This window comes from Paenibacillus selenitireducens, assembly GCF_002021565.1.
GTDB lineage: Bacteria > Bacillota > Bacilli > Paenibacillales > Paenibacillaceae > Paenibacillus_K > Paenibacillus_K selenitireducens.
Genome location: NZ_MSZX01000015.1, coordinates 57,672 through 111,058, shown reverse-complemented (window position 1 = coordinate 111,058; position 53,387 = coordinate 57,672). Strand labels below are relative to the sequence as shown.

The following is a 53,387-nucleotide window of genomic DNA, read 5'->3' as shown; positions in this document are numbered from 1 at the left end:
GGTGTTGGTATATTAAGCTCATCCCAGTTCATCGGGGATGAGCTTTTCTTTTATACTTAAAAGATTAGCACTGGGTTAAGAACGAATGTGGTGTTGGGACTTAGATCTCGTCACATAAAGTGTTTCAGCCCTAGCAATGTTCATACCCCGATTTAGCTGGTTGGGCCTAGAGCCCGTATCACCGTGCCAACCTGTGGAGAGCATTTGTTTTGGGTCCTAGTGTCATCCAAGGAGGTCATATGAATCAACCTGTTTTAAGTATCGATATTGCGAAGGGGAAGAGCGTTGCCGCTGCCTTCACTTCCTATGGCGTACAAGTGAAAAAGCCCTTCTCTTTCTCCCATTCACCTGATCATGTTTCGTCATTGCTTTCAGTTCTTGTTCAGCTTGAAGAATCTACAACGCTGCGACCAACTGTCGTTATGGAGGCGACTGGTAATTATTCGAAGCCTATTGCTTCTTTCTTTTTCTCGCACGGGTATCCCGTTTTCTTGTTAAACCCCTTAACGACTCATGAGCTCAAAAAGCGCTCTACTCGTAAGGTAAAGACCGATCCTATTGATGCAATTCGAATTGCTAATGCATTCTATTTAGGGGAAGGTACGCCAATCATGCCAATGGATGAAAAGGTCACTGAACTACGGTTTCTCTGTCGCCAACATGCCCAATGGAAAGCTCTTCTTGGTGAAGTTCAGCTGCAATTCCGTTCCATTCTGGATTTGGCTTTTCCGGGCTATGACAAGGCTTTTCAGAACATTTTCAACCCTTCATCCATTCAGCTTCTCACTAAATTCCCTTCCCCCTCAGCTTTACTGACTGCGGACAAAGAGGACGTATTAACCATTCTTATGCTGAATCGAAGAGGTCGTACTTGGAATGAAGATAAATACGCGCAGCTTCTGGGAATTGCGCGGAGTAGCCTTCCTGATCCGTGTGGATCTCAGGCGCATATATTTGCAATGCAGAATTTCATAGGGTTATTCAAGGCTTACCAAGAAGGAATTACAGCACTCGAAAAACAAATGGAATCCTTAGTTCAAGAATCTTCTGCCTACCACCTACTACGATCGATCCCTGGGGTGGGGCCGATTACTGCGGCAATGATTCACGCTGAAATTGGGGACATAAAAAGGTTCCCTTCCGTGAAACAGTTGACCGCTTTTGCAGGGCTGGATTCATCTGTTTACGAGTCAGGAACCTTTAAAGCAAACCAGAATCGTATCTCAAAACGGGGCTCTGCATATCTCCGTACAGCGCTCTACCAAGCAACAGTTGGGGGTATCTCAAAGCAAATCCACGGCCCTCGAAATCCGATTCTATGGCAATATTACCAGCAAAAACGACTTGAAGGCAAACCTGCCAAAGTTGCCATTGTGGCGACTTCAAACAAGCTTTTGCGCATGATTTACGGAATTTTGAGTAACGACGCGCCCTTTCAGAGCAAATAACGGATATTAATAGTTATATTTTACCATTAACTCGCTTCTTGCAGTAGGCTTATTTGAGTCTGCATTCTTTGGAGTTCTGAAATCTTAAATCTGTTGAATCTTGACTTTGATTAGCTGGTTTAGATGATGCCTGCGGCTTCTTGAGATACTCTTAAATATTCTTTTCATCATTAAACTCAATACAAAAAGGTTGCGTTTCAGGTCTTAAACAGTACTCAATTCTTTGTCTGAAATCTTTCCATTCAACTCTTTTTAGTGCTTCTTCTATTGGAAAGAAACCCGACTCCAAACTTTCAGATGATTGTATTAATTCTCCACCTATAGGCTTCGCTAAAAATAGTGTGTTGCAAATTGAATTTCCTACGTTCTGAAATATTCCACAGAATTTGATAATTTCTATGTCTATTCCTGATTCTTCTTTTGTTTCTCTTATGGCTGCATTACTTAATGATTCTCCTTCTTCAACTTGACCACCAGGCATCTCCCAGCCTCTTCTTGGTCCTTTAATAAGTAACAATTCGTTTTTGTCATTTATTACAATTGCAGCTGCCGAAACTATATGCTTGGGTGGATTCATAAAGTCACTCCTTAATAGATTGATCTAAGAATGATCAAAGGTATTTTTGTTTTTATATGCTCTTCGCAGGTTTCACCTAACGTTGTTGTATTCACGAACCCTCACTGGCTTAAGGGGCGTAAGCCCCGGGTCCGACGGACTTAGCCAGTGCAGGGCTGTCTGCTGATTCCGCTTCCTCGAAATTCCTCGGCAGACCAAGGGCAGTATGGTCCGCAGCGTGAATACGGTGTTAGGCGATGCTCTCGACTTCCCCGAATAAGCCATCACTACCTTGAAAATCTATAGTGCTAATTATTTATTATTAATTACGCTTCTTACAATACTAATTGGAGTTGAAGACCTCTCTGCTACCTCTTCAAATGTCATACCCGTTTCATAATATCTCTTTATTACCACATTCATCGGTTCGCCTAATTCAATAATATATTTATCTGGATCATACACTCTAAATACTCTTTGCCCCCAAGGTTGTTCAAACATGTCATGAACGAATTCAATCTGATGATCTTTAAGTTTTTTGCATATCTTATCTATGTATTCTACTTCGAAGTACAGTTCAATTTGCTGCTCCCTGTTACCTATCAATTCGATTTCAGCCTTGTTATCTCTAAATATGTTTTGATGTGCATCGTCCTTCTTCCATATTGAAAAGCCACCAACGTATCCGATATTGACACCATAGTCTATCTCTATTTGTTGGTCTAAAATCTCTTAATAAAACATCCGTGAAACTTCTATATCCTTAACAAATAAAACTGATGAGATAAATTTAATCATCTTTTTCCTCCCATGTTTTTATTATATGCTTTCGAGAGTTTCGCCTAACGTCTTATTCACGAACTTCGTAAATAATCCCATATGTAGAGTATTCGCGAAGATATTGAACTATCCTGCCATTTAGTGGGGATAAGGCAGCCGATAATACTGGCTGCCTTTCCTAATGATTATTGCGGTATCGTAACGATTCCTCTTTCATTGGTGGCAGTAAATCAGAGTCTCATTACGGTTGTTAGCTCGTCTCCTAAGACTTCGCCGTTGTCACGGAAGCCGAAGCTTTCATAAAGCCTTTTGGCAGGTACGTTATCAGCTTTATAAGAAATCCAGCAGTATTGTGCCGGACCTGCCGGAAAAGTACGGATAAATTCCAAAATTTTTGCCATGGCTTCTCGACCGTAGCCCCGGTTCTGGTATTGCTTGTCAATCATCAGTCGCAGGATGCAATAGCTGTCGTCTGTGATTGACGGGTCTTCGTATCCGGTAATTCCATAAGTCAACATAACAAAACCGACCGGGTTCTCATCCGCGTAAATGGCAAATGTAAATGGATGTCCCCCATTTGTTACAAGGACATAACACGAAGCCACGCTTGACAGATTGGACGCAACGAAGCGGCGTTGGTCATCTGAAACTTCCAGGTTAAATATGGCATGTCGGTTTAATTTCTACGTTTTGTTGTACTAATCTGTCCGTTAGCTCAATAAAACAAGGAGCAGCTGCCGCGGCAATTTGCTCCTTGTTTTAAATTACTATCGTTTCCCATTACTTTAGCAGTCTTCCTAATATTAGCAGCCTGCACGTGTTATCCATCAGTGAATAAGCTATGGGATTTCCCAACTCACAATCCAAAATGTTCACGAACTAATCTATATTGTTCCTCAACACTCAAACTAGGTGTTCTTTCGATGGTCTTGATACCATTTTTAACACAGGCATTTCTAAGATCACGAGAAAACTTTACCATGTTTTTGTTGCCGTTTTTGATTGTTTCCGCTGGATTATCTGTAAGTTTAATAACATCCAAAATCATCTTATGGTCTTCCCTAAAGAAATATAGTCTTTCTATTTCTTCATCAGACGTATAGAGACATATCATTCTTTCTCTAGGAATAAAGGGTAATATTTGTTCTGGCATTATACCTAAATCTATTATGATTGGTGTATCAGTAGGCATTTTCAACAAATCGATAACAAAAAACTCCATCATTTCTTCGACAATTTGAAAAAGCCATTGACAATGTTCATCATTGGGTTTATTAAACCATTTATTCCAGTCTAAAGCGGGATGAGGATATTGAAGGGCTGGGTATTCAACAGGGCTAGAGAACGGTCTATATTATAAGACATCATCACTCAATGTTTGAAAACCTAACTCTTCTATAAATTTATTTGTCATTGTGGTCTTCCCAGCGCAACATCCGCCATTCAACCAATAAACATGGTTTAATAGTTCTTTCAAATAATTATCATTAATTTTCATATTTACCCTCCTCAATTTGTTTAAAATTGATGGAGGTGGCGGATTCTTATCGGCTTTTTATAACCGTGAAAGTACATATGTAATCCTCCTTTATTGTGGTATAGATAGTACTATTCTACGAGTTGGGATTTCTTTCCTGCACCTTCATAAAATCTTCGATTCTCTCCAGCGCTTCCGTCAATTTTTGCAGAGAAGCCGCATAGGAGCAGCGAATATAACCCTCTCCACCTGCGCCAAAAACATGACCCGGAACGGCGGCTACCCCTACCTCCCGAAGCAGCTGCAAAGCAAAATCTTCTGATTTCAGTCCGGTATGAGCAATCGAAGGAAAAGCATAAAATGCGCCCGACGGTTCGTGACAAGGCATTCCAATCGCTCGGAATCCACGAACCATCAGTTTTCTCCGCTCATCGAAGGATTTTATCATTTCTTCTTTATGCTGCATTCCGTTCCGCAATGATTCAATTGCTGCAATTTGACCAAGCACCGGAGCACACATCGCCGTGTATTGATGAATTTTCAGCATTGCGGCAATTAATTCCCGATCACCACAGGCATAGCCCACTCTCCAGCCTGTCATAGCAAATGCTTTGGAGAAGCCGCTAATCACAACCGTCCGTTCCATCATTCCAGGAAGAGAGGCAATACTGACATGCTGGTTGTCATACGTAAGCTCGGCATAGATTTCATCAGTAATGACAAGCAAATTATTCTCTTTTACAACCTGTGCAATAGGCAACCAGTCTTCGTATGTCATGACTGCACCTGTAGGATTACACGGGAAATTCACCATGAGCAGCTTAGAACGTGGGGTAATCACCTTCCGCAAAGCCTCGGCAGTAAGCTTAAAACCCTGCTCAGCCGAAGATTCTACTTCTACCGTGACGCCGCCGTTCAGATGGGTAATGGGTGAATAAGCAATATAGCTCGGAGAAGGGATGATGATCTCATCACCAGGCGTTATGAAGGCACGTAGAGCCAAGTCCACTGCTTCACTACTTCCCACCGTAACCAAGACCTCGCTCGTTGGCTCGTAGCGGAGATTGAAGCTTTTGTGCAGATAAGAGGCGATTTCCTCTCTAAGCTCCAGTAAACCGGAATTCGGTGTATACATCGTTTTCCCATTGTTCAAGGCACGAATACAGGCCGCTCTGACATGCTCTGGTGTAACAAAATCAGGCTCGCCTACGCCAAGCGAAATGATATCCTCATTCCCAGCACTTAGGTCAAAAAAAGCCCGAATCCCTGATGGAGCAATCTCCCGCACACGCGGAGCAATCCACTCATTTAGCATGGCCGCACACCTCTTCTCTTGGACTCTTTTCCTTTAGGGAAAGGGAAATGATCTCATCCAGCAGTCCGCTAAATGTGTACCCTGCCGCTTGCGCGCTTCTTGGTAAAAGACTATTCTTCGTCATGCCAGGTAGCGTGTTCACCTCCATCACATAGGGAAGGCCATCCTTCAGCAGCATATCTACCCGTGCGTACACACTGCATTTTAGTGCTTTATAACAGCTCAAAGCAGCTTCACGTACCCGCTCATGCACCTCGGTAGGTAGTTCAATGACCCGTTCGTCTGCACCACCTTCCTCGTACTTGGCGCTATAATCGAACCACTCGGCATGTGCCGAGGCAATACCCAGAACAGGAAGCAGTTCTCCGTTCAAAATAGAGCAGGTGATTTCTTGACCTTGAATGTAGCTCTCGATCAAAATCGACTGATCACAGGCAAAAGCCTTCTTCACTGCACTGAGCAGTTTCTTACTACTGCTTACCTTTTCCATTCCGATACTCGAACCGCCAGAACATGGCTTAACCATAACGGGATAACCGAGTCGTTCCACCGCTTCTGCCGAGTAATCCTTCATGCTATCCCAGCACAGCCAATCTGCTGTATTCACGCCTTCGCAGCGCATAAGCTTTTTGGAAAGATCTTTATCCATGCAAATGCTGCTAGACAAAACCCCGCTTCCCGTATATGGAATTCCCATGGTCTCCAGCGTCCCTTGAACAGTGCCATCCTCGCCGTAAGCTCCATGAAGTGCAAGCAGCGCGATATCGATGCCTTTTGCCTTCTCAATAAGCTCCTCACGTTTCGTGATCACAATTGGAGTGATTTCATATTTATTTGGATCCAGATGCTTCAGTATTTCTTTCCCGCTATTTAGCGACACCTCATATTCTGTGGACACCCCGCCCATAATTACGCCTACCTTCATCCTAAGCACCTCTTCATCCCATTAGTTGCCGTGCAGTTCTGCCAATGATCTCAATTCCCTTGCGAATATCCTCATCCGTCACTCTGGAGAACCCGATCCGTATCGTATTATGACCCTTACCGTCCGTGAAAAATATATCCCCTGCTGTAAAAATAACCCCTCGTTCACGACATGCCTCCAGCAGCATCCTCGTATTAAAACCCTCCGTGAATGTTACAAAAAGATGCAGTCCGCCATCTCCTGAAAGCGCCGTATAGGGAATAAACTCCTTACAGCATTCCAAAGTCAATTCGTATTTGCGTTTGTATTCTGCCCTGGCCTTTTTCAAGTACTTCTCCAAATTACCGCCCAGTAAATACTGATACAAAATGGATTGATCCAGCGTCGAAGTATGAATCGTACGTGCGCGCTTGACGCTTTCGAGGTAATAGATCAGCTCCTGATCCGCCAGCACCCATCCCACACGCAGTCCCGGAAACAGCACCTTTGAGAAGCTGCCGAGATAGATGACACTATTGCCACCACCCGCCGCAGCGATGAGTGGCGCTACATGAGAACCTGAATATCGTAATTCTTCGTTAAAACCATCCTCGATCACTGGGATTTCATACCGGGTCATCAGCTTCATTAGTCCCTGTCTTTTCTTAGGAGACATAACAATGCCGGTCGGATTATGGTAAGAAGGGACAAAGTACGCACAATCAAAGGATTGTTTCTGTAACGCCTTCTCCAGTTCCACCAGATCAATCCCGTCTCGTTCCATAGGAATTCCGGTAATCTTAAAGCCGTTCAACTTCAGATTCTTAATCGCCGTATGGTGCGTCGGATTCTCACATAGTACCGAGCCATTGTTCTTGCTCAAGGCGGATAATACAAGATCAAAACCTTCAGTAAAACCATTGGTTATTAAAATATCCTTGCCTTTCATTTCAACGCCCTTGTGCTCCATATACTGCTTCAAATAGTCTATTAAAGGCTTATACCCTTTGGCATAGCCGTAATTTAGCAGAACGTTGCCTTCTACGGACATACGTTCCATAAAGGCCCGCTTCATATTATCCAGATCAAACAAACTCTCATCGGGTGCGATACTCGTGAAAGAAATGGTTCCCTTCTCCGCTCGTATCCCTCGTTTCATGATATCCAGTTCCTCTGCCAGCTTCGCGTGCTCGTTAATACGCGTCTTCCAGTCCAGCGTCCAAGAAGAGATCGTTTCGCTGCCGGGAGGCGTAGATGCCACATAACTTCCTTGCCCCTGTACTGCGTAGGCGTAGCCATCATCCTCAAGGCCTGCATAAGCAGAGATTACAGAGTTGCGGCTAACCTTAAGCAATGTACTGAGTTCTCGTGTGGAGGGCAGCTTCTGGTTACCTTGCAGGCCGCCCTTAATAATTAAGTGCTTCATGTAATCCTTAATTTGTATATATACCGGTCGTCCGGCAATGAGCTTAAAATCCTTAAACATCTCTTCATCGCCCCCATAGCTATCATGGCACAATCCATCCGTTAAAAAAAGAACCACAGCTCTGGGATTTTACTCCGGCTGTGGTTCTTTGGGGGGACGCCCCTTTCAATTTTGGCTTACATAAGCTAGATCAGTTGCCGTAAACTTCGAACTCATAAAGGGAATACCAGTAACCGGTGCCTTGATTTGTCGCAAGCATCCTGACATACCTTGCATTTAACGGTTCGAAGTAGATGTCGTCGATGCCGCCATCGCCCTCCGATGTCATATACACATCCGTCCAGTTGAGTCCATCGTTCGACAACTGGATCCTGTAGCCCTTCGCATAGGCAAACTCCCAGTTTAGCTTGACATTATTTACGCGGTACTGTTGTCCGAGATCGACGTAGATCCATTGCGGGTTGGAATATAGACTGGACCATCTGGTCGTCAGGTTGCCATCTACCGCTTTATCGGCTGTGTATGCTGCTGTCTCGTTGGAAGAGGAGGTTGCCGATTTGTTCAGTGCTAGATTCGGTTTGCCGTAAATCTGGAATTCATATAAGGAATAGCCGTAGAAGGAGTAAGCTCGCTCTGTCCCGTACATTCGGACATACCTTGCGTTAACCGCTGCAAAGGAGATATCGTCAATACCGCCGTCGCCCGTTGTCGTGGTGTATACATCCGTCCAATTAGCCGCATCATTGGACACTTGAATCTTGTAGCCTTTGCCATAGGCAAGCTCCCAATTCAGTATGACGCGATTCAGGTTATATGACTGACCGAGGTCGATCGTAATCCATTGCGGGTCGGCGAATGTGCTGGACCATCTCGTCGTTCCGTTGCCGTCCACCACATTGTTCGCCGTCAAGGTGGCGTCCTGATAGGTTGATGACGTAGCGGTCTTGTTCAATGCTAGATTGGTAGTTAAGCCGGATCCTACGCTATCTCCGAATACCTGGAACTCATAAATGGAGTAGCCGTACATCGTCCCGCGTTCCGTCGCGTTCATTCTTACATACCTCGCCGTCGTCGGCGCGAAACCGATATCGTCTACACCGCCGTCGCCCGTCGTTGTCGCATAGACGTCCGTCCAATTTGTGGCGTCGTTCGAAACTTGGATTTTATAGCTCTTGCCGTACGCGGACTCCCAGCTCAATTTGACCCGGTTCACGTTATAGGCTTGCCCGAGATCGACGTAGATCCACTCGTTGTTCGAATATTGCTGGCTTGACCATCGGGTGCCTGGCAAATTGTCGACGGCTTTGGCCGCGGTGAGGGAAGAGCTCTGGTTCGTAGAAGCGACCGCCGTTTTGCCGGATGCCAGGTTGGTTGGAATCGTGTACGTCCCTTTCGTGAATTTGTAGATGTCTTCATACATCTGTCTACCGTCATAAATGCCGTTTATGCCGCTGTTGTTCTTGTTCTTATAGAAGTTATATATCGCGAAGATATCTTGGTACCAGCCCTTGATCGCTCCCGTCATATATCCGTATTCAGCGCCGGCTTTTAAGTAATTATCGAACCGGTTTTTGAAATCGAGGTCGTGCATCGCCCTTTCGTCAAATTCCATTTCAATGCCTTCGTTGTATGTTTTAGCTTGGTTGGTGACAGCGGTCATTCTCGAATAGTCTGAACTCGGAACGAAATAGTGGTTGGGCTGCTGAATGCTGAAATCGATGGCATAGTTGCTCCAGTTGTTGCTTTGCCCGGCGCCAAAGTATGGAATCCAGGAAAATTTCAGGCCAAGCGTGTGGAGATAGTTGCCCGAGTTGTTGATTGCATTCACTTCACCCTGATTGCCGGTGTCGATATCTTCGTGGAACCAGTAGAAGCCCTTTAATTCAAGGTTGCTGTAATTAGCTTGGTTCCATCTGCTTCGTACGGTGTCGATATACCATTTGGTTACCTTGGTCAGATTGCTAGGTGTCGAATTCAGGTTTTCGCTGATTCCGTCGTTATCGACATCTCCGAAATTGGTGATTTCACTGTTGGGGTAAGGCAACATGATGTATACTTTGGATTTGTAATTTGATCGGTTGAGCGTGGTTGCAACCTGCTGGGTGGCTTGGTTCAGGGCATCGAGCTGTTGATTGGCTGTGAACAGGCGGTTCATGTACCACTCCCAATCCGTCTTATAGGTCCACTTGGCAGGATCCGCTGTATCGCCGAAATCTCGATAATCGGGAGTATTGATTCCTAGGAACAGAAATGAGTCGAAAAAAGTGTCGTCCATCGCGTCACTGCTGTTGTAGTGCGCAACATAAGGCAATAATGTATTTTTGTCATACGTGCCGAGTTCTTTTCCCTCGTATGTCGTTCGTCCGCCGTAATATCCGGTATACAACAAGGCCATATTCTTCACGTTTCCGGATGCCGCAGTGTTGGGTGGAAAATATCCCGTAGCAGCGGCAAGGTCAAGCGGCTGCTCCAGGTCGAATGAAGGCTCCGGTTGTGGTTCGGGCTGGAGAGGGACTTCGGCCGGAGACTGTTGATCCTCGGGGGCTTGCGTAGCCTCCCTCTGTGCGTTCTCCTCCGCCTTCGCTGTCGATGGAAGAATCGTAAATACAATCGAGAAGATCAGCGCAACGACTAACAACAACGAAATTTGTCTTTGGTGCCCCTGACTACGCTTCATTTTTCATCCCCATTTCTTAGGTTGAAATGATAATTACGTTGTTACAAGTCTAGTACATGGGCTTGGCCCGGGCGCCCATGTACTCCAAGAGGCCTCTTCACAGTTAATACTATGAGATAATTTCATACGCGCTAAATAGATATTTTCTTACTTTTGATATACACTTCTTTACTTTCATGACATTTTTGCTCCTAAAAACAAAATCCCGCCAGCAATCTGACAGGATATTGGGGAAATCTGATTGTTCAAGGCATCATCATAGAAACTATTCCAATGACATTTCAACACTCATCAAGTAAGATTTCCGAAGACAATTACTTAAATAAGATTCTAGATAAAGATCAAGATGTCGGAGATTATGTGGATTAACATACGTCTTAATGGATTCATTTCCTAGAAAAAAAGTCTTTTATTGCACTCATTATTGCAGCTGGAAGAAATATAATGGCAAAAAGTACTGTGAATAAGTTAAATTCTTTGGTTTTATAAGGCGTGAACCATTCCGTAAAGAACTTCATATCCGAAAGGCGATCAAATAATCCCCCCTCTGAAAATTCTTTGAACGGTGACCACGAAGAATTATCAAGGACGATAAAAAGTAATTGCACAACAAGAAATGCCCCAAGGGTAAGCATCCAATCTTTTCGAATTGGACGAACTTTTTTTAGTATATCTGTCATTTGACCAGCGCTCCTATTCGTATTTATCACTTTGACCATTCTACTGTGCGGCCTTTTATAAGTCCTTTCTAGTAAACAGTTTTATAGTGAGGTAACAGGAAGCAATGAAAAACAGTAAGATACCGATCAGAATAAGAAATAACGTTAGGTTACTACTAAAGCCATTCTCGTTTATCATATTCATAAAAATAGCTGTAGGCTGCGCAAGAGCAAGAATGATTATAAAAAATACAGCATTGATAATACCGGTTCCTTTTTTATTAAGTGTGTAAAAAAGCGGCAAATAGATGGAAGCCAGAGCAAGCACGATTCCTATTGGGCCCAGTATATCCATGACCGTTAAGTCTGGCTTGTTAAGCTCTGGGACTGCTACCTTAACGAGCGAGTGAATCCCGTAAGAAGCAAGGACTCCAAAAAGTGTAAAAATGATGGCTGTTATGTATTTGGCTTGAACAATATGCTTGCGGCTAATTGGCAGTGTAACCAGAAAATTATGGTTATGGTTTTTGATATCTATCATCGTAACGAGACTAAGTGAGGCGAAAGCTGTATAGATACCCACAAGGTGAATAGATGACGATTGTTTTGGTATAAATGCGATGCTGAATACAGCGAGATAAATTATTATCAGCCCTAGTGAGCTTTTTAAAGCAATGAAGTCTTTACGAAGCAAGTTAAGCATGAATACGTCCTCCCTTGGCGGTGAAATACATAATGTCTTCTAAGGATGGTTTGTCTAAAATAGCATAATTGCCAAACAACCGTTCGGCTTCCTGCCTATTATCTACTAAGCCCTCAAAACCAACAGCTGTCTCACGAATCCCGACAAATTTTGTTCGGATATCTGAATCGAGCAGTTGTGAGTCGCCCTTCACGATTGCGAACCTCTCAAGCACTTCGTCTTTCGCTTCACTGAAAACGAGCTTTCCACGATTGATGAAAGCAATGTAGTCGGCAATGCGATCCAAATCTGTTGTGATATGAGTCGAGAAGATAATCGAATTTCTCTCGTCCTGCATCATATCCGCAAGCAGATCAAGCAGTTCCCTTCTAAACACAGGGTCAAGTCCAGAGGTAGGCTCATCCATGATTAAGAGCTCAGCCTCATGCGATAAAGCAACTGCTAAGGAAAACTTGACTTTCATCCCCTTGGATAATTCTTCTATCTTCTTCTTGGGAGACAACTCGAACTGTTCAAGATAGCTGCTAAACTTCTTTTCGTTCCACTTCTTATAGAATGGTGCGATCATCTTCTTCGTGTCGCGAATCGAAAGGTGTTCATAATAGAAGCAATCATCCGAAACGATGCCGATGCGCTGCTTAATGTCAACTTCTTGTTTAGGCATATCGCAGCCTAGTATGTTTACGCTCCCGGAATCTGGACGAATCATGCCGAGCATCATCTTAATCAAGGTGCTTTTACCAACGCCATTCGGACCAATGAGTCCGGTAATATAGCCTTGTTTTATATCCAAAGATACATTATCAACTGTAAATTGAGGGTATGTTTTCGTTAGATTACGTAATTCTATTGCATTCATGTGGTCTGTTCCTCCTCGAACAATAAAGTCAGATGGTCAATTAAATCTTGTTGACTCATGCTTAAATCCTTGCTTTCTCGAATGATTTCTATCATTTTCTCTTCTAGTCGTTTCATGCGCTGCTCCCGAATGAAATCTTTGTTCGCTCCGGATACGAAACAACCCTTACCTACGACAGAGTCGATTAGCTTCTCTTTTTCCAACTCTTCATAAACACGCTTGGTTGTAATAACACTAACTTGCAAATCCTTGGCCAGCTGCCTTATGGAGGGGAGGCTGTCGCCTGCACGCAATTCACCGCTCAGGATGCTCTGCCTAATCTGATTCATAATCTGTATGTAAATCGGATCGCTTGATGCGTTGGATATTATAATATTCATGTTCCATCACCTCACTTCTGCCAATCGCTCTTCTACCGTATATATACAATATACACACTATTCACTTGTGCGTCAATTAATCATTTATTTATTGTTTGAAGTTACATACGCCTGTGATCAGGGATACGAACCCCAGTACCGATGCCAGATCGATAACCAGGCGTCTACGTCGCTGGCAAAAACGGCGGGTTTGACGCTGTTTGGAAAATGGGAAGTGATTTCCCCCGACTCCACTGACTGAGATAAACTAATCTGCAGTTAGCGGAACAAAGGGTTGCCACTTGGCAGCCCTTATTTACTATCGTTATCCTTTTGTATGTCCAATCCACGTTATGTTGCCGTATTTTCTCATCTAATCTTAATATTACGCCTCTATACTGAAGGTATCCGTGAATAGAGCTATGGGAATACATAGACAACATGACAACATCGTGAGGTGGAACGCTTGAAATTCAACATTAATGTATTGAAAAAAATGCTATCTCTATCAATTGCTTGTACATTATCTGTTCTCTTGGGTTACGAATCAAGTGCACATGCGGCAGCAGTTATTCCGGCGAATACCCATATGCCAACCATCGATCATATCGTGGTGGTGGTCGAAGAGAATCACTCTTATAACCAAATTGTGGGGAGTAAGAAAGCACCTTATTTTAACCAGCTGATCAGTAATGGGGCGCTATTCACCAATTCGCATGGAAATACGCATCCGAGTCAACCGAATTATTTGGCACTTTTCTCAGGATCAACCCAGGGGATCAAGGATGATCGGTGCGGAAAGTCTTTTTCAACCGAGAATTTAGCAAGTAAGCTGATTCAGAAGAAACTTAGCTTCAAAGGATATTCGGAAGATATGCCAAGAGCTGGATACACCGGATGTTCTTCAGGTGGCTATGCGCGTAAGCATAATCCGTGGGTCCAATTTAACAATGTTCCAGCGAGTTTGAATCAGCCTTTCACCGCATTTCCGAAAGATTTTAGCAAGCTGCCCACGGTTTCATTCGTCATCCCGAATCATCAGAATGATATGCACGACGGAACCATTCAAGAAGCGGATCAGTGGTTAAAAGAAAACCTGAGCTCCTATGTCGCATGGGCTAAGACACATCGAAGTCTCCTCATCGTGACGTGGGATGAAGATGATTTCTCCAAAGCTAACCGGATTCCGACGATATTTATTGGACCTATGGTTAAACCTGGCAAGTATTCGGAAGCCATTAATCATTATCATGTGCTCCGAACAATCGAGGACATCTATCATGTATCAGCCTTGGGGGAGAGCGCGAAAGTGCATGCCATTTCAAGCGCGTGGAAAAAGTAATGTTTGAATAACCACATTTTCCACACATTTTAAGTTATAACTATCCTCCCCGTTACTTCAACAAAGCAAAAAGGAGCTGCATCAAGCAAGCTCCTTTTTTCTCGTGGGATGGCAAATACGTAAGACCTACAGCTGGCTCAAAATATTATTTTTTCACCGCTGCTTTCAGAATTTCAATCTTCTGTTTCCTGGATATATCCGATGAGGTTGAAATGCTGTATCCAAATTTGTCGCCATCCTGCCAAAAAACGTATTTTGGAAAGATATGCGCCGGGAAGTCATCGTCAAAAAACCCTTTCTCCTTACTTCCCTCTGAGTCCACCGTATACTTCGAAAAGGTCAGTGTGTCTTTCCCGTTCGTATACTTAAGGCGGATTGTTGCAGCCTCTTTCCAATCCATCTTTTTCATGTAGATGGGTTTTCCACTCTTTTTACCTTCGGCCCTTAGATCATCAATAAACTTTCCTTCTGTTGGACCTTCAATGATCGCTTTGGAGAACGTATATCCCTCTGGCAGGTTGGAAGGCTGCTGCATGATGGCGCCCTCCAAGGCAGAAGCTTTTTTCAAGTAATCCTCGTATGTAGAGAATTCATGTGTCAGGCCCCAATAGCTAAGATCGAGACCGCTGTTCAAGTCCTTGTATTTATGATACATAACATACGTATCACCCGACTCTTTGGCCAGCTCCATCACTCTCTGGTTCTCATTATCGATAAACATTTTTTCCTCAGCGGTTAGAGCTTTGGCTGCTTCGGCTGCTTTTTTAAGAGCTTTTTCCATTTCTTTCTTGTAGAGCTCACGCTCCTCCAAAGAATTTATGCCCTCGGGATAAATAATAGCTGACTGAGTATTCACAGCGACTTTTGAATGCTGTTCCAATTGAACGGAAGCCGCTTGTGGCGCTTTCCCTGCATCGCTTTCCTTTGCATTAACCAGCGTCACGCTGCCAACCGCCAGAATCATCGTCATCCCCAGAATGGACAGGCGATAGGATTTTTTGTTAAAGTGTTTGATCATTGTAAGTCTCCTTTTCATTTGTTTATGCGTGGCAGACAGGCCGGCAAGCCCCGGCTGATGATGGGTTCCTGAAAAATGCTCCAGCACATGGATGATCGTTTGCCCGTATGCATTGTTTTGCTTCAGGTTCATCCGATCTAGCACACATGCATCGCAGGCCATCTCTTGGTCCTGCCTTGCTTTATTTACGGCAAGCCATACTAATGGATTAAACCAATGTAGGATCAGGATCATGTGCATTATCCAGTTCACCGCCACATCCCGCCGCCGGATATGTGCGAACTCATGCGCCAGAATATACTGAAGCTGATCCTTTTGCAGCGTGACGAGCAGGTTTGGCGAAATGACGACCGCAGGCTTATGAAATCCGACCACGGCAGGTCCAGGAATGCGCTCGCTGGCTACAAACTGCACGTTACGCTTCACGCCAAATAGCTGCTTCGTCTCGTGAAACACGGCCGATAAATAAGGCGTTTCAATAGATCGGCCTGCGCGCAGGGCTTGTTTTAATCGAAGCTGGTCGTATACCGTTTTCGCGGCAAGAAGCAGTACACCCGCAAGCCAGACCAGCATGAGCATATGAGTAAAGCTCATTGACTTCATCCCATTCCAGATGAAATGGCTCCCCTGCTCGGTTCCCGATTCATGAGGCGGAGGCGATACTTCCGCAATCCCTACCATAACGCTTTTCCCGGGGTTAAAAGAACTCCCTAAGTGAGTGGCTGTTTCGCTTCTTCTCCCAAATCCTCCCCACAATTCTCCCCAAACGGATGGACTTTGAATTTGCTGATGAATACCGGGCATTATGGTCTCCAGAGACAAAACATTGTACAGGCTAAGCGAAGATTCCGGTGCCCAAGGAAGCAGCAAACGGATCGCCACAGGCAGCCACAGCAAATATTTCCATCTGGCTTCAAGCTTGTTTTTTATTAGAAATTGCAGGATTAGGACAAGTATGACCAGAATGCCGGCCATAAACGATCCGCGGATTACCCATCCAAAAAATGATAATAAACTTTCGTGCAATGTTGAACTCATTAGGGCTCTCTCTTTTCTGGTTCCCCGTCGCTGCGGTTTTCGTCAAATAAAGCCTTCAGATCCTCGATTTCCAGCGCATTCAGCTTTTTATCCTCTAAAAAATTAGCCAGCATCGGCTTTAATGCCCCGCCATACAGCTTTTTCATAAAGGATTTGGTCTCGGATCGCAGGTATTGCTGCTCGCTGATGAGAGGATAAAATAGTTGAGTTCGCTTTGATCCCTTTTCCAGCTTCGCCCCCGCCGCTTCCTTCTGGACCAATCGGGTCAGGAGCGTTCGGGTCGTATTCGGACTCCAACCCATTCGATCCGTCATTTGCATTACGACCTCACTGGAAGGACAGTCCGGAGTTACCCACAATACGCGCATAATTTCCAGCTCTGCATCCGTAATCGGTGGTATTTGATTCATGCATGAAACCTCCAAAGTCAATTTTATCAGACTACATATGTAGTTATAATTCATACTACGATTGTAGTTTGATAATGTCAACATGTTTGGTAGAGAAAATCCGCAAGACCAATAAGCTGGCTCAAAATGCTATTTTTTCACCGCTGCTTTCAGAATTTCAATCTTCTGTTTCCTGGATATATCCGATGAGGTTGAAATGCTGTATCCGAATTTGTCGCCATCCTGCCAAAAAACGTATTTTGGAAAGATTTGCGCCGGGAAGTCATCGTCAAAAAATCCTTTCTTCTTACTTCCCTCTGAATCCACCGTATACTTCGAAAAGGTCAGCGTGTCTTCCCCGTTCGTATACTTAAGACGGATTGTTGCAGCCTCTTTCCAATCTATCTTTTTCGTGTAGACGGGTTTTCCACTCTTTTTACCTTCGGCCCTTAGTACATCTAGGAACTTTCCTTCAGTCGGACCTTCGATTATCGCTTTGGAGAACGTATATCCCTCTGGCAGGTTGGAAGGCTGCTGCATAATGGAACCCTTCAAGCCAGAAGCTCTTTTCAAGTAGTCCTCGTATGTAGCGTATTCATGTGTCAGTCCCTCAAAGCTAAGATCGAGTCCACTATTTAGCTGCTTGTATTTATGATACATGACGTAACTATCATCCGACTTTTTGGTCAGCTCTCTCACTCTCTTGATCTCATTTTCGATAAACTTTTTTTCCTCTGCAGTTGGAGCCTTCTCGGCTACTTTTTTGGCAACGGTTTTTTGGGCTGGCTTGGAGGATGCCGCACCCACCGCGAGGTTCATTGAAGAACCCAATAATAAAATACTGCTGAGTGTTGCGATTGCTACTTTTGATGCTGTTTTCATTTTGTAATACTCCTCTCCTGTGATTATTTTTGATTCGGTTAAACTACATCTGTAGTTATAAATCAATACTACAGTTGTAGTTCAACGATGTCAACCCTATTCTTTTCGAAGTACAAATTCTTGACACTGAATTTTGACAAGAATTTGTGCCGATAAAATAAAAAACCCGCGATTTACGCGGGTTAGAATCAGTACATATTATGGGTATGGCTGGTTTTTACATTGCTGCTGCTCAGCTTTTAACAAGATTGAATAAATGAGCCTTTACTTTTTCTACTTCCTCGGATGTTCGATGAACATTTACACATTCATTTACATCAAATTTATTACCATCTGGATCGTAAAATACAAAGTTGATTCCACAAGAATCTCGATCCTGAAGATCTTCTATTTTTACACCATTTTTTTTCAGATGATCATGCAATACCTCGATCTGCCTCACTTCAAAAGTGAGCCTAAACATTTCATAACCAGCTTTATTTGGGAATTGATTATCGATCGTCCCCACCGTTTCTACCAAGTGCAGCCATTGTCCGTCAGATAGCTTCAATATAGCTTGATCCTCTGCTTTATTAAATGGCACCGCGTACTCTAATCCAAAATTTCGCTGCCACCATTGCGCCGACTCCAAAACATTTCTAACCGGTAGATAAATCGAACAAACTGCCTTTAAAGCATTTCCTTGAATTCCTGACATCCATATCATCCTTTCGTTTTTGTTACCTTGCATATGAAGAAACGATTATTTCTGTAAAAACCAAACATTTCATAATCATTTATTTGAGACGACGCTAAAATAGTTGCCATCGGGGTCTTTGAATGTAAAATGCAATCGAGCGTTCAATGTCTTAATCTCAGTCAGATAAATACTTTCCTCTGTTAGTCCAAGATATGCCCGATAAATGGCTTTGGGATCGCATCTATGAAAAGCGTCTACCAAAGCATCCATATCAACAATAGTCTCCTTACGTGCTTTTGGAGATTTCCTCGCATTACCTTCGAATGATTCTTGAGCCATTTGCTTGAGTTTTAATCGGGCACGCCCTAACGTTACTTGTACTGAAGCCTCTCTCATCCCTACATACTCCGCAGTCTCTCTGGCGGTAAAGTCGAAGACATCCATTAACAATATAATAACGGCCATTTTTGGGGATAATCGTTCCCCTACCTGTTCCAACAACTCCCGGCTGGACAACAAAGGATCTAACTCTGCCTTTTCATAACTAAGATCCAGTGGTACGGTTCGGATCTTTTGCGTTCTTTTACAGTCAATCCACGCATTCTTAGCTATACGGTATAAAAAAGCTTTTGTTATTGGTCTCTCAGGATTTCTTTGGACAGCTTCAATCAGTTTTATCATTGCATCCTGCGATAGATCTTCAGCATCCCAACGGTTTCCAGTTATCCGCATGCCATATTGAAATAATATCGTTCTCCAGTTCATCCTTGTTAATTCTATGATCCTTCACCATTTTCCTTTCTCTTCTCATTTACTAAGCAACCGTTTTCAGAACAATAGATTCGCCTGCATTTCTTGGATTTCAAGCTTGATACATAAGTTATCAAATGCTTTCCTAAATTCGGGATACCTACTCAAAAACAATCTTCATCAATACCGTGACTTTTGCAAATTATCCTATTTAGAAGTATTCGTGAAGTGATATAACTATCCTGCCTATTCGTATTATTTATCGGATTTATTAGTTAAAGAAACTCATTCTCTTCATCATATTTAGAGTTCTAACATAAGTTTTTCAGTGCCCTCGATCAATCGAGGCTCTTTTTATGTACGCAAAAATGCAGGGCTACTATAGTAGCTAGCCCATGCATCATAAAAGGTGTTGTGGAGGTTGTTTATTATACGCAAGCAGCAGACAGATGAAAGGACACGAGAACCGAAGTTTTCACAAAAAAACATAGTCCCACGTTGTGTGGTAACTATGCAATAAAGCGTGTTAATTGGGGCTCCAAGCACTTCTCCAGTAGATACTGGCAAATGCTATCTTGGCACAGCCGCCCATTTTATAGGGTCAAGTGCCCTTTTTCCAATCTCAGCATATTGTGAATTATGCCACGCGAAGACTTCCGAAGCGAGTATTGCCAGAGGAGGATTCACGATGCAATATACCCCTCAAAAGTTTAGGAGGAAAACCATGATATACCATCAACCTTTCGTTCAAAGCCCGGCCAGCTTGCGGGGTTCCGATCCGTCCGAGCAAGCATTAGAGCAGCAATCAGATAATCAAATAAGTCCTCGCGATGACGTGTTTCACGAGTTCCATTATACCTGGTACCATATTCCTCATCATCACGGATACCATCCCGGGATGTGTCATCCTTGGGTGGAACAGCAAGCCATAATGGCTCATCCCTGGGAGTACGCGCACTTTCCTGCGATGGTTCAGCCCCTGGAGCATGAGCAGCACCCCGATATGGTTCACCCCTGGGAGCATGATCACGATCCCTTCATGATCCTTCCCTTCATGGATCATCCATGGGATCCGCATATGGATGAGCACTTTCATCCTTATCCGTCTTCAGAGTGGGATTGCTACTTGGTCGATTACCATCATGATTGGTTCCATCCATGGGACCATCCCCACGCACATGGCCATCATCCATGGGATGACCATCATTGGTAAGAGAAGTCCGGTCTCCCTTTCTTGAAAGAGCGAGTTTCATCGCTGACGACATGACCGTTCGCGTCAAAGTCGTTAGCGATGATTTTTTTATTTTAACGGCTCAAACTGCCCGCCAACCGCAATCGTTGACGATACGGACCGACCGGTATAAAAATCAGCCCCGTTTCATCCCGGGAAGCCGTCTGATAAAGCGCATCGCTGGCATTGGCGTCAAACCCGAGAAGCGGACGCCCTCCCATCCCGAGGGCGGATGCCGCTAGCAATAATCGGTGCACGAGCATCCCGGCCTCCATTTGCTGTATGCGGTATCCCCGCTTGCCGAGCTGCGATTGAAAGAAACTCCTCTTTCCTGCCACATGAAAGCCGAGCGGCACTTGAAACAAATTGATATTGGGAAGCGACATTCCCTCCTGCATCCGTTGCCGGTGATCTCCAAGACAAACCGACTGCAGCGCATGCGCGGCGACATCGTACCGATAAGCGCCGTCCGGAACGTCTTCGACCCCGTAGAAGCAACCATAAATGTATACACGGGGTTCCGGTCGCTCCTGCGTGCCATCCAGGTCGTTGCGATACGAGAAGGAAGCCGTCGCTTCCCGAAGCAGAGCTGCAAGCTGGGAGAGGCCAATCGGTTTCAAGACAAATTCCGTCTCGGGCGAGAACCGGTTGCGGCAAACCGTCGCCAAATCATACGACAAGCGATCTACAGGCGGCAGAGGCAGTGCGAGCGCTTGATCCGAGATTGCTTGCTCATCTTTCCGGAACTGTCGAAACAATCGCGTCGAATCCAGTCTGGACGCATCGCTCATCTGAAGCAGCATCGGATAATCTACGATCCTCCGCGACCTGACATAGTGATCATGCCTGACTGGCGACAACTCTCGGCACAACTCGGAGGCGGAAACCGTTTCCTCATCCTCGTTCCCGCTTGCCATCCATCCGAACGCCGGCTCCGTCGATAGCGGGATAACCGCATACACGCTCTCCTCTTGTTCCGATAGTCCAAGCAGATGATTGACGGCTTGATCGAGAAATTGAAAATGCACGCCAGACGAAAATCCGAATCGTTTCGCGACTTCGAGCAGCTGTCCGATCAAAACGCCGGCGTCCAGCCCCTGCAGCCGGTAGGCAAAATTATTGTATTTGTAAAAATTTTTCCAGTAAACCGTAGATACGAACGCAGCGCCGAAGCAACTGTTCGCGTCGCAGCGATTCCCGAGCGACCTCGCCAAATATTCGTCGTAATTTCCTTCGCGCAACAACACCAACCGATGATGCGCCGCATCGTAATGGTATACGCCGGCAGGCATTTCGCCAAGCTTCAGATAGACATACAGTTCGCTCGGATATAGCCCGCCTCCGGAAGGAACGAAGCGCCTGCACATCTGTAAGACGCCTCCCGATTCTTCCGATGTATCCCGTTCCATAACGGATTGGGTCAATTGCGCAAGCCCGAATACATAGTAAAGGAAATGTCCGATATCGCGAAGGCTAGGTATACCGGTCGTATCCCTGCCTTCGAGCGTTGCCGGCACTTCCCTGGAAAGCGGAAACATTGGTAAGCCGCGATAAAGCTTGTAAGGAAGCGGCGCGTCATCCCAATCAGTCTCCCAATCCAAGGGCTTAACCTTATCCGGATCATATTGCAAACGGTGAAGAAAAACGTCCAGATTCATCAGACTCATCACTTTCCTCCCTGGCTTCAATCCCGCCGCCCCATAGCCGTATTTATGGGAACGGGTGCGGATATGGATTAAGCTGCTCGGGCAACAAGGGCTCCAGCGAATAAGACAGCTCCGCAGGGACCCTGAGCACTCTATCCAGTCCTGTCAAACGGATGAGATGCTGCCCGAACGTCATCGGCAGCATACCGGGAATGAGCACTTTCACACAATGTAGTCCGTTGCGACGCGTCTCCGGAGTCGTCTGGTCAACCACGATCACTTCAAGATTCAATTGGCGAAAAACATGCAGCATGGCCTTCAGATCATCGGTCAGATCGGCATTCCAGTCCCTCGGTTCAAACGCTTCGGCGAACGTTTGCATCGGACGATCGTCATTCAGCAGAAAATCGAGCCGTTCCTCCGCCTGCTTCAACCCGTACAGCATGGAGTGGTCCTCCATCTGAGCGACCTGGTACGGATCGTGAAGCATCCGTTCATACTGCTGACGATTTTCCTCGAATTTCTCGCTGACCGTGAGCAGCATGCCCGCTACCTCGTGGATCGCGCTCTTCGCCGCGCGGATCGGATCCGGATGGGCGCCCGCCGCGCAAATGAGGTTCACGCCCCGCTCTTTCTTGTTTTTCGCGAGCGCCCACACGCTCGGTATGCCGTGCTCCATTGTCGATTTATACAAATGCACGTCATAGCCCGCCACGGTTTCTAAACGATCCGTCATCCATCTTAATTCCCGGTCCTGGACCGAATGGTGGTCCAGACGCGGCAGGGGTAGCCGCGCATACCAGGTCATGAGGAAGGAGTCGCGCTCCACCACTTCCAGCATCCCGTAGAAGATCGCTTCTTCCAGACTGCCGCCCAGCGCGCAGCCGTTGGATGTTTCGTAAACGAATCCGTGACCGCAGCCCGAACTGTAATAAGCCAGCAGCTCCGGTACGAGAATCGGACGCTGCTGCAGAAACGAATAACCCCATACCCAATCGATCGGCCGCTCGGGATCGAATGGCTTGAACGGGAAGTCGGCGCCTTCATACTGTTCCTTCGCATGGACACCTACGCGGAGAGGATCGAGCGCATGGTCCCGCACATTGCGGTAACTATCATGAACGACGGATCGTTTGCCACGGGGCGACAGACCGCAATAACGTTCCAATCCCTCCAGGATGGCTGTCATTTCGCTATCTGCATAGGAGTGGGTCCGACCTGCGCAAGCCTCATCTCCGCCAAACAAGGGCAAATTGATGCTCGCATCGGCGAATGGGGACACAAGGTCAACCATTTTCCCGTTTAGAAAACCGGTCCTGCCATCCAGGTATTCTTTGGCCAAAACATCCTTCAGCTCATCCATTGAACGGCTGCGATACGTTTCGGCGCTGATTTTCAGGCTTGGCTGCAGCGCAACGCGGGCCGTGTCCGCATCGTCTTCAGGCAATCGGCCGCAGATCGGACATAGCGGATCGGGCAGGAAGAAGTGCGATGAGCTTTTCATCGTACGCAGATTGATCAAGTACATCCTGCCTTCCATCTCCGGCTGCCTGCCCTCCAGCATCTTCACGGCTTCTGCCGCAACAAGGCACGCCACCTGCAATAAACCCGTGCGCGACGCCCAAGCGTCCCGGGCGATTCCCCCATGCGACGCCAGCTTCTGCTGTAGCTCCCACGATTCCCTGCGGTCGCTTCCCGCCAGCAGGAGCCGGGTATCCGCACATTGTGAGCATCCTTGCCCCTCCGGACGAACCAGCGGACCGACAATCCCCTCTCCGAATGCAACAAAACCGCGCAGCCAGGGCGTTCCCGACTGTCGGAACCGCTCCTCCGCCGCAGGATGAACGGAAGGATCCCACGCATCGTTCAACACCAGCGCCAAGTCTCCCGTTGCCGCCTCTCCAGATTCCATGCTCTTCTGCCGAATCAGCCGATAGCGGTCATCGGCAGACAATTTCTTGCTTACCAAATCTGCGAGCTGTCCTTCCCCAATGACCGTCACAATCGCGCTCAATGCGTCTCCTCCTCTCGCAGCGACACGCCAAACACGCCTGCCAGTTCTTCTTTCATAAACGGTTCTGTCGACAAATCAACGACCGCGATCCGCTTACGGTTCCTTTGCAGGATCTGCCGGACGGACTGCAGCGTCATGCCGTATTCCGACTCATCGAAGCCGGGAATCGTCAGACTCTGTGGCAAGGCATCTTCCAACTTGACCAAAGAGCACTCCAGGATTTGGCCTTGGATGTCCGCCGTTTCGTTTTGGGTTTTCATCAGCGCCTGCCGGAGCGCTTCTCGCAGCGCCATCGTGCGGTTGACTCCGACTCCGCCGTACCAGTACCCGTTCGTACCAACCCAGACGACTGGGAAACCCGCCGCTTCTTGCCCCAGTCCGATTACCGGGGCGTCCTGCATCGTAGACAATGCGCGCAAGCAATAGCTGCAAATATCGTCCTCAACCTTGCTTAACTTGACTCGATGAACGGAAGGCAGGCTGGATTCGGAACGGCTTTTCAGCTCCTCGAACAGACATTTCCGTAGTCCGCGGTAGACCGCTTCCGCTACCGTCTCTCCCGCTCCGATCCCTACATATTCATGTGTCGGCGACTCGAGCGGGCTTGCAGAATCCGGCTGCACAGGTATGGCCGCCTTCAGAACCCCGGACAGTCGCGACACGTACGCCTCGATGCCGGCCAAGCCCGCTTCCTTCCTGGCTTCATGGTGCGTCATTCCCGAACAGACGATCTGCGGCAGCAGCTCGGCGGGGCCTTCCGACAGCGGGTCGACTGCCTGGACGCGACACTGCGAGAGCGGAAGCTGCTTCGAGTCCCCTTCCTCCCAACAGTGAAGAATGCCGGTCTCCGCCGAAGTCAAACGATTGAAATAGGAGAGGAGACGGTCTGTTTCCTGCCGCTCCGTACGCTGATCGATCGGCAGGTCGAACGGATCCATAGGCTCGGGAGGACGAAGACCCCTGACCAGCGGATGGGGAAGTAACGAATGCCACTCGCCTTCTAATGTTTCCGGATTCAGCAGAAACAGCTTTCCGGTCAATTCCGAAGCCGTCGTCCCCGTAACAGTCTTAAGCCATTCGAATACGACCACATTCGCGAGCATGGCTTCCGGCGTAGTAGAGACGACAGTCGGCCGATCCGCATCGCCAAGGGCGGTTCGGTGAATCCTGCGCCATGCGGATTCGAAGCAGACGTCCGAATCCGGGTGCACCATCGGCCCTGCTATACCCGCCTGCCGCAAGTAGATGGCAGGCAGGAGCAGCTTATTCGCGTCCCTGCAGGCCGCATGCAGCGCTCTAAGCTCTTCGGGATCGTCATCCTGAGCGACGTAGAGAACGGAATCCGCCAGCCGCACGACTTCCGGCCAATTGAGGAAGCCGTCATTCGACGGAAAGATCTCCTCGACCTCGATCTCCAGGTCCGATAGACGTGCGGTCGCCGTCAGTTCGGAGATCCGCTGGCGATCCGTGGTCGCCACATTCGTGATCAGCATACGAAACCGGGGCAGTCCAGATTCCAACAAAGCCGCAACGAGCGAGACAAATATTGGACCGGAACCGACCGCAATCGGATTAGCCTGACGATAAGTTTGAAAGCGGTGAGCGCCCGAACCGTCGAAGCTGTCCAGAAATTCGATCTGTGCTGCGTATTTCCGTTCGACCGCTTCCGGGAGGCTGTGCGGGTGGTCTTGGCTGGTATCCCGGACAAAGCCGTTACTCAGCAGTACTTCCGCGATTTCATAAACCCGTACCCTGTGCGGTTCCGGCAGCCCGTTCGTCAGATCCGCCATGGAAAAATCCCCACTCCACATGGGCATTAGTTTCTCGATCCATTGATCGATCATGTCGCCTTCCATTCGGAACGAACCCGTATTGTTGCGAAAGTAGATGCCTCCATTCGAATCGGGGAGAAAGAACGTATCCCCTTTCACTTTCAGACGCATAGAAGGATTCAAGTTTTTATTCCTCCTTAAGGTTTTGCCGGAGCAAAACCGCTTCGTAAGCATAAGCTTAGGTTTGCCGGAGGGAAAACCGCATTGTATGCAGGCCTTCGGTTTTCCCTCATTTTTAAGTTATGTAGAGCGTTTTGTCCGTCATGCATGAAACTAAAAAAAGGAATAGCCCCTGCAGGACGAGACGTCTGCAGGGGTATACCTTTTACTGATCACCAAGCGGGCTTTTCGGTACTTAGCGGCAGCGAGCGCAACTTCCACAACGCATGCAGCTACTGCAGCGGGAGCAGTTGAAGCAGTTGCTACAGCGAGAACAGCTGCCGCATGAACAAAAACCGCCGCCGCCACAAAAGCCGACGCAAAAAAAGCAAATGCCAACACATAAGCGAGAATCCCCCGGACCGTTCTGATTTTGCCCCGACGTATGAGTCATCCCCGTCGAATTGAACTGGCCGACATTCAAGTTTTGCAAATCTTTCTGAAATTCGTTCATTTTATACCCTCCGTATTATTCATTTCGCTTGCTCTGCATGGGACAATCGATATACGAGAATGTTTAGTTCTGGATCCGATCGGCATGCTGCCCATCCCCCTTCTCGACTAGATAGTTTATGAAATTGGATTCGCTAGTGTTCCTATGACAACCGTCTACCAAATAAAAAGAACCAAGTAGATGGCTTCTTCATGGCTCGAATTTCCGTTGATTCCGACTCAAACACAAAAACCAGGATCCTATTCCTTGACGGAATTTAGATCCCGGTTATAATCTGATTCGACCAAAACAGCTTCTTTATCCCGTTCGTCAGCGTTGTTCTAATGCACGTATTAAAACGGAAGCCGCTTCGGCTCGAGTCGCGCTTCCATCGGGGTTAAATCTCCCATCCGGATATCCGCCGATAATGTTCTTTTCTGATGCAGCGGTAATAGCGGCTCTAGCCCAATTCGAAATCTTATTGTCGTCTAAAATTTTTTTCCGCTTGCAGATGCTTTAAGACCGAGCGTTCTTACAATATGATGCTCGCCATTTCTTCGCGGGAGATGTATGTATCCGGTTTAAAGGGGGGGACCGAGAGAGCTCGAAAATTGTAACTATCTCAATAAAATAGTCCCATCTTAATTAGCTATTAAGAGGGACTATGGCTTATTAAACTTATTCGTTTTTATTTAAAGAGGTGATCCTATGGTTGGATTACCCTTTGATAAAACTCATATAATTGATTAATAGAAGAACTTGACAAGATATGACTGGCTCGTTCAATTTTCTCACGTTCCCAATCGAACCAACGCATTTCCTTTAACATTTCAATTTCTTCGTCTGTAAAGCGTTTCTTTATCTCTTTAGCTGGGTTGCCGCCAACTATCGTATAGGGTGGGACATCTTTTACAACAACCGATCCAGCCGCAACAATGGCACCTTCACCTATTTTCACACCGGGCATAATCATTGCATTCATGCCAATCCAGGCATCACTTTCGATGATTGTATCCCCTTTTGGTTCGTAAGAAGTTTGAATCTGTTCCACAAACGGATACACGGTAACCCATTCAGGATGATGGTTGTGATTTCCACCCATTAAAATAATTACACCACTTGCAATGCATACGTAATTTCCTATAATCAATTTATCTAAATGCCAACCAAGGTCTTCGATGGGGTTAAATAACTTTCTTGATTTTTCATCACCCCATAGGTATCTAACGCACCCATCTTCAAAATCATGATTATCGTAATAACCAGAGTAGTAGGAGTATTCCCCTACTTCAATCATGGGGTTGGTGACAATATCCTGTAGATACTTAATTTCAGACCAGTGGTTAAACCGATGTTGTTTCATTCTTTTCCCTCGCTTCTAAGTAGTATAAATCATTTTTTTACTTAGAAGCTTAATGCAGTAGCAACATTCTTAAACCGTTTCAAACGACGAACCATCGTCCTCATCCTTTTCCTTGTTGATGGGGAGATTGTAACAAACGAATCATTTGTTCGTCAACCTCACTGTCCTGCTTACATCTATTAACTCATACGGTTAAAAAATCGATTTTCAATCGATAATATTAAATCAAGCCCTGTAAGAGCAATACCTTTCTCTTACAGGGCCATGAGTTAATTGTTCTTGAACGGAGCCTGCAAATAAGCAATATCAGCAAGAAGTAGCTGCGCATATGCTGAATCGATGTGTTTACCTGTTTGGGCTCTTACTTCATTTTCCAGTGAATTCAACGCATTCTCTATGCTCTCGCCTTTATCTTGTACATTCTGAATATTCTTGACCTTAGAAAGTAAGCTTTGTGCGATTCCATCATTGGTAATCCAATTATTTTCTACTCCCAGATTTACTAATTCATCCAAATGATCCGTATCCATAACGACTTGAAGCGTAAAATCGTTTAATGACGAATTGCCTGCTATATCCTGGGCAGACACTTGAATGTTGTGATTTCCAACAGACAATGATAGCGGAGATAGAGTCGCAGGATTCGCAATCGTGGCATCATCCAGCTTCACGACAGAGTTCGAAACGCCGCTTAACGAATCGGTAATTGCAAATTGAAGCTGAATAGCGTCTGTTTGATAAACAGCCATGGAGACCGTCGACGTAATGACTGGGCCCGTCAAATCTATTTTCACTGTAGCTGATTTGAGGTCTTCCTGATTGCCCGCCTTGTCTGTACTGTAGTACTTGATCGTATGCACACCTTCGTTCGTTATCTCGATCGTATTGCCTTGAACAAAGGGACTGTCATCAACGCTATAATAAGTTGCTTGCAAGCCGCTTCCGCCTTCATCGGTTGCAGTCAAGTGCACGGTTTGTCCGGCTGATTGCCAACCGCTCTTTGCATCGTCGATCGTTACCGGTGAAGTCAGATTACGGTCCCAGAAGAACAAATCGGCAATTCCTCCGCCGAGCGTAATCTCAAGTGAATACTGGCTTCCGGAGAGTTGAGTTAAAGGTACGACTTCAACAAGACCGGTATCACGGCTGACTCGCTTCAGTTGCAAGCCCTGACTATCCTCTCCAAGATCGAAGGTGAAGTCGATTTTCTCGCTCGTCGCGCTTGATGATCCGGATGGTGTGGAAGCTGTCAATCCGTTCATGATCATAAAGTACTTCGCATCTGGGGAAGACAAGAGGCTCGCGTCTTGCGTTGTCAATCCACTTAGTGGTTCAAAATAACCCACAAGTACGTCCCCTCTCAAACCGTTATTCGTCGTCCCCAGGTTAGTTGCCTGAATGCTCTGGATATATGGATCGGCCGCCGTATTCCAAAGAGCTACGGTATCAGGCGCTGTATTGTTAACCGTAATCGAACCCGCTTTATGCTGGCCAGGAACAAAACGAACATCCGTACTCGTCAGACGAACCATATGCGGTCCCAAATTATTGCCCTGACGCGCCAATTCAGCGTATTGGTCATAAGTCGGCGTCAAGTTTCCGTTCTTGTCATTGAGAAGGAAGATATCTCCAGACTCCCCGATTTCCCAACGGAATAAATTGGTCCATTTGCCGCCCATCGTCCACGTTGCAGAAGACACGATATTGATTTCAGATTCAGATGGGGTGTATGTACCCGAACCTTCTTTAAAACCTTGTGTATAGAGACCGTATGCAATCGGAGATTGACCAGTACCGTCGTATCCTTCCAATGCCGGGATGCGTACTTTATTGAGACCATCATAGAGCGGCTTCAAGCTTCCGCCCACATACTGTCCGGGTTTTGAGAAATAATAGCTGTCGTAAGTCAATATATCCGGCTTGGCTGCTCTAACGTAGGAACGGTAATGGTCGGCTGTCCATTGTCCACCCCATTGGTTGTTATGCACCATTACACTTGGATACAGGGTATGGCTTAAATCATACCAGCCTTTTAACGTGGATACGACGTCTTTGCTGAATTTTTCTTCGTCCCCGAATTGCATACTGACCAGGTTAGATAAATTCGCCCTTTGCTGCTCATTGAGGAAATGATCATTCGATGTTGGACCTGAACTCAAATGTTGGGCAAAAGGAGCTTTCGCAAGAGACCACTGAGAATTCGGCAGCGCATTATGGAACGTTTGATTGTACATCGGTTCCTCATAGTATGTAGGAGCGGTAAAGTGAATACCCGTCCAATCGCTTGCAGATGGGAAATAACGTCCGGTTTGATCCGTGGCGATCCATGCCTGCTGCTGCAGTCCTTTATCAATCAAAACTCTACTTGCACGAGATAATCCTTTATTGGCATCGATGTTGTAAACCTCAAATTCATAAATGCTCGGTCCTGTCGTCCCTAATACGGAAGTGATATTTAATCTGACTTTGCTTCCGGTAACCGGCGAAAATACTGCACTTTCTCTGGTTGCTGCAGTTCCTCCAGTGTAGGCGTCAAGCCACTCTGCGCCGTTCCAGTATTGAATTTTATAACTGCCAATTCTTTGGCCGACCTGGAAGAATTCGACCTTGCTAAAAGTCGTATTCGTTCCCAAATCCACATCAAGCGTTGCCGTTTGTATGTTGTTTTGGGTAGCCCAGCGTGTGGAAGGATCTGCATCTACTGCATTCGATGCTGCGTACAATGGGTCAGGGTTTGTTCCTGAACCCTGTGTATTAAAAACTGAAAACTCCCAAATACTCGGTCCGCCCGGACCGTTAATCGCACTTGTGATAAAAAAGCGCACCTTGCTCCCTGTGACCGGTGTGAAAGTAGCTGTCTCATTAGCAGCTGCTGCTGTTGTTTTCGCATATGCATCTACCCACTCAGAACCGTTCCAATACTGGATTTTATAACTACCTACCCTTGTACCGAGCTGCGAAAATGTAATCTTATCAAAGGTTGTGTTAGCTCCAAAATCAACATCAAGCGTTGCAGTCGTGGTGTTATCCGGCGTGGCCCATCGTGTTCCGCTGTTGCCGTCCACTGCCATCGCCCCCGTATAAAGTTCGCTGAAATAATCACTCACTGTAACAGGCTTATATAAAGCCAAGTTTGTGTTATTTGAAATCTGAATGACATTGCTTGCAGTTGCCGGTTTTCCGTAGGCCATGTTACCAAGCATATCCCCATTCAACGCCTGCAACTCGGCTGCAGGAGATGTTGCAGATGCTTTTGCATCCGATATTAGATTAAAGCACAACACAGTGGAAGAAATAGCTGCTGCGAAAAGAATTTTACTCCATTTTTTCATTAATTCATCTCCTTTAGTCACTGGTTATTACCTCTTCCGTGCGCCTAACATTGGGATGATTGAAAACGATTACATTCCTGTTGGTAGCGAAATCACCATGTACAGCTGCCAGTGGCGGTTGACCTTCTTCCACAGGGCGTTCTTATTTTGTTCGGCTTTATCTATGCACTGCACGTCGGCCGGAACTTCAAACTTGGTATACGATTCGCTCCTTTCTTCCGTGATTCGTCTGTTGCTGTAATCGACGGCTATGCATATCGTCATTCTAGTCGTGGGCGCTCTCTTCCGGCAAGAAACAAGAATCGGCCGTCAAACCGTTTTCACTCACCGTCCAAACATGCGAAAGCCCCGGACAAATGCCGGGGCTGCTTGTTGCTATACTGCATCTCACCTTCATGAAAGAGCACTACAGTAAACCGATTTCGCAGAACGAACCAATTTCTACCATCTTTAATTATTAGGAAGTTGGCTCTTTTACGGATCTTAACGGAGACCATGATAAACCGCCATCTCCAGTAAAGTAAACATTACCAGGATATCCATCCGTAATCCAACCCTCTTTATCATTTGAAAATAGGAGTTCATTGCTTCTAAGGTTTTCTGGTAACCTAACTTGTTCTATCCACGTCTTTCCACCATCTCGCGAAAAATACAACTGTTTCGTGGGCATCATCGCAGTTCCCAAAATACCCCCACGCTTATTTGGAATAAATGAAATCGGTTCAGTATTTGGAGCTTCGCCTGTAAATGTCCAATTTCCCCCACGATTGTTCGTATGAAATATGAGCTGCTGATGTTCCGTGGTGGACAATTGTAATACGATGACACCATTATTTTGGTCTGGTCCATAGAATACCGGTGTACTTACAGAATAGAAACCCGATGCCTTATACGAGCTAGGAATCAATATAGATACCGTTTTCCAAGTTAAACCCCCATCCATCGTCTGATATAAATGATCCCCATCAGACAACCATCCCTGAAGATCTGTTAGCATCATAAAATTTATAGGATATCGTTCGGATAGACCTTTGACCTCTCCCTCTCGTTTCCATACCACTCCTCCATCTGCTGACGAAAATAATGACAATTTATTCTCATCAAACGATCTAAGTAATATATATCCTTGTTTATCGTTGCAAAAGTAAATATAAGAAGTACTATGTTGTTCCCATTTTTCTATGATGGGTAGCGTGGAACGAGACCAAACTTGCCCACCATTATTCGTATGCCACACCGTGGTCTCCTGTTCACGAGCTAAAATAAACGGCGGTTTCGATATCCATGCATTTTGTTGATCAACGAAATAATCTTGAAGTTTGATACCACTGTCTGGTTTTAAAAGATGAAGCTCTTTGGGTACGCTCTTTAACCAAGAATGACCGTTATCATTCGTCCTAAGCAGCTCATATCCTTCTGCCCAGCCCATTTGATTATCAAACATTTTAAGATTCATTACATAAGTAGGCTCTGCAGGCAGTGGAGCTAATTCACCCTTATGATAAGTAACTGGGGCAGTTTCAGCGAATGAAACTTTTAACTGGCTTGAGTTCAATGTAGAAAGATCTGTATCCAATAAAACATACCAGGTTTGATATCCGCCTTTGATTAAGCTATATAAACGGGTAGTCAAACCTTGCGTGTAAAGTAACTTGTTTTTATCATCATAGAACGATAATACGAGGTAAGGGGCAGCTATAGGGAGATCTTTATACTGTTTAATCTGAAAAGTAACGGATTCATTTTTCCCATGCTCAAACTTTATATTGTTTAGTCCAACAATCTCCGATGTATCCTTAATTTCATTGTCATGAATGTCTACACTGTCAATCGTTATTGTTCGATAAGTAGGCGGAAAAACAGACAAATTACCGTTAGGAAAATACGAAACCGTCGAATCTAACCTCTGCGCTATGTATGATAAGGGCACATAAGTTTTATCTTTGTACAGTATGGTATCGATGTCTTCGCTTGTAATCTTTCCGCTATGATTCATTTGAATATGTATCGGGTTTAAGTAAGTGCTGATTTTCATTAAAGAGGAATCCGCAAATGCTGTTACAGAAAGCATCAAAAGCATTCCGAAGATAGCGCCTACCAGATATTTTCTCATCATTGATCACTCCATTTTTCATTTTCGTGATTTAATTTATATTATCATGTTATTTCTATTTAAAGTAAATTAAGTTAATAATATCTAAGCGCGGGCACGGAAGGGATGTCATAGCATTTGATACACGTGGGGAGATCCTTAGAGCGAGTCGAGCCACACGGAAAAGAACATGTATCCTTAAAAACAAAAAAAGCCGCGATTTTCGCGGACTCTTAAGCGATATGTTATTGTCCCTCCTAGAGAAGCTGCATCATTTGCTTTCGGACGGAAGTGAATTTGTGTTCAGAGTAGTAGTCCCTTCGTTTTTCAGCATACGCTTCGCGAAGAACGTAAATAGCAGCAGGGAAAATCCGACCGACACAGCACTGACCGTGAACAATACCTGGTAGCTCGTATACTGGGAGACCCAGCCTAGCAGAATCGCGCCCAGCCCGATGCCAAGGTCGGTAGCAGTCAAGAAAGAAGCATTCGCTGCCCCTTTACGGTCCGGGCGGGCAAGACGAATCGTTGCCGCTTGAAGTGCCGGCTGTGCGGAACCGAACCCGATACCGTATAACACCGCTGAAATAAGGAACCCGAGCCATCCAGTCGAGAAGCTCAGCGTAATCAGCGCGATCATCGTAATCACAAGGGCTGGTACAATGACAACCCTCTCACCGTTCCGGTCCGAGAGTTTTCCCGCAATGGGACGGGTCAAGGCTAGAGCAGCGGCATAGACCAGAAAGAAAGTGCCGGAATTAACCTGAATGGAGTTCGCAAACAGCGGGACAAAGGTAGTAATGCCGCCATATGCGATCGTCAGAAAAAAGACCGATATGTTGACGGGCAAACCCGAACTTTCGAATAATTCGATTTTCCGTATGCCGGATTGGGGTTGAAAAGGCATTTTTACACTCAATGTCAATAGGAGCGCTGCAGCAGAGAAACCAACGGCGATTAGAAACAAGGCGTGGTACGAGAGGTTTTGTGTAACCCAGATCCCCAACACCGGACCGACCGCCATAGCGAGGGTCATGGCCGTGGTGAACCATCCCATACCTTCACCGCGGCGAGACGATGGAATCATATCCGTAACCGACGTGAAAATGGCCGTTGTAGAAACGGCCCAACTCATCCCGTGCAGTATTCTAAGCCCGATCAATACGATGATGCCGCCTACCCAGTCATACATATATAATGCTACGGTGAAGAAAAGCAGCCCCCAGACGATAAACGGTCGCCTGCCGAACCGATCAAGCAGACCGCCGACGATCGGCCGAAAGATAACGGCAGACAGCATAAACGCCCCCATAGCCAACCCAACCTGCATTTCATTTCCGCCCATTTGCTGGATAAACAGCGGCAGTGTCGGCATCAGCGAATAAAATCCGATAAATAGGAACAGCATCCCGACGCTCATGAAAATAAACGATTTCGTCCATAGTCGTTCCACGGTTTTACCCCTCTCATCTAAGCCTTAAAAAACTAATCCTTCTGTCTTGTTAGAGTTTTTTCTTTTTTAACCACCGCTTGTTCATATCTTGCGATTTTTGAATCCAGGCGTTCCAGCGTTTTCTTCATTTCCTCTATTCTCGCTGCAAGCTGCTGGCTCTGTTCGATTAATATTTCCTTTCTAGTTTCAAGGGTTTCGTCCCCCTGCTGGAATAGTTCAACATACTCGATCAATGCTTCAATCGGAAGGCCTGCACCTCGCATGCATTTGATAAATTCAACCCACCTGCAGTTTTCTTCCGTATAATCCCTGATCCCGCTTTTGTTTCGGTTTACACGAGGAATCAGCCCGATACGTTCATAATAGCGGAGCGTATTCTGAGAAATATTGAATTTTTCACTAACTTCAGCAATGAGCATAAGTCTTGCACCTCCTAGAATCAGCCTAACACTTAGAGTTAAGGCGAAGTCAAACGATATTTATTTTTCTCAATTTTTCAACAACGGGTACGCTACTCAAATAACATACTTGTCTCTATATTATGATATGGATCGTTTACATATGGATGTTAAAGTTCTGTCTATACTGACCGAGTAAATTCTGAAGATACTTCCTTCTCCCTGCGAAGTCTCGTTTTCCATAAGATAACTAACGAGAAAATCACAAACGCCAGGCACAGCCAATAAACATGACGAAACCCTGCAAAATCGGCAATCATACCTCCACTCAAATTTCCCACTAATCTTCCAAGGGTGGACCCGTTAGCATATAGGGTTGAGGACTGCCCAGGTGAATTAGGTAATAGATCGGCGAAATAGCTTAGTCCATTGCCCATGACAATAGCCACAAACATGGCTTGGAAAAGCTGGGCAGCGATCAGATGCCAGGAATGAGTCGCTACACTTAGGATGATGAAGTAGATTATGGCGATCATACAGCCGCTTATCATAAGACGATGGTTCGATATCCTTCTTCCTAGGGCTCCTAAAAATATCATCATGGGAATTTCCAAACTAGCTGAAAGCATGACCACCAATCCGACATCCGAATAGGTACCATGAAGCTCATTCACAATAAACAAGGGTGTTATGATCGCGTTCATGGCATTGACCGCAAACAAAAAGACAAAGGCAATAAGTGGCTGCCGGATCTGTTTGCTTTTGAATAGAGATATATTTGTACCTTTCCTCTTCCCTGTATAGTTTTGAATCGCTTTTCGTTTTTGAAGGAACAAGAAGACCAGAGATGCAATCGTAAGATAAATAACAGCTGACCCCAGGAAGAGTCCCTTATATCCAACTACTCCCAAAACTAAGGTCCCGGCTAGTGGTCCTAATATGAATCCGAGTGCTACTAGTGAACGTAACGTAGACAGCGCAAAAGTCTTGTCATTTGATTGGCTTGCATTTGCAGACTCTTGTGCGTAGGCGTAGATTTGCGGCATGGCAGCAGCTCCGAAACCATTAAAAAGAGTAACAACGATCATCAAAATAAAGATGTTATGAAACACTAAATAGGAAGCATAGCCCAAGGCCAATGAAAGCATTGCTGAAATAATTAGCCATTTTCGGTCCATCCCGTTATCCGAATGTTTAGCAATGAGCGTGTTCACTATTACGCCGCTTAATGAACTCACCGCAATGAAAACACCATAGGCTCCAGCGCTCATTCCAAGTTCTTTTGTATGATACAGGGATAAGTACGGCATGGTCATAGATATTCCGATACCGACCAGCAGCAGACAGATGACGAATAAACGATATCCTTTGATCTCAAACAGGTTTTTTATTCGTGTATACAACGTTCCATCCTCCTTACAGCGCACAGATTACGTTCCTCAAAAGCCTACCACTTAGAGTTAACGCGAAGTCAAATCTTTTTTATCCAGATTGCGATCTATTGGCCGGCATGCACATGTTGCAAATAAAAAAAAGCCGCGCCCAGCGCGGATTCCAAAAGTTTTTGGTAATAAGTTTAGTCTATTACAGCCGGGATAATATATTCCTTAATCAGTGTCCATCGATCACGAGGATTCATGATGAATTCGGATGCAATGGCTACGACGAGGTCTTTTTCTGGAATGCAACAAACGACATGACCGCCATCGCCTAGCGCTGAATATGCAAAAACCCCATCCTCCTCGCGCAACCACCATAGATAACCGTAATTATTGGGGTTCATCGCTGTTGTTTCATCCATCCATTTCCCCGAAATGATCTGATGATTATCCCAACTGCCACGGTTCAAATACAGAAGACCAAAACGTGCCATATCACGGGGATTTAGCGTAAGTCCCCATCCTCCTGTGGAGTTACGGTTTGGATCTTCGACCCATCCTTTCACATTTTTCCCGAATAAATCCTCGAACCCAAATGATTTCATTTCATAATCCGGGATTTCTTGCATGCCGATGGGTTTGAATAGCCTTTCGTTGGCAAACTCACGGGCACTTTTTCCTGTGCTGCGCGTGATGATGGCTGAAAGCAGGTGCGCCCCTGCGGTGGAATACTTAAAAGCTCCAATACTTCCTTTTTGGCCCAGCATATCTAACGTATACTTCACCCAGTCGGGTTGCATACATATTTTGTCAAGTGGTTCGTACCAGTCCTCAAATGGATAGGGAGCCGTCATCGTGAGAAGATGGCGGATGGTGATTTCTTGTTTCTGCCTATCAGCAGCATCGGGAACATATTCGGGGAAAAAATCCAGTACCTTCTGGTCTACATTTTTAATATATCCTGCATCTATGGCAATACCAATAAGGGCAGATATGATGCTTTTCGTTACAGATGCCACATGGTGCGTATCATCCGGGCCATAGCCATTATAATATCTTTCATAAGCAATAGCTCCATTTCTCACAACAACAACACCGTTTATATTGCTATACTCGGATGTTATGATAGGATCAAGCTCTGAAAGCTTTTCAGCGTCCATGCTCAAGGTTGCCGGGTCTACGGCTTGCCATTCTGTTGTTGGCCAGTAGTTTCTTTGCATGATAGTTACCTCCCTAAAAGACGTTTTTTTATTTGTTTAGCGAGCGATAAAGGAAAATGTCAGGTCTTGCTGCTATTTTTTCTTCACAGGAAAATACACCTCGGTAACCATATCCTCAGGAACGGTGGCTTGATTGGGGTCGGTTACATATACTTCATAGGGTGATTTCACCAATTCATAGCCTTCATGTTCTACCCATTCCCTCAGCTTGGCGTATACCGATGTCAATTCAGAATAGGAACCCTTTACAACAGACTTCGCACAAAGGCCTCCTGGCAAATCTCTCGTTCCCTTTACAGTCTCCTCTACCCAGATGGCAAACTCTGTATCATTGCCGGCAGGATTGTATTCAGGGCTGTGATAAATCGTCATTGGTGTACCAAGTAAGGTGAGTTTTTCAGTAGCAATCTTTTCATATAACCTACCAAAATACTTTCCATATCCAGCAGCATAGTCATCACTACGCATCATCTGACGCATATAAAGGATATTCATGGGCTGGGTTTCAACAAGTTGTACTTCGATATTGTCAAGGTATGACATCACTGAGATGCCCTTCTCTAAATTTAAAATATCCTTACTCATTTGTTTTAGGGTACGTTCATAAGCATTTAACTTTTCCTGTATTTCCCTTCTCTTTCGATTAAGTACAGAACAAAGCTTCTCTTCTGATTGATCCTCTTCCAATTCCAGAATGGCTTTGATTTCTTCCAGAGAAAAATGATAAGATTTCAGACGGTTGATCAAGAGCATTTTTTTTAGCTGCCTGATGGAATAATATCGATAACCGCTTTCAGGATTAATCTCATCTGGATGAATTAATCCAACTTCATCATAATATCGAAGCGTTTTTGTAGATACTTCACATATCTTTGAGAATTCTCCAATCGATAGCAAGAGTTCACCTCCCTTCTTCATATTTTTATACGGACTACATGCTTTTGATATTGATACTTTGTTCAAATCTACTATGCACCTTACCCTAAGGGCAAAGTCAAGTTGCAAAAATAATATTGCACATGAATATGCTCTGACATTTATCATCGAAAAAGCTCCCGTGCATTAATCACACAGGAGCTTTTGTTGAAGATTCGCCGGCTGACTCAATGAATATCATAAATATCGAGAAATGATCCGAACTAATTTCGCAGGCAGCTCATTCAGATTGGTAATATCCAAAAATCGCTCGCCACCATAGATCTGACTAATGACATCCTTGTCTTGACCGATGGCTGCTGCCAGGAATTTTATTCCTTTTCTTTCGTATTGGGCGATCGTCTGCTGCATGTCTTGAATGGCATAGCTTCCGGTATAGTCTTCCATTGCCTTGGGCTGCCCGTCACTTATGCTGATCAACAGCTTTGTTTGCTTAGGTGAAGCAGCTAACCGTTCTGCCATAATTCGGAGAGCCATTCCATCTCGATTATTACTTCTGGCACGAATCCCCATAAGCCTGAACCGATCACGGAAATCCGTTTTATCAAAATCGGCATAAGCAAAGATGGACATCTGTTCCAATCGGGAGACATCCGCAGTATCCCCGTAGATGAGAATAGGAATATTGCAAATTTGACAAAATTCATATACCGCGATGACCGCGCGTTTTGCCGCTTCCAATCTTCCGAAAGCTGCCATCGATGCGGATTCATCCACCCTTAACCCAACCACAAGACCATGGGATTCCGTCGGGGGACGTTTCTTGCCAAAATACCTGAAATCACGGTAGGCAACACTGTCTGCCTGAAATTTAGAACCATAGAAATGGTTCCTTGCAAATTCCGAAGCTACTTCATGCTCCAAGAGCGGTAGCGTTTTTCTAGCAATTTCCCGTACGACAGGGATAAGCTCCCTACTCAGATTGAAATATTCCTCCTGATTATTTGAATCGTATTCTGGACGGTGAACAATAAGCTTAACAGCCTGATGAATAGAATCGGACACAATTTCCCTGGAGACCCGATTCAGCTTTTTGCGAAAGTCCCTTTCCTTTTGCTTTTCCTCCTCCGACATGGGTTCAGGATTGGCCTGATGGTACTTCGGTGATCCGTTCTCCCCCGAATCTGTACTCTCCATATCCGCTGACTCATCCGAACTGATGGATGAACTTTCGTCGCTTTCAGCGGACTTTTTTAACCGAATTCCTTCTTCCTCTGCTTGGTTATCTTGGATCAAATCGATGTCCATGTGACTTTCCCATGATGTGATCTCCACGACGTCTAAATTTCGTTTTTTTTTAACTCAATCGGGAGTTCCTCTAAAATTCCCAACAAACCATGGCCTTCCAACGCATCTTCCAGCAGTTTGATTTCTTCCGAATCGGTTGTAATCTTATAGATAACTTTATGATAAAGGGATTCTCTTGCGGAAGCACCCCGTGCAACGGCATCCGCCCAATAGAAATAGGAACGCATGCCAGCCACACCTTTAATTGCATTTGCCCGCGCTGTTTTGTCCAAAATAATAATGATATTTGCCAGAACGTCCAGTACTTCATGATTCCCGTAGCCGGTTTTAGCCATTGCGCGCTCAATCATAATCTCCTTGGTCGGCAGGTCCATCTTTTCCGTGTGCTGAACCCTGTCACGCAGCGCCTCGTTAAGCGGCCTAGAACCTGCATAACTGCGATTTGCCGTGATAACGGCGATGAAGTCCGGATGCCTGTGAACGATTTCCGTTGGAAGATTAAGGCTGCCATCCAGCTCCAATGCAGAATTCAATGCCATCAATACCGCAGCATCTCGAATAACATTCGGTTCCTGAATTTCCAGCAGATAGCCTTTTTGAAAGGCTCTGACGATCTCGGAAGCGTAAAATCGATACTCTACGACTCCATCTTCGACGTTATCTGCGGCCAGCTTCAGTAACTGCCTCATCTTTGCGGAAGCCATTTCCTGCGTAATCCCCAGCGCTTCCATTAATATCTCAGTCGAGCTTAGAAAGTTATCACGCTCGTATAATGCTTTCAGGGCAACTTGGTCAACAGTTTCCAATTTTTTCATCCTGTCAGGTGAAATAACCGGTAAAATGGCTCCAATGATATCCGATTTATCCATATCGGCAAAACAGGTTACTTTGGTGTAGGGCAGCTTGAAGTTAGCTGACAATGCTTTAGCAAGTTGTGTCTTACCCGAGCCGGCATCTCCTTCTAATAGAATATTGGCAATTTTCAATTCGCTGCGATCCCAATTGCGCTTAATTTCTTTACAGATTCGCCGTTCTTCCTCGCTTTCTTTATGCGTTAATGGCTTTTTCCAGACGAGGTCTCTTTCATCATCTGTCAATTCTCTCGTAGGAGACAATACATATTGTTCTTGTTTATTCTGGTCTTTCATAACCTCTTACCTCCAAACCCTCATCTTTAATATCCCATATCCTTTAATATTCTTGATAATGTTCGCAGACGTTCGCCAATCATCTCACCGTCACCGCTTAATGCCTCGTTGAACAGCTTGATATCCTCATTAATTTCATCATTATCCGTACAAACGGCCACTGTCATAGCATTCCCTTGCAGTCCAATCCGGTCGATAACAGGATTCTGTGGATCATATAAATGCTCGTATCTATAAGCTTCACTAAAATGCGTCATAGCACTGCAAATGAGAATGGACAAATCTAGAATGCGATGGATCGGGATTTCTTCGGACTGTCCGGTCCATTTTTCCTCCGTGTATTTCCATAGGTTGGCGGAAATATGCGGCTTTCCTTCATCGTTCCATGGGGTCAATCCCAAAGATAAAGCTTTTGCATCTGTATTATTAGCGAAACGCCCATCCACTTTCCCATAGTTGTCCGAAATAATAACGGGTTTATGATTTTTAGAAACAGGTATTTTCATAGTTTTTCCTCTTTTCATTTATTGAATTCGAGCTAATAACTCAGCTACATGGTCTCCCTATTTTCACATAGGTTTCAACACACTATATGGATGATATCAAATAAACACAAACGATTAAACGTTTTATCTATTTATATAATAGATAAAATATCATTTGTTGTAAATAGATGTTTAAATTCATTCAAGTATTTTAGCGATCTTACTTTACATCCATTCCATAAGCTTGCATAATGATCTCAAGTAACGTATGCATATTTATAACCTATACTTACCTAAAGGAGAGAGTACTGTGCGCGATACCTGTGTTCCGACAGGCGTGGGACTAAAAGACACTGGCTTTGGATATACGTTGTCCTTAATAGGCGGTAAATATAAAATGATCATTATGTATTGGCTGTCTGAAAATAAGGTGATGCGGCACAATGAGTTGAGGCGAAGTATCGGTACCATTTCCTTTAAAACATTAAGCATCATGTTAAAAGAGCTGGAGGCAGATGGCCTTATCCTACGCAAGGAATTTCCCCAAATACCTCCTAAAGTTGAATATTCATTATCTGAACGAGGTCTTTCTCTCATTCCATTGTTAAATATGATGTGCGAGTGGGGAGAGAAAAACAGTTTACCAGCTCTGGAGGCTATACAGCAGTAAGCATAGCCATTTTGTGTAAAGCAAAAGAAGTATCTCCTAAACTAGGAAATACTTCTTTTTTTTTAGCTTTTATAAAGCGACCTATTACAGGTTGTCAACAAAATCCAAATAATCTTGTGCGCTTTTATCCAATTTGCTTGCAGATGGCTCATCATTTTCTGCACCATAATATGCAAAAAACGAACGATAATCTGCATTGCAATATTGGAAGGTCGTTTCAAAAGGAGATAATAAATGTTCCAGTGTATAGCGATATCTTCCCTCTTCACTATACTCTTCTTTTTTAATTCCGGCAGATACAGCCAAAGCAGCTTTGCGATTCTTTAATTTATCGCCTCCACGTGAACCATAAGCCCATCCATAAGCAAAAACATCGTCAAGCCATTTTTTCAGGAGAGGCGGACTATTAAACCAATAAACAGGAAACTGTAAAATAAGATTACGATGCGATTCGATGAATTGCTGTTCTTTCTCCGCATCAATGTTTCCGTCAGGGTAAACCTTATGCAATTCATGTACAGTATACTTTTCCGGATATTTCTTGAGTTCTTCTACCCATCGCTTATTTATGACGGATGTTTCTATACTTGGGTGCGTTACGATAACAAGTGTTTTCAAAGATTTGTCCTCCTTAAGTATCATTTGCCTCTTGAGTATAAAATGCGCACTGCAAAAATGTAAGTATGCACTTTTAGTACAGGTACTTACATAAAGGTTAGTGTCAAACAGCCCCACCATGCACATGGAACCATAAAGATAAGCAACGGTTGCATCAGGATGCCGTTAATGACTTGTGTAATACTTCACCTTTTTTTATGCGCGACATAGGCTGTAGGTAATGAACTATCAAGGAGGGTTATTATGAGATATCGTTGCCCCATTTGTGGTAATTGGCGCACGGATCGTACCATCATTGACGAATGGAGTACCGTCATCGCCCCACCTGCACCCGAGTTAAAGGCAGTCTGTATTGACCCTCGTACGAGTGCGCTCCTCATCTTAGATATGGAGAATTCAATATGCAATAATTATCGCTGTATTGCTTCGATTTCTAAGATTAACAACCTATTGACTAGAGCACGTGAACACGGCATGTTCGTTGTCTATAGCCTTACACTTATCGGAAATGTGTCAGATATTGCCTCGCAGCTAAGCCCCTTGCCATATGACCCTGTTGTAAAATCTAATGTAGATAAATTCTACCGCACCGATTTAGAAAAAGTTTTACAAGAACATTGTATACAAACCGTAATCATTACTGGTTATGCTGCAAATGGCGCAGTCCTCCACACAGCCACGAGCGCTGCATTCCGTGGATTTGATGTTGTTGTTCCTGTTGACGGTATGTCGGCTGTTAATCCATATGCAGAACAGTATACGGCATGGCATATGCTAAATAGTCCTGGTACACGTAACCGAGCAACCCTAACGAAGATGGATTTGATTGCTTTTTGCCCGTAAATATTCCCTCTGGAAATCATCTGCAATGTTAAAACGAAAATCCCCTCCAAGTAAACGGTGTAATGCGCTTTTTACACACTGTCTACTTAAAGGGGATAAGGGGATAATATCATCATGTTTAGGCAGCTTCTTCTATTCCCGAATCTGTCGCTTTCATATTCATTGACGTGTATAGAATAAAGCCTACAAGAATTGCAGCTAGGACAATTGAAGAACCCTTCGTACCTAATTGCATGCCGCCTTTTTCATGTGATTTTGTTAGAAGGTCTCCAAATGTTGCTCCAAAAGGACGTGTTAAGACAAAAGCGACCCAAAATAAGAATACACGGGAAACTTTGGTGAAATAATAAGCTAGCATAATGATACCTAATATACTTCCTATTAATATGGCTCCTCCTACATACCCAAGGTTAGAGCCAGTACCATCCGACAAGAAATCACCTAAAGCTGTACCCAAAGTATTAGAGAATAGGATGGCTATCCAATAAATAACTTCAACTTTCCGCGTCCGTATATCATTGACATTCAACGACTCACCGCTAAAATACCAGTATGCCAAAATTGCCAATAAAATGGTAACTAATATTAGGGACCCTGTGGTATAACCCAATGCTAGAGTCCGATCCATATAATCTGACATTGTTGTCCCAGCGACGCTTGTTGCCAGAATAACCCCCCAATAAATTATAGGGATATGCCTTTTTATGCTAAGTTGAGCTGTAAGCATCACTACAAAGAATCCAAAGAATATCAAGGTGCTAACGCCATAACCCACATTCAATGTCTGTGCCAGCAAGTCACCACCTGTTTCTCCAAGTGTAGTTGCAGCGATCTTCATGATCCAGAATATAATTGTAACCTGAGCAATTTTATTCAGTTTCGCTTCCTCTTTCATTGTTCTTCTCTCCTTTTTCTATTTTTCTATTACCTTAAATTTCTCAACTTAAATTCCTTATTAATCATTCTCCTTAATTCAAAATTGTACTTGCACTCTATTAAAATAAAATGAGAAATAAATGATCGCGATCGCTATGTGATTTCTTATCCGATCATTGAGTTCATGGTTCAGTCATAACCGGAATCGTCATATGTCCGCAGGAAGCACCTGTTTTTTCGTTAGTATTGCCTTATCGAGCTGGGATTATCACCATGTCTATGGTCTCTGAGGCCGTATATAACCATCCGAATTTTTACTGGGCTTATGCCTACGTCGGTAAATCCATTCCCTTCTATGGCCGCAAAAAAAACTGTCCCATAAGATCAGCAATGACCTCTGAGACAGCCTCTTAGACAAGACCGTATTTATTTTTTTAATGAAATTTCAAATTTGGAACCAGCGTCTCCTGCAAATACGATGCTACCGTTCTCCGGTAATACGACCTGATTCTTACCGCTGACTACGGTGTGGTTCATACAAATACCTGCTTGATCATATACAGCAAAGGCGCCATTTGAAGGCATCTTAACCGTCATGACCTTTCCTTTGGCAGCCGCAGGCACGGAATACCACTTGGCATAGCCGTCCGCTTGGATCGTTGTTGAAGATTGTGTACCCGAATGGAGCGGTTTTACAATTTCCTCACTCACGTACAAATTACCTACTGCTGTAAAATACTCGATTCCGTTCTTTGTAAAGAAATTGATTTCCATCGTGTCACGACCAGCCATGCCAGGGATTTGCAGTTGGTTTACTGCTTTGTCTGCTGCAATAATCTTATTATTCGAGACATACCCAGTAACCTCGCTCAAGGCATGAAAAGGAATGATTGGTGAAGCATTGAGATAGACCGTTGATGTATATTTCTCATTCACTAAGTAATATTTTTTACCTTCGCGCTTTTCCCATGCGGCGGCAATATCCTGGGATAATTCACTCAGTTCAAGCTTCTCTGCATTATATTCTGAGAAAGCCAACTGTCCGAGTCCTGGCACCGATATATAGGATCGGGACCACAAGTAGGCGTTCCCATTCTTCTCCACAACGAATTTCAACTTTTCTGTGCCTTCATCGTTTACAAAAGAACCATCAGCCGTATATGTGTATTGTTCAGCCGGGCTATTTGGAGCTGTAAGTGTGGATATAGACATTTGTCTAGCATTATTCATTTCAACTTTCATTACCGAATTATTTCCACCATAAATACCAGCATACTGGGATATTTCCTTCGGCATATCTGCCTTTACAGGCACACCAAACGATTTTTCCGGTTTCCGTTCTTTAATGATATCCTTTTCCTCAAGAGCGCTGAGCAACAGTTCACTCGCAATGAATTGATCTGTTGCGCTTGAACCGCCTGAAGAGGTAACGGCTGCAGCCATGTTGTATTCCGGGAGCACGACTAATGATGAATGATACGATATGGTGTCTCCACCTTTCGTAACTGCCTTGATGCCGTATTCGTTGAATGGGAACAAGTTCACACTATCCCACCCTAATCCGTAAGAGATAGACGTATCGCTATCCGCTGACCACATGCCTCTTTTATATTCTTCTTGTGCCATCGCTTCTACCGACTTACTAGAAAGAATGCCATCGACTTGTCCTGTGAAGATTTGCGAGAGTTTGGCGAGATCTTCCGCCGTGGAGTAAATACCTCCCGTGGCAATGATGTTATAGTTTTCTTTTGGAAGTTGTCCATCATACAGAGGCGAATAGATCCCGGCCATTTTCGCTGGTTCCACCAGATCCTGCGGTGTTTTGGTATGGGTCATGTCCAGCGGCTCAGTAATATATTTGTGTATAAATGCAGTGAAGCCCATGCCGCTCACTCGCTCGACCAGTATCTCAGCTAACGTAAAACCATCATTACAATATACGGAGTATGCTCCTGGATCTGCCTTTAAGCTTTGCGTCGCCAATTGCTCTAACAACGTATCATGTGCATAAGTATCATGATCCCCATACAACGTTGCATTACTGCCCGAGGTACCGAGAAGACCTGAGGAATGATTTAGCAACATACGTGGTGTAATCTGTTTGTAACGGTCGTCTTTCATTTTAAAATCGGGTATATAATCTACAACGGGCTTATCCAAATTGACCTTGCCTTCATCAACAAGCTTCATCACGGACGCTGCGAGAAACATTTTGCTCGTCGAACCTATGCCATAGATCGTGTTTGAAGTCAGGGGGACGTTGTCCTTAAGATCGTTTTTGCCAGACTGTCCGGAGATCACGATCTCACCCTCATCAATAAGTGCATATTGCAGACTTGTCGTGCCGTACGTTTCGGTGAGTAACTTGGCTTTCTCAGCAGCGATTTTTTTCGTCGCATCAAAAGTAAGATCACTACTGCTGCTAACTGTTGCGGCCATTGCAGACATTGGAGCAAGCATCGTTAGCACAAGGGTTAAAGCGACGACTGAAGTCCGTTTTCTACCTGTTCTCGTGCCCATCCTCATTTTCATTACTTCTCTTGGTTTCACTCACATCTTCTCCTATCCTCTTCTGTTATCGGGCTACCTTATCGGGCCGCTAAGGAAAGCTTAAACGACGAAGATGTACTCCCAATGACGACAATATGAACGGAGTATGAACAGGCAAAAAAATGCTACAGCGTCAAATGCAAAGAAGCTTGCACATGATGCCGTAGCATGGAGAATACGGATACAGTGTTTAGACAATCCGAATGGTCAGTTGAAGGCATCGTTACTTCCAACGACGAATTCACATTATGCAGTCGGACATGATCGGTTAGAGGTCTTCCGGATCTATAAATTTCACCTCTGGATACATGTCGTTCGGTCCCTGAATCAGATTTCCACCCGTTCCTTTCAGTTGCTTATTGAAGAAATCGAGTACATATTGATTTACGATGCTTGATCCTCTTTTACCATTTATATCTCCTGTTATCCCCGTCAGTTTAATCAACTCAGAATAGAATTGAAGGTCCGTGAAATTGAAGTGTTGGGTTCCTTCTACATAAATCGCACTCCCCCCCTGATTGATAACATTTTTAATAATGTGCAGCTCATCTGAAAGTTGTTTATTTATTTCGTTATCCGAATTTTTATCATTTTTAAAATCTACTAACCAGTCTTTAAAACTTCCCGATCTTATGAACATAAACGGCTTGTTTATAACATCTCTATTTTCCACTTCATATAGTGACCCGTCCATATTGATCTCGGCTTTGATTCTATGATCTAAATAAGTTGTATTAAACGCCGTTGCACCCCCAAAAGAATGCCCCATCACGCCTATGTTATTTAAATCTATTTTCCCTTTAAATTGACTTTCGATTGCACCTGAATTTAGCTTTTCAATTTGATTGATTACAAACTCTACGTCTTGTGTCCATATATTACCAATTTTTCTACGATCATCTATTGTTGTCATCTTTGTTTTATAGTCCGTTACACGGCCATCCGGAAAAATGGTAGCAAAGGTGCTATACGTATGATCGATTGTGACCACGATAAACCCATGACTGGCCAGATTCTCAGCTTGTGATGCATGTAGAACTCTGCTGGTTCCCATGCCATGTGATAGCAGTACCAAGGGATAAGGACTTGTAGAAGGTAATATTTCTACATTTTCATAAGAGTTGGTTCTACTATACTTCCAGTAATCGAACACAAAATCGGGAAGGTTTAAAGAATTAGAGTATGTCTGAATGTATTTTTTGAACATTTCTTTATCTTTTGGAAAAAGCGCTTCACTCTTGTTGTTATTGCTATTTTCAGTAGGATACCAAATTTGAACCATTAGCTCCCTCTTATCGCTTTGATCGTCAGTTAAAACTTCATCTCTGTTCTGATCCGTAAAATGAAATGTTTGAGTACCCACTTTCTCTGGACCATCAGGCTTAGGCAAATGAAAGACAGGCAAGTATACAGACAAGCTGGTAGATACAACAAGTAGAATGACGATGATGGAAGATAAACTATATTTTAACAGCTTCCCTAATTTTATATTTACCATCTTTCTTGAATGTCTGAATAAAACGATGAGTAGGAGTAGAGCCATCAAGATATATACCAAAAGCAACTGCCATCTGTATCCCTCAACCAACAATTGAACTACGAATATAACGCTACTTCCTATACACAAACCCAATCCTGTTTTCTTTACGCTTCTTTTAATAAACAATAAATCGAGTAGTAAAGCCAAACAGGATAGAACTAAAAGTATTTCAAATAATCTCATTCGTATCCCTCTCTTCCATCAATAGATCCAGACACGGGCCGAATTAGATAAACTGTAGAAAACCGTCCCAAGGACGGCTTTCCATTCGTTCTATTTATTTTGCTTCTTTCATAAATACTCTAACGCCCTCAGCGATTTCTTTAAATTTGGTGTGGTGCAAATAATGGGAGCCTTCCATAATGATTACTTTTCCATGTACCGAGTCTTTGATCTGCCCTTCATGCAGAGGTATCCATCCGGGTACACCTTGATTATCCGCTTGTACAAAGAGTAGAAGCGGAAGGTCTTTAGGGAATGTTAAGCCTTGAGCCCCTTTAAAATTAGAAGAAATATGATCCATTTCATTCAACATCGTGGAACTATTCGAGTTTTTATTCGACAGCATTTTCATCTGCTCTACGGTGTGATCATCAAATGCGAGTCCAGCATAAGGGTCACCACCAAATTTGACCATTAATCTTTGGAGACCTGAATTTTTAAGAAATGCAAACATTTTTAATGGGAATTTAACATCCATACCCGGTTGTGTTGGAACGCTGCTATCGATTCCGACAAATGCAGTCACCTCGTTAGGATACTTGTTCACATAATTAATACCGTAAATGCCCGTAATGGAGTGGCCCATGAGCATGTATTGGTTAATGTTAAGCTGCTGTAGCGCTTCATGAACTTCACTTACGATATTCTCTGTGGTTCGATCTTTTTCAGTTCCATCACTTAATCCATAACCGAAAGGATCTATTGCAACAACTTTGTAATATGGAGATAGTTCATCGATGAGCAGCTTAAAATCAAGCGTTGGTGCAGCTGTTCCATAACCAGGCAGAAGCACGATCGTCTCCTCGCCTTCGCCTTGAATTAACACATTCATATTTTTCCCGTCTACAGACACGTGCTGGCCGTAAGGCTCTATTCGTTTCGCCTCCGAATTAGTACTGATCACATTCGTGATATAAACAATACCTAGAAAAAGAACAATGGCGATAACGATTGCTCCTATGATTTTAAGTAAAATGTTTCGTATCTTCTTTGATTTCGTTCTCTTCGTTTTCATTACCTCTGTTTGTGTCACTCTCATCTTCTCCTGTCTTCATCTCTATATTGGGCTACTTGGAACTAACCGTTAAACATAGCTTATATGACGAAGATGTACTCACCATGACGCCAATATGAACGGAATATGAACTGGCAAAGTAGCTTGCATATGATCAAAATCGTAGAGAGACCTTCTCTAGTACACTTATTTTATTTCTTTCATAAACGCTCTAAAGTTCTCTACGATTTCTTTGGCTTTGGTACGATGTATGTAATGATCTGCTTCAAACAGCATCACTTTTCCATGTACAGAATTTTTTACTTGCGCTTCATGCTCGGGTACCCATCGATCCGTTACTGGATGATTCGCTTGGATAAAGAAAATAACGGGAAGATTTGGGGGAAATGTTATGCTTTCAGCTGCTTTAAAATTAGAATACATATGTTCAACTTCATTTAATTGGTTGGGATTATACATGTTTTTGTGCATAAGAATTCTCATTTGTTCTTTCGTGTTATCATCATAGGGCAGTGCAGCCAATGGGTCCGTACCCAATTTCATAGCCAATCTAGAGAGACCTGATTTTTTGAGCCATTTAACCATTTCTAGTTGTGAAGATCCTACCTTCTCAGTTAGCGTTGGAACACTGCTATCGAGCCCGACAAATACACTCACTTCGTTTTCATATTTATTCACATAATCGAGTCCGTAAATGCCTGATATGGAGTGGCCCATTAGAATATACCGTTCAATGTTAAGACCTTGTAAAGCTTCATGAATTTCACTGACAATATTCTCTGTGGTCCGTTCCTTTTCGGTTAGATCACTTAATCCATAACCAAAAGGCTCAACCACAACGACTTTGTAGAATGGTGATAGCTCTTCGATTAGCGGCTTAAAATCCAGTGCGGGTGCCGCTGTTCCAAGACCAGGTAGGAGTACGACGGTTTCTTCGCCTGTTCCTTGAATCAGAACATTCATATTTTTCCCATCTACAGATACATGCTGTCCATAGGACTCTATTCTTTTTTGCTCCGAATGATTACTGATCATATTTACGGTATAAACAATGCCTAGAAAAAGAACAATGGCGACAACGATTGCTCCTATGATTTTAAGCAAAATGCTTCGTACTTTCTTTGATTTCGTTCCATTCCTCGTTTTCATTTCCTCTGTTTGTGTCACTCTCATCTTCTCCTGTCCTATCTGTTTATTCAGCTACCTTAACGGTGCGACTAGTGAAAGTTTAACTAACAAAGATGCACTCTCCATGACGACAATATGAACCGAATATGAACTGGCAAAAAAAATGCTACGACTCATATGCAAGGAAGCTTGCACATAATGCCGTAGCATAGAGAATGAATCTAGCTAATCTATTGTCGTAGTGATTGGCAAGGTGACAATGAAGGTCGATCCTTGACCAGGCTCACTTTCCACTCGGATGTCGCCTTGATGAAGCGATACGATCTGTTTAACGATAGCAAGTCCCATACCGCTGCCGTCATACTTGCGACTGTGGGAACGATCGGCCTTAAAGAACCGCTCGAATATACGCTTTTGATCTTCAAGCGGTATACCAATGCCCGTGTCGGATATTCGGACTATCACGTTTTTGATGTCCTGTTTGGTGCTGACCTTAATCACGCCGCCATCCTTGGAAAATTTGATGCCATTGCTGAGGATGTTCGTCCATACCTGATTCAACTGGTCATGATCAGCCGTCACTTTAACGGTCTGTAAATCAAGCTCGAAATGGATGTTGCGAGCAGACCATTGCGGCTGGAGCGCCACGATTACCCGACGGATCTGTTCATCAAGGCTGAGTGTGACGAGCCGCAGTTGCTGTGACTGCGATTCAAGCAAACTCAGCTTGAGCAGGCTATCGCTCATTTTGGACATCCTTTTCGCTTCAGCGATGATAATATCAAGATAACGGCTTCGTTCGTGATCTGAGAGGTCAACTTGCTTAAGCGCTAGAGCATAACCGGATATCGAGGTGAGCGGAGATTGTACCTCGTGCGATACGTTCGATACGAAATCCCTGCGCATCTGCTCAAGTTGCTGCAGATCGTGCGACATTTCTTCGAAGCTGCGAGCCAACGTACCCAGCTCACTCATTTGCTTAATATTCAACTTGACGTTGAAGTCACCCGCTGCGATCCGCTTGGTTGCTTTTGTCAGCTTTTTGATTGGTCTGACCAGGAATATAGAGGCAACCAGAATCAACAAACTTCCTGCAATCAACGAACAGGTTGCAAAGATCATTGCCCAATTGGCGACAAAAGAGGAAGAAGGAGGGGCGAGTGTTTCCAAAAACATCGCTTTTGTTCCCATTTCCGTTTTCAAGGGCAACCCTAAGAGGACTGAACCAATCCCATTCGGCGTGACTTGGACAACGCCTCCATCGATTACTTTCTTTAGTTGCTCCATCGTCACAGGGGCAGGTTTATGTCCATTAAGTTTTCCGTAAGGCTGGAACTGACCTGTTGCTTCATATATTCGAATATAATAGGAATCGAGCTGCTTCATTTCACTTACGAACGAGTCCGCTTCATGTAACGGAAGCGTCTTGTAAATTCGGACGATGTCTTGGCCAAAGTTACGTAAGTTGATTTGCGCGTTCTCATTCAATTTTTCTTCGAATATCCAAGTTGACGCAAAAAAAGAAATGATCGTTCCCCCAATGACGGAGACTAGGAATGTCAGTACGACACGGATATATAAGGACTTGATCATTCGTAAACCTCAAGCCGATACCCAAGCCCACGCACCGTTTCGATCTTGAAATCGGATGTCGTCGCGAATCTTTCGCGAAGGCGTTTAATATGTACGTCTATCGTTCGATCATCTCCTGCGTAATCGATCCCCCAAATCTGATCGATCAACTGTTCACGCGTATAGACTTGTCCGGGTGTTCCAGCGAGCTTATACAGCAATTCGAACTCCTTAAGCGGCAATGTGAACGACTCCGTCCCTCTCATCACCTTATAGGTCTGCCGATCCAGGATGACGTTGCCGAAATGGATCGTCTGCGTGGAGCCAATCTTGTATCGTTTGAGTAGTGCCCTAACACGAACCGTCAACTCTAACGGATCGAATGGTTTCGTTAAATAATCGTCCGTCCCAAGTTCAAAACCTTTCACCTTTTCCCATGTTTCGCCTCTCGCAGTCAGCATAAGTAAGGGAAGATCAGGATTGGCTCTTCGGAGCTCCTTGCATAACGTCCAACCATCCATAATTGGCATCATAATATCGAGCACGACAAGATCGACATGTGTTGAGGCATAGACGGCTAGTGCTTCCTTGCCATCCGCGGCTTCGGCTGTTTCGAATCCGTCGTTGCGTAGAAATAAACAGACAAGTTCGCGAATGTTCGCATCGTCGTCAGCAACCAGTATAGTAGGCATTCGATCCCTCTTTTCCCTGTTTCTATCCCAT

Annotated in this window: 47 protein-coding genes; 5 read left to right on the top strand and 42 right to left on the bottom strand. The window is 44.5% G+C overall.

Features of this window, described 5'->3' with window-relative positions; all coding sequences use genetic code 11:
* The first annotated feature begins 239 nt into the window (after nt 1-239).
* A complete protein-coding gene (locus BVG16_RS28040) occupies nt 240-1,448 on the top strand; it encodes an IS110 family RNA-guided transposase (protein ID WP_078501439.1) in 1,209 nt (402 codons plus the stop codon).
* 151 nt (nt 1,449-1,599) lie between these two features.
* Here the strand turns inward: BVG16_RS28040 and BVG16_RS28035 are convergent, their stop codons facing one another.
* The 13 genes from BVG16_RS28035 to BVG16_RS27980 all read right to left on the bottom strand — a co-directional run bounded on the left by BVG16_RS28035 (nt 1,600) and on the right by BVG16_RS27980 (nt 13,184).
* The gene (locus BVG16_RS28035; protein ID WP_078502501.1) at nt 1,600-2,025 is read right to left on the bottom strand and encodes an NUDIX hydrolase; all 426 of its coding nucleotides are present in this window, start codon (nt 2,023-2,025) and stop codon (nt 1,600-1,602) included.
* Between the two features lie 291 nt (nt 2,026-2,316).
* Nucleotides 2,317-2,733: a VOC family protein gene (locus BVG16_RS28030; protein WP_078502500.1), complete on the bottom strand. Its 417-nt coding sequence runs from the start codon at nt 2,731-2,733 to the stop codon at nt 2,317-2,319.
* Nucleotides 2,734-3,014: 281 nt separating this feature from the next.
* On the bottom strand, nt 3,015-3,449 hold the full coding sequence (locus tag BVG16_RS28025) for a GNAT family N-acetyltransferase (RefSeq protein WP_078502499.1): 435 nt from the start codon (nt 3,447-3,449) through the stop codon (nt 3,015-3,017).
* A 191-nt stretch (nt 3,450-3,640) separates the two neighbouring features.
* Complete coding sequence (locus tag BVG16_RS28020) at nt 3,641-4,009, bottom strand: hypothetical protein (protein ID WP_144027521.1); 369 nt, start codon at nt 4,007-4,009, stop codon at nt 3,641-3,643.
* A 129-nt stretch (nt 4,010-4,138) separates the two neighbouring features.
* Nucleotides 4,139-4,282, bottom strand: coding sequence for a hypothetical protein (locus tag BVG16_RS32970; RefSeq protein WP_158081820.1), 144 nt, complete (start codon nt 4,280-4,282; stop codon nt 4,139-4,141).
* 115 nt (nt 4,283-4,397) lie between these two features.
* Nucleotides 4,398-5,576: an aminotransferase class I/II-fold pyridoxal phosphate-dependent enzyme gene (locus BVG16_RS28015; protein ID WP_078502497.1), complete on the bottom strand. Its 1,179-nt coding sequence runs from the start codon at nt 5,574-5,576 to the stop codon at nt 4,398-4,400.
* Nucleotides 5,566-6,501, bottom strand: a complete 936-nt coding sequence (locus tag BVG16_RS28010) for a D-alanine--D-alanine ligase (protein ID WP_078502496.1) — start codon at nt 6,499-6,501, stop codon at nt 5,566-5,568. The genes BVG16_RS28015 and BVG16_RS28010 overlap by 11 nt, the downstream gene beginning before the upstream one ends.
* 13 nt (nt 6,502-6,514) lie before the next feature.
* A complete protein-coding gene (gene pdxR, locus BVG16_RS28005; protein ID WP_078502495.1) occupies nt 6,515-7,966 on the bottom strand; it encodes a MocR-like pyridoxine biosynthesis transcription factor PdxR in 1,452 nt (483 codons plus the stop codon).
* A 130-nt stretch (nt 7,967-8,096) separates the two neighbouring features.
* Nucleotides 8,097-10,583, bottom strand: a complete 2,487-nt coding sequence (locus tag BVG16_RS28000; protein ID WP_078502494.1) for a DUF4855 domain-containing protein — start codon at nt 10,581-10,583, stop codon at nt 8,097-8,099.
* A gap of 386 nt (nt 10,584-10,969) precedes the next feature.
* Nucleotides 10,970-11,263, bottom strand: a complete 294-nt coding sequence (locus BVG16_RS27995) for a YfzA family protein (protein WP_078502493.1) — start codon at nt 11,261-11,263, stop codon at nt 10,970-10,972.
* A 55-nt stretch (nt 11,264-11,318) separates the two neighbouring features.
* Nucleotides 11,319-11,945 (bottom strand): ABC-2 transporter permease, encoded by a 627-nt coding sequence (locus tag BVG16_RS27990; protein ID WP_078502492.1) that lies wholly within the window; start codon nt 11,943-11,945, stop codon nt 11,319-11,321.
* Nucleotides 11,938-12,804, bottom strand: coding sequence for an ABC transporter ATP-binding protein (locus BVG16_RS27985; protein ID WP_078502491.1), 867 nt, complete (start codon nt 12,802-12,804; stop codon nt 11,938-11,940). The genes BVG16_RS27990 and BVG16_RS27985 overlap by 8 nt, the downstream gene beginning before the upstream one ends.
* Nucleotides 12,801-13,184 (bottom strand): GntR family transcriptional regulator, encoded by a 384-nt coding sequence (locus tag BVG16_RS27980; protein ID WP_078502490.1) that lies wholly within the window; start codon nt 13,182-13,184, stop codon nt 12,801-12,803. The genes BVG16_RS27985 and BVG16_RS27980 overlap by 4 nt, the downstream gene beginning before the upstream one ends.
* A gap of 445 nt (nt 13,185-13,629) precedes the next feature.
* Between BVG16_RS27980 and BVG16_RS27970 the strand changes: the two genes are divergently transcribed.
* The gene (locus BVG16_RS27970; RefSeq protein WP_144027520.1) at nt 13,630-14,505 is read left to right on the top strand and encodes an alkaline phosphatase family protein; all 876 of its coding nucleotides are present in this window, start codon (nt 13,630-13,632) and stop codon (nt 14,503-14,505) included.
* 145 nt (nt 14,506-14,650) lie between these two features.
* Here BVG16_RS27970 and BVG16_RS27965 read toward each other — a convergent pair whose 3' ends face one another.
* From BVG16_RS27965 to BVG16_RS27945, 5 genes are all read right to left on the bottom strand, one after another.
* Nucleotides 14,651-16,561, bottom strand: a complete 1,911-nt coding sequence (locus BVG16_RS27965) for a M56 family metallopeptidase (RefSeq protein ID WP_078502489.1) — start codon at nt 16,559-16,561, stop codon at nt 14,651-14,653.
* The gene (locus tag BVG16_RS27960) at nt 16,561-16,971 is read right to left on the bottom strand and encodes a BlaI/MecI/CopY family transcriptional regulator (protein WP_078502488.1); all 411 of its coding nucleotides are present in this window, start codon (nt 16,969-16,971) and stop codon (nt 16,561-16,563) included. The genes BVG16_RS27965 and BVG16_RS27960 overlap by 1 nt, the downstream gene beginning before the upstream one ends.
* 129 nt (nt 16,972-17,100) lie before the next feature.
* Nucleotides 17,101-17,832: a hypothetical protein gene (locus BVG16_RS27955; RefSeq protein WP_078502487.1), complete on the bottom strand. Its 732-nt coding sequence runs from the start codon at nt 17,830-17,832 to the stop codon at nt 17,101-17,103.
* Nucleotides 17,833-18,064: 232 nt separating this feature from the next.
* Complete coding sequence (locus tag BVG16_RS27950) at nt 18,065-18,529, bottom strand: VOC family protein (protein WP_078502486.1); 465 nt, start codon at nt 18,527-18,529, stop codon at nt 18,065-18,067.
* Nucleotides 18,530-18,604: 75 nt separating this feature from the next.
* Nucleotides 18,605-19,276 (bottom strand): RNA polymerase sigma factor, encoded by a 672-nt coding sequence (locus BVG16_RS27945; RefSeq protein ID WP_269845621.1) that lies wholly within the window; start codon nt 19,274-19,276, stop codon nt 18,605-18,607.
* A gap of 709 nt (nt 19,277-19,985) precedes the next feature.
* Here BVG16_RS27945 and BVG16_RS27940 point away from each other — a divergent pair.
* Nucleotides 19,986-20,474, top strand: coding sequence for a hypothetical protein (locus BVG16_RS27940; protein ID WP_078502484.1), 489 nt, complete (start codon nt 19,986-19,988; stop codon nt 20,472-20,474).
* A 92-nt stretch (nt 20,475-20,566) separates the two neighbouring features.
* Here BVG16_RS27940 and BVG16_RS27935 read toward each other — a convergent pair whose 3' ends face one another.
* The 16 genes from BVG16_RS27935 to BVG16_RS27860 all read right to left on the bottom strand — a co-directional run bounded on the left by BVG16_RS27935 (nt 20,567) and on the right by BVG16_RS27860 (nt 41,651).
* Nucleotides 20,567-22,159 (bottom strand): SagB family peptide dehydrogenase, encoded by a 1,593-nt coding sequence (locus BVG16_RS27935; protein WP_078502483.1) that lies wholly within the window; start codon nt 22,157-22,159, stop codon nt 20,567-20,569.
* A 43-nt stretch (nt 22,160-22,202) separates the two neighbouring features.
* On the bottom strand, nt 22,203-24,152 hold the full coding sequence (locus tag BVG16_RS27930; RefSeq protein WP_078502482.1) for a TOMM precursor leader peptide-binding protein: 1,950 nt from the start codon (nt 24,150-24,152) through the stop codon (nt 22,203-22,205).
* Nucleotides 24,149-26,107: a putative thiazole-containing bacteriocin maturation protein gene (locus tag BVG16_RS27925; protein ID WP_078502481.1), complete on the bottom strand. Its 1,959-nt coding sequence runs from the start codon at nt 26,105-26,107 to the stop codon at nt 24,149-24,151. Before BVG16_RS27925 ends, BVG16_RS27930 begins: the two co-directional genes overlap by 4 nt.
* Before the next feature lie 799 nt (nt 26,108-26,906).
* Entirely contained in the window at nt 26,907-27,053 is a 147-nt protein-coding gene (locus tag BVG16_RS34120; RefSeq protein ID WP_408635388.1) for an S-layer homology domain-containing protein, read from the bottom strand.
* A gap of 229 nt (nt 27,054-27,282) precedes the next feature.
* Nucleotides 27,283-27,939, bottom strand: a complete 657-nt coding sequence (locus BVG16_RS27910) for a CatB-related O-acetyltransferase (RefSeq protein WP_078502479.1) — start codon at nt 27,937-27,939, stop codon at nt 27,283-27,285.
* 269 nt (nt 27,940-28,208) lie between these two features.
* Nucleotides 28,209-31,271: a discoidin domain-containing protein gene (locus BVG16_RS27905; RefSeq protein WP_078502478.1), complete on the bottom strand. Its 3,063-nt coding sequence runs from the start codon at nt 31,269-31,271 to the stop codon at nt 28,209-28,211.
* 69 nt (nt 31,272-31,340) lie between these two features.
* Entirely contained in the window at nt 31,341-31,535 is a 195-nt protein-coding gene (locus BVG16_RS33550) for a hypothetical protein (RefSeq protein WP_078502477.1), read from the bottom strand.
* Between the two features lie 193 nt (nt 31,536-31,728).
* Nucleotides 31,729-33,387, bottom strand: a complete 1,659-nt coding sequence (locus BVG16_RS27895; protein WP_144027519.1) for a WD40/YVTN/BNR-like repeat-containing protein — start codon at nt 33,385-33,387, stop codon at nt 31,729-31,731.
* Nucleotides 33,388-33,634: 247 nt separating this feature from the next.
* Nucleotides 33,635-34,816, bottom strand: a complete 1,182-nt coding sequence (locus tag BVG16_RS27890) for an MFS transporter (RefSeq protein ID WP_078502475.1) — start codon at nt 34,814-34,816, stop codon at nt 33,635-33,637.
* A 32-nt stretch (nt 34,817-34,848) separates the two neighbouring features.
* Complete coding sequence (locus BVG16_RS27885) at nt 34,849-35,235, bottom strand: MerR family transcriptional regulator (protein ID WP_078502474.1); 387 nt, start codon at nt 35,233-35,235, stop codon at nt 34,849-34,851.
* Between the two features lie 161 nt (nt 35,236-35,396).
* Nucleotides 35,397-36,617, bottom strand: coding sequence for a sugar efflux transporter (locus tag BVG16_RS27880; protein WP_078502473.1), 1,221 nt, complete (start codon nt 36,615-36,617; stop codon nt 35,397-35,399).
* 173 nt (nt 36,618-36,790) lie between these two features.
* The gene (locus BVG16_RS27875; RefSeq protein WP_078502472.1) at nt 36,791-37,813 is read right to left on the bottom strand and encodes a serine hydrolase domain-containing protein; all 1,023 of its coding nucleotides are present in this window, start codon (nt 37,811-37,813) and stop codon (nt 36,791-36,793) included.
* A gap of 72 nt (nt 37,814-37,885) precedes the next feature.
* Nucleotides 37,886-38,710, bottom strand: a complete 825-nt coding sequence (locus BVG16_RS27870; RefSeq protein WP_078502471.1) for a MerR family transcriptional regulator — start codon at nt 38,708-38,710, stop codon at nt 37,886-37,888.
* A gap of 216 nt (nt 38,711-38,926) precedes the next feature.
* Nucleotides 38,927-39,997: a vWA domain-containing protein gene (locus BVG16_RS32585; protein WP_144027518.1), complete on the bottom strand. Its 1,071-nt coding sequence runs from the start codon at nt 39,995-39,997 to the stop codon at nt 38,927-38,929.
* 32 nt (nt 39,998-40,029) lie between these two features.
* Nucleotides 40,030-41,145 (bottom strand): AAA family ATPase, encoded by a 1,116-nt coding sequence (locus tag BVG16_RS32580; protein ID WP_144027517.1) that lies wholly within the window; start codon nt 41,143-41,145, stop codon nt 40,030-40,032.
* 26 nt (nt 41,146-41,171) lie between these two features.
* Nucleotides 41,172-41,651 carry a DUF6530 family protein gene (locus tag BVG16_RS27860; protein WP_078502470.1) on the bottom strand — a complete coding sequence of 160 codons (480 nt, stop codon included), beginning with the start codon at nt 41,649-41,651 and terminating at the stop codon, nt 41,172-41,174.
* 289 nt (nt 41,652-41,940) lie between these two features.
* Here BVG16_RS27860 and BVG16_RS27855 point away from each other — a divergent pair, with 289 nt between their 5' ends.
* On the top strand, nt 41,941-42,300 hold the full coding sequence (locus tag BVG16_RS27855; RefSeq protein ID WP_078502469.1) for a winged helix-turn-helix transcriptional regulator: 360 nt from the start codon (nt 41,941-41,943) through the stop codon (nt 42,298-42,300).
* Between the two features lie 84 nt (nt 42,301-42,384).
* Here the strand turns inward: BVG16_RS27855 and BVG16_RS27850 are convergent, their stop codons facing one another.
* Nucleotides 42,385-42,918 carry an NAD(P)H-dependent oxidoreductase gene (locus tag BVG16_RS27850; protein WP_078502468.1) on the bottom strand — a complete coding sequence of 178 codons (534 nt, stop codon included), beginning with the start codon at nt 42,916-42,918 and terminating at the stop codon, nt 42,385-42,387.
* Between the two features lie 243 nt (nt 42,919-43,161).
* Between BVG16_RS27850 and BVG16_RS27845 the strand changes: the two genes are divergently transcribed.
* Nucleotides 43,162-43,761, top strand: a complete 600-nt coding sequence (locus BVG16_RS27845; RefSeq protein ID WP_078502467.1) for a cysteine hydrolase — start codon at nt 43,162-43,164, stop codon at nt 43,759-43,761.
* A 118-nt stretch (nt 43,762-43,879) separates the two neighbouring features.
* Here the strand turns inward: BVG16_RS27845 and BVG16_RS27840 are convergent, their stop codons facing one another.
* From BVG16_RS27840 to BVG16_RS27810, 7 genes are all read right to left on the bottom strand, one after another.
* Complete coding sequence (locus tag BVG16_RS27840) at nt 43,880-44,656, bottom strand: COG4705 family protein (RefSeq protein WP_233147197.1); 777 nt, start codon at nt 44,654-44,656, stop codon at nt 43,880-43,882.
* A gap of 407 nt (nt 44,657-45,063) precedes the next feature.
* A complete protein-coding gene (locus BVG16_RS27835) occupies nt 45,064-47,157 on the bottom strand; it encodes a serine hydrolase domain-containing protein (protein ID WP_078502507.1) in 2,094 nt (697 codons plus the stop codon).
* Nucleotides 47,158-47,455: 298 nt separating this feature from the next.
* The gene (locus BVG16_RS27830; RefSeq protein WP_078502466.1) at nt 47,456-48,910 is read right to left on the bottom strand and encodes an alpha/beta hydrolase family protein; all 1,455 of its coding nucleotides are present in this window, start codon (nt 48,908-48,910) and stop codon (nt 47,456-47,458) included.
* 94 nt (nt 48,911-49,004) lie between these two features.
* The gene (locus tag BVG16_RS27825; protein ID WP_078502465.1) at nt 49,005-49,982 is read right to left on the bottom strand and encodes an alpha/beta hydrolase; all 978 of its coding nucleotides are present in this window, start codon (nt 49,980-49,982) and stop codon (nt 49,005-49,007) included.
* Between the two features lie 168 nt (nt 49,983-50,150).
* The gene (locus BVG16_RS27820; RefSeq protein ID WP_078502464.1) at nt 50,151-51,137 is read right to left on the bottom strand and encodes an alpha/beta fold hydrolase; all 987 of its coding nucleotides are present in this window, start codon (nt 51,135-51,137) and stop codon (nt 50,151-50,153) included.
* Nucleotides 51,138-51,317: 180 nt separating this feature from the next.
* Entirely contained in the window at nt 51,318-52,685 is a 1,368-nt protein-coding gene (locus BVG16_RS27815) for a sensor histidine kinase (RefSeq protein WP_078502463.1), read from the bottom strand.
* On the bottom strand, nt 52,682-53,356 hold the full coding sequence (locus tag BVG16_RS27810; RefSeq protein WP_078502462.1) for a response regulator transcription factor: 675 nt from the start codon (nt 53,354-53,356) through the stop codon (nt 52,682-52,684). The genes BVG16_RS27815 and BVG16_RS27810 overlap by 4 nt, the downstream gene beginning before the upstream one ends.
* Between the last annotated feature and the right edge of the window lie 31 nt (nt 53,357-53,387).

What these genes read in the sequence shown, in the direction of transcription:
- BVG16_RS28040 (WP_078501439.1), top strand. Translation starts at nt 240, where the DNA reads ATGAATCAACCTGTTTTAAGTATCGATATTGCGAAGGGGAAGAGCGTT.
- BVG16_RS28035 (WP_078502501.1), bottom strand. Translation starts at nt 2,025, where the DNA reads ATGAATCCACCCAAGCATATAGTTTCGGCAGCTGCAATTGTAATAAAT.
- BVG16_RS28020 (WP_144027521.1), bottom strand. Translation starts at nt 4,009, where the DNA reads ATGATGGAGTTTTTTGTTATCGATTTGTTGAAAATGCCTACTGATACA.
- BVG16_RS32970 (WP_158081820.1), bottom strand. Translation starts at nt 4,282, where the DNA reads ATGAAAATTAATGATAATTATTTGAAAGAACTATTAAACCATGTTTAT.
- BVG16_RS28015 (WP_078502497.1), bottom strand. Translation starts at nt 5,576, where the DNA reads ATGCTAAATGAGTGGATTGCTCCGCGTGTGCGGGAGATTGCTCCATCA.
- BVG16_RS28010 (WP_078502496.1), bottom strand. Translation starts at nt 6,501, where the DNA reads ATGAAGGTAGGCGTAATTATGGGCGGGGTGTCCACAGAATATGAGGTG.
- pdxR (WP_078502495.1), bottom strand. Translation starts at nt 7,966, where the DNA reads ATGTTTAAGGATTTTAAGCTCATTGCCGGACGACCGGTATATATACAA.
- BVG16_RS28000 (WP_078502494.1), bottom strand. Translation starts at nt 10,583, where the DNA reads ATGAAGCGTAGTCAGGGGCACCAAAGACAAATTTCGTTGTTGTTAGTC.
- BVG16_RS27995 (WP_078502493.1), bottom strand. Translation starts at nt 11,263, where the DNA reads ATGACAGATATACTAAAAAAAGTTCGTCCAATTCGAAAAGATTGGATG.
- BVG16_RS27990 (WP_078502492.1), bottom strand. Translation starts at nt 11,945, where the DNA reads ATGCTTAACTTGCTTCGTAAAGACTTCATTGCTTTAAAAAGCTCACTA.
- BVG16_RS27985 (WP_078502491.1), bottom strand. Translation starts at nt 12,804, where the DNA reads ATGAATGCAATAGAATTACGTAATCTAACGAAAACATACCCTCAATTT.
- BVG16_RS27980 (WP_078502490.1), bottom strand. Translation starts at nt 13,184, where the DNA reads ATGAATATTATAATATCCAACGCATCAAGCGATCCGATTTACATACAG.
- BVG16_RS27965 (WP_078502489.1), bottom strand. Translation starts at nt 16,561, where the DNA reads ATGAGTTCAACATTGCACGAAAGTTTATTATCATTTTTTGGATGGGTA.
- BVG16_RS27960 (WP_078502488.1), bottom strand. Translation starts at nt 16,971, where the DNA reads ATGAATCAAATACCACCGATTACGGATGCAGAGCTGGAAATTATGCGC.
- BVG16_RS27955 (WP_078502487.1), bottom strand. Translation starts at nt 17,832, where the DNA reads ATGAAAACAGCATCAAAAGTAGCAATCGCAACACTCAGCAGTATTTTA.
- BVG16_RS27950 (WP_078502486.1), bottom strand. Translation starts at nt 18,529, where the DNA reads ATGTCAGGAATTCAAGGAAATGCTTTAAAGGCAGTTTGTTCGATTTAT.
- BVG16_RS27945 (WP_269845621.1), bottom strand. Translation starts at nt 19,276, where the DNA reads ATGAACTGGAGAACGATATTATTTCAATATGGCATGCGGATAACTGGA.
- BVG16_RS27940 (WP_078502484.1), top strand. Translation starts at nt 19,986, where the DNA reads ATGATATACCATCAACCTTTCGTTCAAAGCCCGGCCAGCTTGCGGGGT.
- BVG16_RS27935 (WP_078502483.1), bottom strand. Translation starts at nt 22,159, where the DNA reads ATGAGTCTGATGAATCTGGACGTTTTTCTTCACCGTTTGCAATATGAT.
- BVG16_RS27910 (WP_078502479.1), bottom strand. Translation starts at nt 27,939, where the DNA reads ATGAAACAACATCGGTTTAACCACTGGTCTGAAATTAAGTATCTACAG.
- BVG16_RS27905 (WP_078502478.1), bottom strand. Translation starts at nt 31,271, where the DNA reads ATGAAAAAATGGAGTAAAATTCTTTTCGCAGCAGCTATTTCTTCCACT.
- BVG16_RS33550 (WP_078502477.1), bottom strand. Translation starts at nt 31,535, where the DNA reads ATGACGATATGCATAGCCGTCGATTACAGCAACAGACGAATCACGGAA.
- BVG16_RS27895 (WP_144027519.1), bottom strand. Translation starts at nt 33,387, where the DNA reads ATGATGAGAAAATATCTGGTAGGCGCTATCTTCGGAATGCTTTTGATG.
- BVG16_RS27885 (WP_078502474.1), bottom strand. Translation starts at nt 35,235, where the DNA reads ATGCTCATTGCTGAAGTTAGTGAAAAATTCAATATTTCTCAGAATACG.
- BVG16_RS27875 (WP_078502472.1), bottom strand. Translation starts at nt 37,813, where the DNA reads ATGCAAAGAAACTACTGGCCAACAACAGAATGGCAAGCCGTAGACCCG.
- BVG16_RS32585 (WP_144027518.1), bottom strand. Translation starts at nt 39,997, where the DNA reads ATGGACATCGATTTGATCCAAGATAACCAAGCAGAGGAAGAAGGAATT.
- BVG16_RS32580 (WP_144027517.1), bottom strand. Translation starts at nt 41,145, where the DNA reads ATGAAAGACCAGAATAAACAAGAACAATATGTATTGTCTCCTACGAGA.
- BVG16_RS27860 (WP_078502470.1), bottom strand. Translation starts at nt 41,651, where the DNA reads ATGAAAATACCTGTTTCTAAAAATCATAAACCCGTTATTATTTCGGAC.
- BVG16_RS27845 (WP_078502467.1), top strand. Translation starts at nt 43,162, where the DNA reads ATGAGATATCGTTGCCCCATTTGTGGTAATTGGCGCACGGATCGTACC.
- BVG16_RS27840 (WP_233147197.1), bottom strand. Translation starts at nt 44,656, where the DNA reads ATGAAAGAGGAAGCGAAACTGAATAAAATTGCTCAGGTTACAATTATA.
- BVG16_RS27835 (WP_078502507.1), bottom strand. Translation starts at nt 47,157, where the DNA reads ATGGGCACGAGAACAGGTAGAAAACGGACTTCAGTCGTCGCTTTAACC.
- BVG16_RS27830 (WP_078502466.1), bottom strand. Translation starts at nt 48,910, where the DNA reads ATGAGATTATTTGAAATACTTTTAGTTCTATCCTGTTTGGCTTTACTA.
- BVG16_RS27820 (WP_078502464.1), bottom strand. Translation starts at nt 51,137, where the DNA reads ATGAGAGTGACACAAACAGAGGAAATGAAAACGAGGAATGGAACGAAA.
- BVG16_RS27815 (WP_078502463.1), bottom strand. Translation starts at nt 52,685, where the DNA reads ATGATCAAGTCCTTATATATCCGTGTCGTACTGACATTCCTAGTCTCC.
- BVG16_RS27810 (WP_078502462.1), bottom strand. Translation starts at nt 53,356, where the DNA reads ATGCCTACTATACTGGTTGCTGACGACGATGCGAACATTCGCGAACTT.